The organism is Desulfothermus okinawensis JCM 13304, from assembly GCF_054654515.1.
In genome coordinates, this window is sequence record NZ_BAAIEW010000019.1 from 1 (window position 1) to 57,671 (window position 57,671).

The 57,671-nt window shown below is 36.5% G+C and carries 52 protein-coding genes, 2 pseudogenes and 1 riboswitch (1 of these 55 running past the window's edge); of the genes and pseudogenes, 15 read left to right on the forward strand and 39 right to left on the reverse strand.

The features are described 5' to 3' along the window. Window positions 1-149 precede the first annotated feature (149 nt). The 8 genes and pseudogenes from proB to ACYQ0O_RS08365 all read right to left on the reverse strand — a co-directional run bounded on the left by proB (window position 150) and on the right by ACYQ0O_RS08365 (window position 5,077). Window positions 150-1,328 carry a glutamate 5-kinase gene (gene proB, locus ACYQ0O_RS08330; RefSeq protein ID WP_459892036.1) on the reverse strand — a complete coding sequence of 393 codons (1,179 nt, stop codon included), beginning with the start codon at window positions 1,326-1,328 and terminating at the stop codon, window positions 150-152. 17 nt (window positions 1,329-1,345) lie between these two features. Next, window positions 1,346-2,371 carry a GTPase ObgE gene (obgE, locus tag ACYQ0O_RS08335; RefSeq protein WP_459892038.1) on the reverse strand — a complete coding sequence of 342 codons (1,026 nt, stop codon included), beginning with the start codon at window positions 2,369-2,371 and terminating at the stop codon, window positions 1,346-1,348. A 105-nt stretch (window positions 2,372-2,476) separates the two neighbouring features. Beyond that, complete coding sequence (gene rpmA / locus ACYQ0O_RS08340) at window positions 2,477-2,746, reverse strand: 50S ribosomal protein L27 (protein WP_075068974.1); 270 nt, start codon at window positions 2,744-2,746, stop codon at window positions 2,477-2,479. Window positions 2,747-2,757: 11 nt separating this feature from the next. Beyond that, the gene (gene rplU, locus ACYQ0O_RS08345; protein WP_459892041.1) at window positions 2,758-3,069 is read right to left on the reverse strand and encodes a 50S ribosomal protein L21; all 312 of its coding nucleotides are present in this window, start codon (window positions 3,067-3,069) and stop codon (window positions 2,758-2,760) included. Between the two features lie 125 nt (window positions 3,070-3,194). Next, the gene (locus tag ACYQ0O_RS08350) at window positions 3,195-3,722 is read right to left on the reverse strand and encodes a ComF family protein (protein WP_459892138.1); all 528 of its coding nucleotides are present in this window, start codon (window positions 3,720-3,722) and stop codon (window positions 3,195-3,197) included. A 12-nt stretch (window positions 3,723-3,734) separates the two neighbouring features. Next, window positions 3,735-3,911: pseudogene (locus ACYQ0O_RS08355) on the reverse strand (double zinc ribbon domain-containing protein); the annotation flags it as partial. Window positions 3,912-3,929: 18 nt separating this feature from the next. After that, window positions 3,930-4,565, reverse strand: coding sequence for an MBL fold metallo-hydrolase (locus ACYQ0O_RS08360; protein WP_459892043.1), 636 nt, complete (start codon window positions 4,563-4,565; stop codon window positions 3,930-3,932). Continuing rightward, a complete protein-coding gene (locus ACYQ0O_RS08365; RefSeq protein ID WP_459892045.1) occupies window positions 4,565-5,077 on the reverse strand; it encodes a nitroreductase family protein in 513 nt (170 codons plus the stop codon). Before ACYQ0O_RS08365 ends, ACYQ0O_RS08360 begins: the two co-directional genes overlap by 1 nt. 66 nt (window positions 5,078-5,143) lie before the next feature. Between ACYQ0O_RS08365 and ACYQ0O_RS08370 the strand changes: the two genes are divergently transcribed. Further along, the gene (locus ACYQ0O_RS08370; RefSeq protein WP_459892047.1) at window positions 5,144-7,360 is read left to right on the forward strand and encodes a tetratricopeptide repeat protein; all 2,217 of its coding nucleotides are present in this window, start codon (window positions 5,144-5,146) and stop codon (window positions 7,358-7,360) included. Window positions 7,361-7,798: 438 nt separating this feature from the next. After that, window positions 7,799-9,139, forward strand: a complete 1,341-nt coding sequence (dnaA, locus tag ACYQ0O_RS08375) for a chromosomal replication initiator protein DnaA (protein ID WP_459892049.1) — start codon at window positions 7,799-7,801, stop codon at window positions 9,137-9,139. Between the two features lie 5 nt (window positions 9,140-9,144). Here the strand turns inward: dnaA and ACYQ0O_RS08380 are convergent, their stop codons facing one another. The 5 genes from ACYQ0O_RS08380 to rdgB all read right to left on the reverse strand — a co-directional run bounded on the left by ACYQ0O_RS08380 (window position 9,145) and on the right by rdgB (window position 15,007). Continuing rightward, window positions 9,145-9,420, reverse strand: a complete 276-nt coding sequence (locus ACYQ0O_RS08380; RefSeq protein WP_075068975.1) for an acylphosphatase — start codon at window positions 9,418-9,420, stop codon at window positions 9,145-9,147. 16 nt (window positions 9,421-9,436) lie between these two features. Next, window positions 9,437-10,816, reverse strand: a complete 1,380-nt coding sequence (locus ACYQ0O_RS08385) for an NAD(P)/FAD-dependent oxidoreductase (RefSeq protein WP_459892051.1) — start codon at window positions 10,814-10,816, stop codon at window positions 9,437-9,439. A gap of 68 nt (window positions 10,817-10,884) precedes the next feature. Then, on the reverse strand, window positions 10,885-12,558 hold the full coding sequence (locus ACYQ0O_RS08390) for an N-acetylmuramoyl-L-alanine amidase (protein ID WP_459892053.1): 1,674 nt from the start codon (window positions 12,556-12,558) through the stop codon (window positions 10,885-10,887). Between the two features lie 8 nt (window positions 12,559-12,566). Next, on the reverse strand, window positions 12,567-14,390 hold the full coding sequence (gene glmS / locus ACYQ0O_RS08395; RefSeq protein WP_459892055.1) for a glutamine--fructose-6-phosphate transaminase (isomerizing): 1,824 nt from the start codon (window positions 14,388-14,390) through the stop codon (window positions 12,567-12,569). Further along, a complete protein-coding gene (gene rdgB, locus ACYQ0O_RS08400) occupies window positions 14,375-15,007 on the reverse strand; it encodes an RdgB/HAM1 family non-canonical purine NTP pyrophosphatase (protein WP_459892057.1) in 633 nt (210 codons plus the stop codon). Before rdgB ends, glmS begins: the two co-directional genes overlap by 16 nt. 174 nt (window positions 15,008-15,181) lie before the next feature. Between rdgB and rimO the strand changes: the two genes are divergently transcribed. From rimO to ACYQ0O_RS08420, 4 genes are all read left to right on the forward strand, one after another. Next, window positions 15,182-16,480 (forward strand): 30S ribosomal protein S12 methylthiotransferase RimO, encoded by a 1,299-nt coding sequence (gene rimO, locus ACYQ0O_RS08405; protein ID WP_459892059.1) that lies wholly within the window; start codon window positions 15,182-15,184, stop codon window positions 16,478-16,480. A 215-nt stretch (window positions 16,481-16,695) separates the two neighbouring features. Continuing rightward, on the forward strand, window positions 16,696-18,357 hold the full coding sequence (locus tag ACYQ0O_RS08410) for a 30S ribosomal protein S1 (RefSeq protein WP_459892140.1): 1,662 nt from the start codon (window positions 16,696-16,698) through the stop codon (window positions 18,355-18,357). After that, window positions 18,344-19,252 (forward strand): signal peptide peptidase SppA, encoded by a 909-nt coding sequence (gene sppA / locus ACYQ0O_RS08415; protein ID WP_459892061.1) that lies wholly within the window; start codon window positions 18,344-18,346, stop codon window positions 19,250-19,252. Before ACYQ0O_RS08410 ends, sppA begins: the two co-directional genes overlap by 14 nt. 12 nt (window positions 19,253-19,264) lie before the next feature. Continuing rightward, a complete protein-coding gene (locus ACYQ0O_RS08420) occupies window positions 19,265-19,417 on the forward strand; it encodes a hypothetical protein (protein ID WP_459892063.1) in 153 nt (50 codons plus the stop codon). A 4-nt stretch (window positions 19,418-19,421) separates the two neighbouring features. Here the strand turns inward: ACYQ0O_RS08420 and ACYQ0O_RS08425 are convergent, their stop codons facing one another. Together ACYQ0O_RS08425 and ACYQ0O_RS08430 are read right to left on the reverse strand one after the other, a co-directional pair. After that, on the reverse strand, window positions 19,422-19,811 hold the full coding sequence (locus ACYQ0O_RS08425; protein WP_459892065.1) for a hypothetical protein: 390 nt from the start codon (window positions 19,809-19,811) through the stop codon (window positions 19,422-19,424). A gap of 10 nt (window positions 19,812-19,821) precedes the next feature. Then, window positions 19,822-20,343, reverse strand: coding sequence for a tetratricopeptide repeat protein (locus tag ACYQ0O_RS08430; RefSeq protein WP_459892068.1), 522 nt, complete (start codon window positions 20,341-20,343; stop codon window positions 19,822-19,824). 177 nt (window positions 20,344-20,520) lie between these two features. Next, a riboswitch (cobalamin riboswitch) is annotated at window positions 20,521-20,805 on the forward strand. A 174-nt stretch (window positions 20,806-20,979) separates the two neighbouring features. On the opposite strand from ACYQ0O_RS08430, the gene ACYQ0O_RS08435 reads away from it, so the two are divergent. Continuing rightward, the gene (locus ACYQ0O_RS08435) at window positions 20,980-22,113 is read left to right on the forward strand and encodes a carbohydrate porin (protein WP_075068960.1); all 1,134 of its coding nucleotides are present in this window, start codon (window positions 20,980-20,982) and stop codon (window positions 22,111-22,113) included. Window positions 22,114-22,205: 92 nt separating this feature from the next. On the opposite strand, the gene ACYQ0O_RS08440 is transcribed toward ACYQ0O_RS08435, so the two are convergent. From ACYQ0O_RS08440 to metX, 7 genes are all read right to left on the reverse strand, one after another. Then, window positions 22,206-24,356: an acetate--CoA ligase family protein gene (locus tag ACYQ0O_RS08440; protein WP_459892070.1), complete on the reverse strand. Its 2,151-nt coding sequence runs from the start codon at window positions 24,354-24,356 to the stop codon at window positions 22,206-22,208. 32 nt (window positions 24,357-24,388) lie between these two features. Beyond that, window positions 24,389-25,186 (reverse strand): inositol monophosphatase family protein, encoded by a 798-nt coding sequence (locus ACYQ0O_RS08445; protein ID WP_459892072.1) that lies wholly within the window; start codon window positions 25,184-25,186, stop codon window positions 24,389-24,391. Between the two features lie 26 nt (window positions 25,187-25,212). Further along, window positions 25,213-26,244 (reverse strand): rod shape-determining protein, encoded by a 1,032-nt coding sequence (gene mreB / locus ACYQ0O_RS08450; protein WP_459892075.1) that lies wholly within the window; start codon window positions 26,242-26,244, stop codon window positions 25,213-25,215. A gap of 2 nt (window positions 26,245-26,246) precedes the next feature. Further along, window positions 26,247-27,221 (reverse strand): GAF domain-containing protein, encoded by a 975-nt coding sequence (locus ACYQ0O_RS08455; protein ID WP_459892077.1) that lies wholly within the window; start codon window positions 27,219-27,221, stop codon window positions 26,247-26,249. Continuing rightward, complete coding sequence (locus tag ACYQ0O_RS08460; RefSeq protein ID WP_459892079.1) at window positions 27,221-27,433, reverse strand: DUF6485 family protein; 213 nt, start codon at window positions 27,431-27,433, stop codon at window positions 27,221-27,223. Before ACYQ0O_RS08460 ends, ACYQ0O_RS08455 begins: the two co-directional genes overlap by 1 nt. Before the next feature lie 115 nt (window positions 27,434-27,548). Continuing rightward, window positions 27,549-28,148 (reverse strand): methionine biosynthesis protein MetW, encoded by a 600-nt coding sequence (gene metW, locus ACYQ0O_RS08465; RefSeq protein ID WP_459892081.1) that lies wholly within the window; start codon window positions 28,146-28,148, stop codon window positions 27,549-27,551. Between the two features lie 118 nt (window positions 28,149-28,266). Further along, a complete protein-coding gene (gene metX / locus ACYQ0O_RS08470) occupies window positions 28,267-29,433 on the reverse strand; it encodes a homoserine O-acetyltransferase MetX (RefSeq protein ID WP_459892083.1) in 1,167 nt (388 codons plus the stop codon). A 149-nt stretch (window positions 29,434-29,582) separates the two neighbouring features. On the opposite strand from metX, the gene nadA reads away from it, so the two are divergent. The 8 genes from nadA to ACYQ0O_RS08510 all read left to right on the forward strand — a co-directional run bounded on the left by nadA (window position 29,583) and on the right by ACYQ0O_RS08510 (window position 36,872). Continuing rightward, complete coding sequence (gene nadA / locus ACYQ0O_RS08475; RefSeq protein WP_459892085.1) at window positions 29,583-30,578, forward strand: quinolinate synthase NadA; 996 nt, start codon at window positions 29,583-29,585, stop codon at window positions 30,576-30,578. Between the two features lie 103 nt (window positions 30,579-30,681). Further along, complete coding sequence (gene tmcA / locus ACYQ0O_RS08480; protein ID WP_459892087.1) at window positions 30,682-31,071, forward strand: acidic tetraheme cytochrome c3 TmcA; 390 nt, start codon at window positions 30,682-30,684, stop codon at window positions 31,069-31,071. After that, window positions 31,058-31,915, forward strand: a complete 858-nt coding sequence (locus ACYQ0O_RS08485; protein WP_459892089.1) for a zinc dependent phospholipase C family protein — start codon at window positions 31,058-31,060, stop codon at window positions 31,913-31,915. Before tmcA ends, ACYQ0O_RS08485 begins: the two co-directional genes overlap by 14 nt. 21 nt (window positions 31,916-31,936) lie before the next feature. Next, entirely contained in the window at window positions 31,937-32,854 is a 918-nt protein-coding gene (locus ACYQ0O_RS08490; protein ID WP_459892091.1) for a methylenetetrahydrofolate reductase, read from the forward strand. A gap of 106 nt (window positions 32,855-32,960) precedes the next feature. After that, on the forward strand, window positions 32,961-34,178 hold the full coding sequence (locus tag ACYQ0O_RS08495) for an aspartate aminotransferase family protein (protein ID WP_459892093.1): 1,218 nt from the start codon (window positions 32,961-32,963) through the stop codon (window positions 34,176-34,178). A gap of 94 nt (window positions 34,179-34,272) precedes the next feature. Beyond that, complete coding sequence (locus ACYQ0O_RS08500; RefSeq protein ID WP_459892095.1) at window positions 34,273-35,136, forward strand: 50S ribosomal protein L11 methyltransferase; 864 nt, start codon at window positions 34,273-34,275, stop codon at window positions 35,134-35,136. Window positions 35,137-35,139: 3 nt separating this feature from the next. Then, on the forward strand, window positions 35,140-35,793 hold the full coding sequence (locus tag ACYQ0O_RS08505) for an endonuclease III domain-containing protein (RefSeq protein ID WP_459892097.1): 654 nt from the start codon (window positions 35,140-35,142) through the stop codon (window positions 35,791-35,793). Between the two features lie 2 nt (window positions 35,794-35,795). Then, the gene (locus ACYQ0O_RS08510; protein ID WP_459892099.1) at window positions 35,796-36,872 is read left to right on the forward strand and encodes a murein hydrolase activator EnvC family protein; all 1,077 of its coding nucleotides are present in this window, start codon (window positions 35,796-35,798) and stop codon (window positions 36,870-36,872) included. Here the strand turns inward: ACYQ0O_RS08510 and ACYQ0O_RS08515 are convergent. The 17 genes and pseudogenes from ACYQ0O_RS08515 to ACYQ0O_RS08595 form a co-directional block, all read right to left on the reverse strand. Next, window positions 36,869-37,639, reverse strand: coding sequence for a hypothetical protein (locus ACYQ0O_RS08515; protein WP_459892101.1), 771 nt, complete (start codon window positions 37,637-37,639; stop codon window positions 36,869-36,871). The genes ACYQ0O_RS08510 and ACYQ0O_RS08515 overlap by 4 nt on opposite strands. Beyond that, window positions 37,639-39,795 (reverse strand): YjbH domain-containing protein, encoded by a 2,157-nt coding sequence (locus ACYQ0O_RS08520; protein ID WP_459892103.1) that lies wholly within the window; start codon window positions 39,793-39,795, stop codon window positions 37,639-37,641. Before ACYQ0O_RS08520 ends, ACYQ0O_RS08515 begins: the two co-directional genes overlap by 1 nt. After that, window positions 39,761-40,774, reverse strand: coding sequence for a Wzz/FepE/Etk N-terminal domain-containing protein (locus tag ACYQ0O_RS08525; protein ID WP_459892105.1), 1,014 nt, complete (start codon window positions 40,772-40,774; stop codon window positions 39,761-39,763). The genes ACYQ0O_RS08520 and ACYQ0O_RS08525 overlap by 35 nt, the downstream gene beginning before the upstream one ends. Window positions 40,775-40,786: 12 nt before the next feature. Beyond that, window positions 40,787-43,198 (reverse strand): SLBB domain-containing protein, encoded by a 2,412-nt coding sequence (locus ACYQ0O_RS08530; protein WP_459892107.1) that lies wholly within the window; start codon window positions 43,196-43,198, stop codon window positions 40,787-40,789. Between the two features lie 73 nt (window positions 43,199-43,271). Continuing rightward, window positions 43,272-43,637 (reverse strand): hypothetical protein, encoded by a 366-nt coding sequence (locus ACYQ0O_RS08535; protein ID WP_075068933.1) that lies wholly within the window; start codon window positions 43,635-43,637, stop codon window positions 43,272-43,274. 913 nt (window positions 43,638-44,550) lie between these two features. Further along, window positions 44,551-44,655, reverse strand: a pseudogene (locus ACYQ0O_RS08540) (hypothetical protein); the annotation flags it as partial. Window positions 44,656-44,671: 16 nt separating this feature from the next. Beyond that, complete coding sequence (locus tag ACYQ0O_RS08545; RefSeq protein ID WP_459892110.1) at window positions 44,672-46,546, reverse strand: polysaccharide biosynthesis protein; 1,875 nt, start codon at window positions 46,544-46,546, stop codon at window positions 44,672-44,674. A 469-nt stretch (window positions 46,547-47,015) separates the two neighbouring features. Further along, window positions 47,016-48,104, reverse strand: coding sequence for an ATP-binding protein (locus ACYQ0O_RS08550; protein ID WP_459892112.1), 1,089 nt, complete (start codon window positions 48,102-48,104; stop codon window positions 47,016-47,018). Between the two features lie 178 nt (window positions 48,105-48,282). After that, window positions 48,283-49,581: a nucleotide sugar dehydrogenase gene (locus tag ACYQ0O_RS08555; protein ID WP_459892114.1), complete on the reverse strand. Its 1,299-nt coding sequence runs from the start codon at window positions 49,579-49,581 to the stop codon at window positions 48,283-48,285. 36 nt (window positions 49,582-49,617) lie between these two features. Continuing rightward, a complete protein-coding gene (gene rfbA, locus ACYQ0O_RS08560; protein ID WP_459892116.1) occupies window positions 49,618-50,490 on the reverse strand; it encodes a glucose-1-phosphate thymidylyltransferase RfbA in 873 nt (290 codons plus the stop codon). Between the two features lie 118 nt (window positions 50,491-50,608). After that, window positions 50,609-51,733: a dTDP-glucose 4,6-dehydratase gene (gene rfbB / locus ACYQ0O_RS08565; protein ID WP_459892118.1), complete on the reverse strand. Its 1,125-nt coding sequence runs from the start codon at window positions 51,731-51,733 to the stop codon at window positions 50,609-50,611. A gap of 93 nt (window positions 51,734-51,826) precedes the next feature. Further along, a complete protein-coding gene (gene rfbC / locus ACYQ0O_RS08570; RefSeq protein ID WP_459892120.1) occupies window positions 51,827-52,384 on the reverse strand; it encodes a dTDP-4-dehydrorhamnose 3,5-epimerase in 558 nt (185 codons plus the stop codon). Next, window positions 52,374-53,237, reverse strand: coding sequence for a dTDP-4-dehydrorhamnose reductase (gene rfbD / locus ACYQ0O_RS08575; RefSeq protein ID WP_459892122.1), 864 nt, complete (start codon window positions 53,235-53,237; stop codon window positions 52,374-52,376). The genes rfbC and rfbD overlap by 11 nt, the downstream gene beginning before the upstream one ends. Continuing rightward, window positions 53,228-54,313, reverse strand: a complete 1,086-nt coding sequence (locus ACYQ0O_RS08580) for a uroporphyrinogen decarboxylase/cobalamine-independent methonine synthase family protein (RefSeq protein WP_075068927.1) — start codon at window positions 54,311-54,313, stop codon at window positions 53,228-53,230. Before ACYQ0O_RS08580 ends, rfbD begins: the two co-directional genes overlap by 10 nt. Window positions 54,314-54,427: 114 nt before the next feature. Beyond that, window positions 54,428-55,597: a methionine adenosyltransferase gene (gene metK / locus ACYQ0O_RS08585; protein WP_459892124.1), complete on the reverse strand. Its 1,170-nt coding sequence runs from the start codon at window positions 55,595-55,597 to the stop codon at window positions 54,428-54,430. 21 nt (window positions 55,598-55,618) lie between these two features. After that, entirely contained in the window at window positions 55,619-56,347 is a 729-nt protein-coding gene (locus ACYQ0O_RS08590) for an SIR2 family NAD-dependent protein deacylase (RefSeq protein WP_459892126.1), read from the reverse strand. Then, on the reverse strand, window positions 56,328-57,671 hold the 3' portion of the coding sequence (locus ACYQ0O_RS08595; RefSeq protein ID WP_459892128.1) for a TIGR03960 family B12-binding radical SAM protein. It continues 1,092 nt past the right edge of the window; the window shows 1,344 of its 2,436 coding nt (coding positions 1,093-2,436); the start codon falls outside the window, past its right edge — the gene reads right to left on this strand; its stop codon occupies window positions 56,328-56,330. Before ACYQ0O_RS08595 ends, ACYQ0O_RS08590 begins: the two co-directional genes overlap by 20 nt.

Here is a 57,671-nt window from a genome sequence, read left to right on the forward strand (position 1 = left end):
GAAAATTAATTATACTTCTCTAAGCAACTTTGTCAACTTTTTTTTGATTTTTTAAAGAACATTTTCCATTGCGTCGAGAAAAAGATATATAAGTATTTTTACATCCACTGTCAATATTTTTTTATTTTTTTTTAAATTTAAACAAAGGTCTAAAAAACCGCGTCTATTAACAAATTGTCCCTGTGGATCACCTCTTCTGGACAATGGTCTTTTCTCAACAAGCAAGGAAGGTCCTTGGTATTTTTTCCTAAAATCAGTTTTAGTTCCTCACTGGAAAAGTTACATAAACCTACACCTATTTGGGTTCCGTCATCACTCAAGACTTTAACCAAAGAATTTTCCGGAAAAATCCCCTCTACCTTTGTAACACCAGCAGGAAGTAAACTTTTACCCTTAAACAACAACGCATTCTTTGCTCCTAGATCAACAAAAACACTACCTTTTGGTTCCAAGTTGTAAGCAATCCAGAATTTCCTTCTTGGTATGGCATTTTCACAGGGTTGTATCCATGTTCCATGTATTTCACCCAAGAATACCTTTTCAAGGACAAAGGGGACCTTACCTGACACAATGAGAGTGGGGATCCCAAGCTGGGCAGCCCTTTTTGCTGCAAGAAGTTTAGAATACATTCCCCCACTACCACTCAAGGTTTTGCCCTGGCAAATAGCTTCAATATCCAAGGTCATTATGTCTTCAATAAAGGATATTGGTTTTGCATTTGGATCCAGATCTGGATTAGAGGTATATACCCCCTTGGCAGAAGTAAGATTTATAAACAGGTCCGCCCCCACCAAATTAAGAATTAATGTTCCAAGGTAGTCATTATCACCAAATTTTAATTCTTCTACAACAACTGTATCATTTTCATTTACAATTGGTATTACACCTTCTGATAGTAAAGTAAAAAAAGTATTTCTGGCATTTAAAAACCGTTGTCTACTCTTTAAATCGTCTTTGGTTAATAGGACCTGTGCCGTAATCTTGCCGTATTTTTCAAAGGCCTCGTCATATATATACATAAGCCTGCTCTGGCCAACAGCTGCTGCAGCCTGTTTCTTTTCAAGGGACAATTTCTCTCTAAGTGGGTATTTCAAATATGTTGCCCCAGTGGCAACAGCCCCAGATGATACTAAAATTATCTTTTTCCCCATATCGTGTATACTGGAAATTTGATCCACTAATCTATTTACAACTCTTAAATCCAGCCCTTTATCACCCCTGGTTAAAACTGCACTTCCTACTTTTATCACTATTAATTTAGATTGTCTGATACTCTCTCTAATTGTGTCTACTATTTTGCCATCCCATATACTTTCGTGAAAATTCATTATTAACCACCTAGAAATTATAGAAAAATAGCAGGAACATGTCCTTTGACCTCAAGCCAAATCCTTTTCATCACCTCATCTAAGCCTTCTTTAGTCTTTAAAGAAACAAGGTAAACCTTTTTTCCAAGGGTATTCAACTTATTTTTTAAGTATTCCCTATCCCCTTCATTGAGTAAATCTATCTTATTTATCACTTGTATTTGGGGTTTTACATCCAAAGAGGGGTCAAACTTACTGAGTTCTTCATTTACCAACATAAAACCATCCAAAGGAGAATCCAAAGAGATCTCTTCAACACTCAAAATGTGGACAAGGACCCTGGTTCTTGAAATATGTCTTAAAAATTTGTCTCCCAATCCCTGGCCCTGATGGGCACCTTCTATGAGTCCTGGTATGTCTGCAATAACAATTTTCTCGCCAAAATCTCCCTGAACAACCCCAAGCTGCGGAGTAATCGTAGTAAAAGGATAGGGTGCAATCTTAGGTCTTGCTGCTGAAACTTTTGAAATAAAAGTGGATTTCCCTGCATTGGGAAGCCCTATTAAACCAACGTCAGCGATTAATTTAAGCTCTAAAAAAAGGCGCTTTGCTTCACCCTCACCTCCAGGCTCAGCTATACGAGGGGCCCTCATCACAGATGACTTAAAGTGCATATTCCCCCTGCCACCTGGACCTCCCCTTGCAACCAGGATACTTTTGTCCTTTTCATCTAAATCTGCTATTAACTTTCTATTTCCATCCTGGCCCACTTCATAGACCAAGGTACCCATGGGCACATTAATATATAAGTCTTTACCTTTTCTTCCATTTTTCTGTTTGCCTTGACCAGGTTGACCATTTTCAGCTGTATATATACTTTTTAGCCTCAAATCATATAGGGTATGTAAGTTTTCCTTTGCCTGAATATAGACATTTCCACCTCTGCCCCCATCTCCACCATCTGGACCTCCCCTGGGAATGTATTTTTCCCTTCTAAAAGAAATACATCCATTCCCACCACGCCCAGCTCTCACCAAAATTTCCACTTCATCTACAAATTTCATACAATCAAAATCCATTAACAAACAAAAAAAGGAGGCGGTATTTTCAGGTACACCTGAAATCAGCCACCTCCTTACAAGGGTTCAAAACAAAAAAACAACAACACCCTATTGTTCAACAGGAATAATATGCACCCTTGTCTTAACCTTTCTTTTTCTGGTAAATTTCTCATATTTTACATATCCATCAACCTTGGCAAAAAGGGTATAATCTCTACCCATTCCCACATTTTCACCAGGATATATCTTTGTTCCAAGTTGTCTTACCAAAATATTTCCCGCCTTTACCAACTGACCACCAAAACGCTTAACTCCGCGCCTTTGACCAATGCTATCCCTTCCATTTCTAGAACTACCACCTGCCTTTTTATGAGCCATAATATGCCCCCTTAAACCTCTATGGATTTTACCTTAATTTTTGAGTAATACTGACGATGTCCCTGTTTTTTCTTATAGTCTTTACGCCTCTTAAATTTAAAGACCACCACCTTTTTATGCCTGCTTTGCTCCACAACCTCACAAACAATCTTTCCATTTAAATAAGGATCCCCAACCAGTACTCCGCCTTCATCCTTGGATGCAAAAAGAATTTTATCCAATACAATCTCTTGTCCTACCTCAGCAGGGACTTTTTCAACAGTTATAGTATCTCCCTCTTTAACTGGATATTGTTTTCCCCCAGTTTCTAGTACTACATACATGACTGCCTACCCTCCCAAAAAATTATAACCAGTAACTTTAAGAATAGTAGTTACTAGATATTTTTCAAAAAACAAATTGCCTAAGAAAATATTTTATAATCTCATTTTATACAATTAGTCAAGAGTTAATCCAAGGTATTCCTAATATTGGTTCTGGCAAGTACCAGCAAGCCTATTACCTTCGCACCAGAACCTTTTAATACCCTGGCACACTCTGATACAGTAGCACCCGAAGTATAGACATCGTCTACTAAAATTAGATTTGCACCGCGAACATCTCCTAAAACACAAAAAACGTTCCTTACATTTTTCTTCCTAGCAGACTTTTTTAAGCCCACCTGGGGGATGGTATCTTTTATGCGGATTAGGGTATTTTTTTCTATGGGTACCTGAATTACCTTAGAAAGCCTTCTGGAAATCTCCAATGATTGATTAAAGCCCCTTAGTTTCAGTCTATTTTTGTGAATAGGTACTGGGACAATTATATCTGGTCTAAATTCAAAATCTCCCTTGGCATATGCCTGACACAAAAGGTCTCCCAAAATATCTACAAGTGAAAAATCCCCCTGATATTTAAATTCCTTGATTATCTCTTTTAAAACTCCTCTATAATAACCGTAAAAAGAGAAAAAATCCCAAGGCCTTGGAGCCATCAGGCACTCACCACAGATATTTGTCTTGTGGAATATAAGAAGTTCCCCACATTTTACACAATAACCTTTCTTGACCTTTAAGGATTCTATTTGAAGAACACAATTTCTACACAAATGTTTATTTCTTCGAAGCCCCCCACAAATGGGACACCTTATAATTGGAAAGTAAGAAAAAAGTTTTTTTAGCAATCTTTCATTCTTCCCTAGTTAAAACACTACTCCATCCTGAAAAAAGGGATTAAACAACTTTTCTTCGTGTACCGTTGTAGCAGGTCCATGACCTGAATAAATTATTGTATCCCCAGGAAGGACAAAGACCTTTTTTCTAACTGATTCCAAAAGCTCATCTAAACTTCCCCCTGGAAAGTCTGTCCGGCCTATGGATCTTTGAAATATCAGGTCTCCAGAAAAAAGCATCTTTGATTCTGGAAAGTAAAAAGAGAGACTCCCTGGTGTGTGACCTGGGGTGAAGAGCACATATGCCCTTTCACCTAGCCAACTTGTTTCTCCCTCTTCTAAATTTTTATAAGTAAAAGGCGGAACTTTTGGAAATCCAAACATTCCGCCGCCTCCTCCTACCTGTGCTTTTAGCAGGAAATCATCCTTTTCTGATGCCAAAATATCTACTGATGTAGCTTTTTGAAGGTCCCTATTCCCTAAGATATGATCAAAGTGAAAATGGGTATTTAAGATGTATTGTAACATCAGATTATTTTTTTTCAAAAAATTTAAAACAGAGGCAGGATCTCCACCTGGATCTATTACAATTGCCTCTTTGCTATTGTGTACCACATAACAATTTGTTTGAAGTGGACCTAAAGGGAAACAAGATACTTTTAACATTACAATTCCTCCAGCAATAATTCCTTTAAAGGTTTTCTATTGGACCTTCCTTCTTCAGCAGGATATCCTAGGGCTATTACAGCCATTAATCCATATTTTTCCTCTTTTAACTTGAGGATCTCCAAGACCTTTTTTTCATTATTTAGGATCTCTCCAAGCCAGACTGCGCCGAGTCCCAAGGCATGGGCAGCCAACAGCATATTCTGAATACACGCCCCTATTGCCTGGTGATCCTTTGTGTCATTGTACATAACACCTTTGTCAATTAACACCACAATCAGTATATTGGCCCGGTGAATTATCTTCCCATATTTTGTACATTCTGCCAAGGCTGATTTTCTTCTATCATCATTAGACAAAACTAAAAACCTCCATGGCTGATTGTTCAAACCACTTGGGGCCCATCTACCTGCCTCCAAAATAATTTTTAGGCTCTCCACAGGCACATCTCTTGCCTCAAATTTTCTAATGCTTCGTCTTTCCCTAATAACCTTCATTATAACATCTATCATCACATACCTCCAATCTCTATAAAAAGACAGGATTGTCACTAGACAAGGTGGATAAAAGATATTATTTTGCCTCGAAAAATACAAGGGCAAAATGCACAATGGGAACTAACTGTGATAAACAACATCACCTTTCAAGACATATTAAATAACAAAGATTACATTAGAGAGAAGCTAAGTAATTTTATTAAAATAAAAGACATTGCCATCTACATATCAAATGACCTGTCCACAGGCCAAACAAAAAGAAAAATTCAGGTGGAGTTATTAAAAGAAACCAGGCAAATTATTATAAAAGTTGCCTTGTCTAACATATCAGAGCTTGTTGTAATTGCAGTAGATCTAATTGAACCCAACCCCCTACATTCAGACAAAGAATCTCTTACGAAAATTTTTGAATTGATCATAGAGAACATTGGACTAATGAAAGTTTCAATGTTTGAACCAGACATCCCATGTCTAAACTCCAGTGCATTTCTAAACAAACTGGACATAAAAATAGAACAGGTGATTGCCCATTTAAATATTGGCACAAAGAGACTCATTATATCAGACATAGACTTTCCCAAGGGAAATTTTTCTGTGGCTGGAATTAAATTTCTAAACAGCAATCATCTACTATCAAAACTAGGGTTTAATAAGTGGCGTACCCTTTTAAAAGAGGTCTTAATTGACCTAAAACAAGCTGTACATATGGAAGATGTCTTTTTCGACAAAGATGACCATATATTATTTGCAATATCTAACAACTCCGTAAAAGACATTCGTAGAATTCACTCTAACCTACTGGATAAATTCAAAAAAACAAAGACAAACCATCTCGTTTTAAAATTAAAGCCCCTTACCTTATACCTTAAATATCCAAACCATATACCTGGATATTTATTGAAACTGGAATCTGTTGACCTTGGTTATGAAATTTTAAAGGTCTTAAAAAATGGTCTTAAAATTTTAGAAAATAGTAACAATCAACATTCTCCTGTTTCCATTGATTACATCCTTAATAATTGTGGTTTTGTGAGCAAAATAGTTAATATGGACAGTGTGGATATAAATATTGGAGAAGATTTTGGAGTAAAGTGTGGACAATTCTTTCAGGTCTTTGATTCAGACACAAACCAACTAAAGGCTGAATTAATTGTATCCCACACATCAAGGAATTGTTCCAGGGGGGATATACTCATTAGACATGACCCTTTTGTCCCCATTAAAACTGGAGATCCATTAAAATTAATTGAGGACAATACAAAGGACAAAGAAAAAGTTCCTCTTTGTAAAAATTTCATACTAAACCTATACAATAAAATTAGAGAATCAAAAGCCTTCTCCATATTGTACACAATTGGCACAAAACAAAATCTAGGGGACTTAACCCATACATTAAATAAAAAGAATATTGATACCTATACTGAAACCATGGGGATTGAAAAATCTATAATTATAGCGAAAGATGTAGTAATTAGAGAAGAAAATTCAATATTTAAAGAATTAAAAAAATTTATATTATGTAATACCAATGTAAAAATTGGAATAACCAACTATCCCCTTTTAGATTTAAGTAAACTAGAAGTAATTAGACTTTCCATAGACTCTCTGGAACACGCTTTACTTATCCCTGAACCAAAAATAACAATATTTAATTCAACAACATTTAACTTGAGAGGCGATAAATATTTCATAAAAGGAGATATATATTCTGCAATGGAGGAGTACAAACGATCTATTATAATGGACTCCAAAAACCATATTGCCTTAAATTCCCTTGGGGTCTGTTATGCCAAAATAGGCGATTTTATAAATGCCCTAAAAATGTTTAGGGAGTCCCTAAAAATAAATCTCTCTTCTACATATTTCTATAACTTAGGATCCATTTACCTGAAATTAAACAACCTGAAAGAAGCAGAAAACTCATTTTTAAAATGCATTGAGATTGAAGGTACACACATTTTTGCTACTATTAGGCTTGCCCAGATTTGTGAATTAAAAAAACAATTTGAATTAGCCAAAAAATGGCTAAATAAAATAGACCCCACCAAATACCCTCAAGCTTATACCCTACTTGCCAATATTTACCTAAAACAAAAAAAACAAAAAAGGGCAAAAGAATACCTGGAATCTGCCATAAGACTAAATCCAAATGACTCTTGGGCAATCTTCCTTTTGGGGAAGCTCTATATTGAGGAATTAAGAGACAAAAATACTGGAATATCACTCATAAAAAAAAGCATTGAGCTAAAACCAGAAAAAAACTCCTACAAAGAGTACCTAGCCCAAATTTGTCAATAAACTTGGAGTAGAAAAATTCTCTCCTAGTGGGCCAATCTTTCTCCTTTGATACATGTAAAACAAAACTCCTCTTACAGTGGACACTACGTCCCATGTCCATCTATTAAACTAACCCCCACGACTTTTTATTCATACCATTTTATCTGCTCAGGATACACATACAAAATTTGAAGGAAATTTGAAAAATATTAAATTTTTAAAAACTATTTAATGTGGAATTCTTTTTGAACAAATGTGGAAAATTTTGTAGAAAAACCCAAAGTTCCTTAAAATTAGGGGGAATCTGGTCCTGATCAAATACCCAAGAAAAATCACGTTTAAAATAAATAATCTATTATATCAACAGGTTATATTTACAAAATAAATTTATAGCGTTTATATCCAAAAATAGCAAAACATTGATTTGAAAAAAAGAAAAATATTTGTATAGTCGGCTGCATGAGTGGTTATTGGGAAAAAATCAAGGCTAATTTGGAAAAATCTCTAAAATCTGGCTTATTCCATCTCTGGATAAGACCATTAGATGGAGATCTTCAGGACAATACTCTATTTTTATACAGCCCCAATGACTTTATAACGAGCTGGGTCAAGGACAGACTTTTACAAAAAATAAAGGAAGTAGCTCTTGAGAGTTTAGGTCAAAGGGTAGATGTGTGTGTAACCACAAGGTCTAATGGAAGGGTCAGCTCTCCTGTAAAAAAAACCACTATAAAGACTTCAGAACTTATCCTTCCAACAAAAAAGAACTTGTTCCAGATAACCCATGCTCCAGCATGGAGATATTCATTTAACGATTTTGTTGTTGGTCCCCAAAATAAACTTGCCTACGCAGCGTGTAAAACCATTTGTACTGCTCCAAAAATTGACTTTGGGACCCTATTTTTAACCTCATCCCCTGGCCTTGGAAAGACCCATTTGATTCATTCTGTTGGCAGTTTTATTACAAACAACAAACCAGGTAAGCTAAATGTTGTATACATATCTTCAGAGGAATTTGCCAACCAGTTAGTATGGGCACTCAGGAGCGGGGACATAAATCAATTTAAAAAATATTATAGAGAAAAAGTGGATATACTATTATTAGAAGACATCCATTTTTTCCAGGGCAAGGGCAAAATGCAGGAGGAACTTCTATATCTTATTAAGTCAATGGAAGAAAATGGAAAGTTAGTTATTTTCTCTTCTTCATTTCTTCCAAAGGAACTAAAGGACATAGATTCTCAACTCACGTCATATCTTTGTTCTGGATTAATTGCTCCTATCCATAAACCAGATTTTCAGCTACGATTGGAAATTATCAAAAAAAAGGCCAGGTTCTATGAAATAAACATTCCAGACACTGTATCCAAATTTGTTGCTTCAAAGATAAAAACAGATATTAGACAGCTTGAGAGTTGCATAAAAAATATGGCCCTAAAGGCAAGACTCCTCAATATGAATATAAACATGGAGCTTGCAAAGGAAATCATTCAAAACCACACAGACATAGTGGAAACCCCTTCCATTGAACAAATAATAAAGACCGTATGTTCAGTATTTGAATTGTCTCCAGAAAATCTCCGGTCTCGCTCTAGAAAAAGAAACATTGTAGTAGCAAGAAATACTGCATTTTATCTCGCCAGAAAATATACAGAACTGACCCTAAAAGACATAGGAAGACTCTTTAATCGCAGGCATTCCACTGTAATAAAAGGTATTACCAACATAGAAAAAGAGATCTATAGAGATACTCCAATAGGAAGACAGTTAAACAGGATAGTGGAGAGATTTGAAAATTAAGCTTATTAAAGCCTCAATTCAAATTTCTTGTGCTCTTTATCATAATCAATGTATTTACACTCAATATCTTCTACCCTGCTAACAACAGGTCCACGGGCCAATTTGCCTTTAAATTCCTCTAGCTTTTCCTTAGGTCCCTGGGCCAAAACCTCTACCCGTCCATCATTTAAATTCCTCACCCATCCACAAATTCCCATTTGATCTGCTATCCCTTTGGTCCAGGCCCTAAAACCAACACCCTGGACCTTACCACTAATTAAACAGTGAAGGCTCTTAATCATGACAAATTCCCTCCTTTTATTTTTCAACAATATCTTTTGCAGGGATAATGCCACTGGCAGCTGCAGCCACTATGTTGCCTGCAACCCCAGCCCCATCTCCTGCAACATACAGCCCCTTAAATTTAGTTTCCAACTTGTTGTTTGTCTCAATCTGAGTGGAAAAAAATTTAATTTCTGGTGCATATAAAAGGGTCTCGTCATTTGCAACCCCTGGCACCACCCTGTTTAACATCTGAAGCCCTTCCACTATGTTTGTTAGTATCCTCTCAGGAAGGGCCATTGCGATATCACCACAGGTCACATTTGTTAATGTTGGGACAATGAATCCCTTTTGTATCCTGTTCCAGGTACTCCTCCTCCCCCTTTTTAGATCTCCAAATCTCTGTAAAATTGGCTTTCCTCCACCAATTAATGTTGCCAGGCGCCCAATTGATTCACCATATCTATGGTTATCAGTAACAGGTTCAGTTAAAACCACCTTTGATAGAAAGGCAAAATTAGTATTTTCTGACTTTCTATCCATATAGGCATGACCATTTACGCACACAAACTTTTTGTAGTTTTCCATTGTAACATAGCCACCTTTATTTGTACAGAAAGTCCTGGTTTGGTCGTCATACTTTTTGGTCTGGATAAAAAAAGTTGGGTCATAAATAATATCAGTAACGTCATCCATGATGTCGTTTAAAACCTCCACTCTAACACCCACCTCAATGCCCCGCTGGATCATCCCAATATTGTACTTTTTGGCCAATGACACCAGCCAATCGGCCCCAATCCTTCCAGGGGCCAATATGACATTTCTTGCATAAAATGGTCCTTTGGATGTTATGATCCCTTTGATTTTATCTCCCTCAATAATCAAGTCCTGTGCATCTACTTTGGTTAGAATTTTAACTCCTTTAGAAACTAAATAGTTCATCATATTTTCGATATATTCTGGGAGATGATCTGTTCCAAGGTGTTTTTGTTTAATAATAAGAAGTTCTATCCCTTCTTTTCTTGCCTCTTTCCTGATATGTTTTGCCTTGTCTATATCTGTTGGAAAAACATCGCCATCCATACCAAACTCAGTAAAAACAGCCTCTGTCTCTTCAATGAGCGAGTTAGCCTGGTCTATATCCATAAATTGGGTAAAATCGGTCTTTCCTAGTTTAGGTATAAAATTTAATTTTCCGTCACTAAAAAGACCTGCTCCCCCTATGCCACACATTATATTGCATGGATCACAGCTTTTGCATCCATTATCCTTTGACATGGGACACTTCCTCTTCTTTGGGAAGGTCCCTTTCTCCAAAATCAAGACCCTTAAATTTGAATGCTTAGCTATAAAATATCCAGCAAATAGCCCAGCGGGCCCTCCTCCAACAATTATTACGTCAAATTCCTTTTCCATATCCTTTCCTCAGTGTTCAAAAGTTCCATGTCCTGTATCCCCCCAATACAACAATGAACCCTGAACTTTTATAGCCCTGCAAACTTTTTAATATCCCTTCTATAGGCCAAGACTCCATCTACAATGCCCTTTGCTATCCTCTTTAAATAGGAATAAGACTTAAGTCTTCTTCTTTCTACTGGATTGGTTAAATATCCTATTTCGATCAAAATAGCAGGCATTCGGGCTCCCATAAGTACATAAAATGGTGCCTGTCTAACACCATTGCTTTCAGGATGATATGCCCTGCAATCTAAAAGTATATTATTTAACACCTTAGATGCCAGGGCTGAAGATTCCTTTATTTTTGAATTTAACATAAGATCTGTTAAAATCAATTGTAGATCACTTATTTTTTTTGAGGACACAGCATTCTCCCTTGCAGCTACCCTAATTGCGTCCTTTGAACTTGCTATGTTTAGGTAATAAACTTCTATCCCACTAACTCTCCTATTCCTACAGGCATTCACATGTAGGGAGATAAAAAGATCCGCGCCCCTTGTATTTGCCATAACAGTCCTCTCTTCTAAGGGAATAAATTTATCTGTGGTACGGGTATAGAGGACTTTAAAGCCCTTCTTCTTTAGCATTCTTCCTAAAATCTTTGCCATCCTTAAATTTATGTCCTTTTCCCTGACTCCTCTATAAATTGCACCAGGGTCTTTTCCACCATGCCCTGGATCTATCATAATAGTTCTTATATCCAATCCCAATTGTTCAATCAAAGATTCAGAGACCTTAGTTGATTTTTTTACTGCATCTTTTACGAGCTTAACATTTTCAAGATTCTTTTTCCCATAAATATCCACAACTACCCTAAATGGATTTTGTAGAGTAAATACTTTAAAATCTTTTATGTTTCTAATATACAATACTAGTCTTACAACATTTTTTCTATATTGGGAAAACCTCACTTTAGTCAAAAAACCCTTATTTAATCCTATCTCCTCCTTGTCCAAGAGATTTTTGGGCAGATATGCACCCATTAGATCTACCACCAACCTGGAATATTTAATACCTTTTAACACAAACCTTTTAAAGCTTACCTCGTGTGATAGGTCCGCAACTACCCTTGCATAATCTTTATCCATCCATTTCCTGATATTTAATACCTTTGCCAGGTAGTTTTTCCTCCCATCAAACCCTTTAACTGATTTTTTACCATTGGACTTAGTCTTTAAAGGATATATCTTTCTCAAATACTTCCCATCAAGCTCCTTTAGTAGTTTTTTTGCCTCTTCTACTTTGTCACCATTTGGGTACATATTCTCTATATATAGCAGGTCAATGTATGCATCTTCAACATCTTTTAATCTATTCAATTTTATTTTGGCAGAGTAAAGTTTGGCATCATCTCCCCAGGAATGGGATGGATATCTTTTCACCAATAGATCAAAATATCTTATGGAATTTATAAAATCTTTTTTTAGATGTGACCTTTTACCAAGCTCTTGATATGACCTGGCAATATAGTATAGGGCCTTGGGGGCATAAGGCCCTTTTTTATTGCACCTATATGCTTTATAGAAAATATCCTTTACTCTAATCCATTTGGATCTATATTTAGATCTCTTTCTGTCTTTTTTTAAGGAGTAAAAACTTTTGTATCCCTTTAAAAAAAGGGTCCTACATGTGGATGCATAAGAGATATAAGTTGAGGTAAAATAGAGTATTAAAAAAAATAACAAAAAAAATCTTCTCATACCCATATCTATTCCACAGTAACGCTTTTTGCAAGATTTCTAGGTTGATCCACATCTTTACCAAGGTATACAGCCATTTCATAGGCAAAAAGCTGAAGTGCAGGTAAAATTAGAAAACTGGTTAGTACATCCCCCAAATTGGGTATTTCCCATACGTGGTCTGCAAACACTTCAAAGCCTGGATGTGTCAGACAAATAATAGGACCTTTTCTTGCCTGTATTTCCTTTATATTGGATATAACCTTATTAAAAAGCTCGTCTTCTGTGGCAATCACAAAGCTAGGGAACTCAGGGTCAATCAGAGCAATTGGCCCATGTTTCATCTCCCCTGCTGCATATCCTTCTGCATGTATGTAAGATATTTCTTTAAGTTTTAGTGCACCTTCTAAGGCCAGGGGATAATTAAGTCCCCTTCCAAGGAAAAAAAAGCTCCTGGAAAAACTGTAGGCCACAGCTAGTTCCCTTGCCATATCCCTAATCTTTGGGAGCTCTTTTTCTAGGATGGAAGGCAGGTCTTTTAGGCCAGTTATAATATAATTGTACAAATTCTCTTCTATTAAGTTTTTTCTTTTAGCAAAATATAGTGTCATTAGCAATATGACTACCATCTGGGAACACATTGCCTTGGTTGATGCAACACTAATCTCTGGACCTGCCTGGGTATATAACACCTGATCTGATTCCCTTGCCACTGATGAACCAACAACATTGCATATGCCAACTACCTTGGTTCCCATTTTTTTAACCATGCGAAGTCCTGCCAGGGTATCTGCAGTCTCGCCAGACTGACTTATAACAACAACTAGATCATCCTTATCTATTAAGGGATCCCTATACCTAAACTCAGATGCTATATCTACTTCAACAGGTATCTTAGCCAATCTTTCAAATAGATATTTCCCCCAAAATCCAGCATGATAAGAGGTACCACAGGCAACTATGTGCATTTTTTTTGGTATAGATATCCCATCAAGCTCTGTTAATACAACCCTTTTATCTTTATAATCTATTCTTCCTGCAAGGGCATCATAAATAACCCTAGGCTGTTCCATTATCTCCTTTAACATAAAGTGTTTGTAACCGCCTTTTTCTGCCAGACTAATATCCCAGGGAACTTTTTGAACCTCCTTTTTTACCTCTATCTCCTTGTCTAAGGAATATATATTAGTAGTATGTGCAGTTAATCTTGCTATTTCACTGTCTTCTAAAAAGATTACTTCCTTTGTATATGGCAAAAATGCTGGAATATCTGAGCCTATAAAATTCTCTCCAACACCCACACCTACAATAAGGGGACTGGAATGTCTTGCAGCCCAAAGCTCATTTGGCCTATTTAAAAATATAACCCCTATTGCATAGGAACCCTGAACCTGGTTTAGACAATATCTTATTGCTGAAAGAGGATCTCCTGTCCTGTTATATTCCTTTGAAATTAGATGCACAAGGACCTCAGTATCAGTATCAGAGGCAAAATCAATACCCTCATCAATAAGGGATTCTTTTATTTGTGCATAATTTTCAATAATCCCATTGTGGACAACACATATTTCACCAAGGGAATCCACATGGGGATGGGCATTTTGTTCATTTGGCACCCCATGGGTGGCCCACCTTGTGTGGCCAATTCCAATAGTTGAGTGCAATGGATCGTTTGCAAAAACCTTATCTTCTAAAGAGGATATTTTCCCCTTTGATTTTATAATCTTTAATTTTCCCTGTTGAATATATGCTATTCCTGCAGAATCATACCCTCGATACTCGAGCCTCTTTAGACCTTCCAAAAGTATAGGAACTGCTGGTCTGTGTCCAATATATCCTATAATTCCACACATTGGTCCCCCCTAAAGGCCATATCAAAAAATGGCTTTATTATTTTTGTGATTTTAGCTAAGGCCTGCCCCCTATGGCTTAATCTATTTTTCTCCTCAAGAGAGAGACAGGCTGCACACATGCCCAATTTTTCGTCAAAAAATATGGGATCATAGCCAAATCCCTGGTCACCTTCAGGCTGAAAGGCAATCTTTCCCCTCCAAATTCCCTGGGTCACAACATAATCGCCAGTCTTTGCATACAAAACCATAACACACCTAAATTGTGCCCCACGCCTATCAAAAGGTATGTCTTTCATAAGTCCAAGGAGCTTTTTGTTTTTTTCCTCATCTGTTGCACCTTCCCCTGCAAACCTCGCAGAATAGACACCAGGTCTTCCAGAAAGTGCATCCACCTCCAGGCCTGAATCATCTGACAGGGCAGCATAACCGGTTTTTTCACATACATATCTTGCCTTATATAAGGCATTGCCCTCAAAGGTCTGCTCTGGTTCTGGAATATCCCCAATTTCGGGAAAGTCTCTAAGACTTAACAGCTCAATGCCCAAATCCTTTTTCAAAATTATATCTTCAATCTCTTTTATTTTTCCCTTATTTTTCGTTGCTAACACAAGCTTCATACACTCTCCTAAAATTGAGGTTGACACAATAAAAAACTAAAATTAAACCCCAAATACCCATAATGCATACTCTTAATCTCAAGAAATCAAAAAATAAAGTCAAGTAATTTAATGTAAACCCAAAAAAGTAAATGTATTGGATATATTATAAAGAAAAACATTAAACCCCAAAAAATGGATAAAAAAAAGTTATACACCATAAGTCTGGGATGCCCCAAAAATTTAGTGGACACAGAGACAATGCTGGGCTCCCTTAACCATTTGTGCGTACCCATATCCTCTGCAAAAGATGCAGACATTATATTAATAAATACATGTGCATTTATAGAGGATGCGACCCAGGAGTCAATTGATACTATAATTGAAATAATTGAAGAAATAAAAAACAGGGATAATAAGCCCGTTTTTATTGTAACAGGCTGTCTTGTAAACAGATATTATAAAGACTTATTAAAAGAACTCCCAGAGGTGGATTTGTTTTTGCCAATAGGTGATCAACATAAACTAAAAGAGATAGTTGCTAGATACTTTTCAAAAAAACCATTAACCACAAATATGAAAAGAATTATCTCCACTCCACCATCCTATGGATATCTGAAAATAGCAGAGGGATGTAATAATAGGTGTAGTTTCTGTATTATTCCAAAGATCAGGGGTCCACTTAGGTCTTTTCCACAACAGGAATTAATAGACCAGGCAAAATATATACTCTCCACAGGGAGAAAGGAAATAGTTGTAGTTGCCCAGGACGTAACCTCATATGGAAAGGACTTACAAGGGAAAAATAGTCTATACACATTATTAGAAGGGCTATCAAAGCTAGAAGACCTGGTATGGCTTAGGCTCCTATATTTATATCCAAAGGGGATAACTGAGGATTTTCTTAAATTTTTGAAGGAAATAACTCCGCCCTTTATCCCTTACTTTGATATTCCCCTGCAACACTCGCATCCAGAAATTTTAAAAAAAATGGGAAGGCCCTTTCAAGTGGGAGTTGAAGAGATTGTCCAATTAATAAGAAAATATTTTGAAAATGCAGTTGTGAGGACAAGCTTTATTGTTGGGTTTCCTGGAGAAGAGAATGAACATTTCCACCACCTGGTTCGATTTGTGGAAAAAATGAAGTTCCACCATGTGGGGATATTTTCTTACTCTGCTGAAGAGGGAACTGTTGCAGCAAAATACTCACACCATGTTCCAGAAGATGTTAAAGAGGAGAGAAAACAAATAATAATGGAAATCCAAAAAACCATAAGCAGGAATCATCTAAAATCCTATAAAGGTAAGAGGCTAAAGATTTTAATAGACAAAAAGAGTAGTCAGTGGCCCACCTTATACGAAGGCAGGCCATGGTTCTTTGCCCCTGAAATTGATGGGACATTCTATGTATCTGGGGAGAAAATTGGACCTGGAGATATGGTGGATGTAGCGGTCCAGGACACCTATGACTATGACTTATCTGGGATTATTTGAGCCTGTTTTGACCCAGTATTTATCTTTAATCCCTTTGACTTCAGAAAATTTAGAAATAAGAGACAAAATAATATTGCTTTAAAATAAACATTTTGATATCAATGGGCAAATTTTGGTTAGGGGGTATTACGTTAATGATAAACACAAGACCTATTAAACACAGCGAATTTTTAAATGGAGACATTCCAGTGGCAGAAGATTCCAGCTTTTCTTCCATGCTAGAAGATTATTTAGAAAAGGATTTCTTAGACATTGAAGATGGAACAATTGTTAAAGGTAGAGTGGTTAGGATCGATCCAGACAAGGTATTGGTGGATGTAAATTTCAAATCTGAGGGACAGATCCCAATTGAAGAATTCCAAGATAGCGATGGAAATTTGGATGTAAAAGAAGGGGATAAGGTTGAGGTATTTGTTATCCACAAAAATGATTTAGAGGGCACTATTTCTCTCTCCTACAAACGTGCCAAGAAGATGAGGGTGTTGGATGAACTGGAAAAGATTCAAGAAGAAAATCAAAATGTTCCGGGTAAAATTGTAAAAAGGATAAAAGGTGGATACACAGTAGAGGTCTTAGGGATTGAGGCCTTTTTACCAGGCTCCCATGTGGACCTTAGGCCAGTTCCAGACATGGATGCACTGGTTGGGGAGAGATTTGATTTTAGGGTACTAAAGATAAATAGAAAGAGAAGCAATGTAATAGTATCTCGTCGAGTAATCCTGGAAGAGGAAAGGGAACAAAGGAGAAAAGAGCTCATTTCCACCCTGAAAGAGGGGATGGTAGTCAAAGGAAAAGTCAAGAATATAACTGATTATGGAGTATTTATAGACTTAGGTGGATTGGATGGTCTGCTCCATATAACAGATATGTCGTGGAAAAAGATCAAGCATCCAAAAGAGATGGTGCAGCTAGGAGACACATTGGAGCTCATGGTCTTAAACTATGACAAAGAAGAAAATAAAGTATCCTTAGGGCTTAAGCAACTGGTTCCCAATCCATGGGAAGATATACACAAAAAATATCCTGAAGGGTCTAAGACCCTTGGAAAGGTCACAAACATTGTGGACTATGGCGCTTTTGTGGAATTGGAGCCAGGGGTTGAAGGACTGGTACACATCTCTGAGATGTCCTGGACTAGAAAGCTAAAACACCCATCCCAAATGGTCCAGTTAGGTGATGAAGTTGAGGTTGTTGTCCTTGGCATTGACACTGATAAGAAGAGAATTTCCCTTGGGATGAAACAGGTTAGACCAAATCCATGGGATATAGTTGCTGAAAAATATCCAGAAGGGACTGTCTTAGAGGCCCCAATTAAAAATATCACTGATTTTGGAATTTTTGTTGGCATAGAAGAGGGTATTGATGGCCTAATCCACGTATCTGATATATCCTGGACAAAAAAGATACATCATCCAGGGGAGCTATACAAGCCTGGTGAAATTATAAGGGCTAAAGTACTCACTGTTGATAAGGAAAATGAAAAATTCACATTGGGTATTAAACAACTCACAGAAGACCCCTGGTTAAAGATCCCAGAAAAATATCCTGAGGGAACTTACGTCACAGGAAAGATTACCAATATCACTGACTTTGGTCTTTTTGTAGAAGTGGAAGAGGGAATTGAAGGGCTTGTATATATTTCAGAGGCAAGCGATAAAAAGATACAGGACGCAAATGAACTCTATAAGGTCGGTCAAGAGGTAACTGCAAAGGTAATCAGGGTAAGTGCAGAAGAGAGAAGGCTTGGGCTATCTGTGAAACAATACTTAGAAGATGAGGCAAAGAGGAAAATAGAAGAAGAGAAAAAGCGGAAAAAAGATGCTGGAAGCAATTTAGGTGAGCTAATTAAACAAAAATTGGAAAATGATAAACAGTAAGCCCAAATTTAGTCAAAGACACCCATTTATTTTTGGACTATTTTTGATTATATTGGCTGTGGTACTTATAATCAGTACCATGGCCTTTTTTTCATATATAAAGGGCAAGGTATCAATTCCTTTTTTGCAATCAAAAAAAATCGGACTTGTGAATATTTCTGGAACCATTACAGATTCCAGAAAATATATAGATTGGATAGATAAACTAAAAAATGACTCTCATGTTGTAGGGGTAATTTTGAGGATAAACTCACCAGGGGGAGTGGTCGCCCCATCCCAGGAAATATATGAGGCAGTAGCAAGTTTGGACAAAGTAAAGCCTGTTGTGGTTTCCATGGGTAGTGTAGCTGCATCAGGGGCATATTATATTAGTTGTGGTGCAAGGGCCATTGTGGCAAATCCAGGAACTATAACGGGTAGTATAGGAGTGATTGCAAATTTGATTTCCATTGAAGACCTCTTAAAAAAATTGGGGGTGGAAGATCAATCCATTGCAACTGGTAAATTCAAAATGGCTGGCTCCCCTCTAAAAAAACTAACCGAGGAACAAAGAAGATACTTAAAGGGATTAATTGACAATCTGTACAACCAGTTCATAGAAGCAGTGGTCAAGGGTAGAAAACTGGAGAAAAAAAAGGTATTATCCATCTCCGATGGAAGGGTATTTACAGGGCTGCAGGCAAAGGAACTGGGCCTTGTGGATTATCTGGGAAATATGTCCAAGGCCATAAAAATTCTAAAAAAATTATGTAATACATCAGAAGAAATTGAAATAATAGAAGGACCACAAAAAAAAGAGCCTTTGATAAAAAGGATCCTTGGGGCAGCAAAAAATAGCTCCCCTTTTAATTTAAGTGAGGGGTTTTACTATATGTGTCCTTTATACATAAAATAAAGGGAGGGATAAATGCATACATTGCTTGAACTTATAAAAAACATGAGCCATTCAACAATCCAGGGATTTTTTGGGGTAGTGGGGATATTTGTATTTTTAATTACAATGGTTGGCTCTGGGATATACAGGGTGAAACAGCAACTTGAAAAAGATAAATCCCATTAAAAATTTAATAAGTGTCCTTTACTACTTTATCAGCTGTTTCAAATACAGATGAATACCCTTCTTTTAAATATAGGGTAATATAGTACTCACCATATTCTCCCTGGGAATACAACTTATAATTAAATGGCATAATAATAACTTCAGGATTTAAGTTTATCTCTTCTAAAAAAGGAGTCAGTTTTTCCGTTATTTCAAGGGACCAGATGGTTCCCATATCATCAAATGCATCTAAATCATGGGTTATTTCTGGATCTAATAGATGACATACAAGATATATTTCATCGGTTTTTAAAGGATCCTTTGGTGAATCTGAGTGTATAAATACCTCAACTACCCTTTTATCTAAAGATACAATCTTTTCTGCAACTTTTTTTAAAATTTCCAAGCTTTTCATATAACTCCCCTTAAATACTGGTTGCAGTATCCATTTTATTTTGTTCCTCTATAGCCCCTTCAATACAATTGATTAAATCTTCTTTTTTGGCCATATTTGAATCATAAAGTGCAATCTGCAAATTGATTGCCCTTTGCACTATGGGTTTTGTAATGTCAAAAAATCCTTTTAGAGATAAAATAGCATTTGGGATGTCCCCCCTATGGGCAAAACAAAGGCCTAAATAAAGGGACACAAAATTGCTTTTAACTCCCCTTTTTTTTAATTCCAAAAATTCCTTCATGGAATTTTTTATATCCCCTAGTTTGTAATAACAATAGGCCAATTTTTGCCTTGCAACTAAATTATCTGATCTTTCCTCAACCATTTTAAGATATATATCCCTGGCATCTTCATATTTACCCTGTGACAAATATTCGTCTGCCTTTTTTGCATCTTTGTTTGTAAAGGAAGAAGCCCTAGATGGTTTAGTTGAAAATCGCTGTCTAAAGGCAAATAAAAAATCCCGCCTGCTTAGATAGGTCTTTTTCATAAAAATCCTCTTATTATTAAAGTATTCGCCCAAGTTTATCAAAATGACAAACTTGGGCTAATGTCACTCAAATATCCGACATCAAGAATTTTTGGGATTTTATACACTAAGGATGCCTATGACAAGGGGTAATTGATAAAAAATTTTGCTATTTGTTGACAAAGCATATGGATATGAGATAAAAAAGCTGCATCAGGTGCCGTTAGGCTTAAAAGGGAATCCGGTGCAAATCCGGAACCGGCCCGCGGCTGTGATAAGGGGACGAAAGCTGCAAAAGGCCACTTTCTTCCCCGCCACCTTTTTAAGCAAGGACATAGGTGAAGCCAAAAGTTTTTGACCTTCACAAACTGCTACTTGCAAAGAGCAGGTCCTTCACTTGAAAAGGTGGCGGGGCGGGAGGGAAGGCGCAGCAAGTAGGATGATCCTTAGAGTCAGAAGACCTGCCTGAGTAAAATTTAAAATATTGCCCTCGGGACATGGGGCTATATTTTAAATTGGGGATAAAAAAGGGAAATCCCTGAGATTTTTTAATCTCAGGGATTTTTTTATTAAAAAATACTTGATACTTAAAAAATAATAATATATCCTACATACACTTTTTTAAAAAATAACACAAAAAATGCAAAAGGAGGATTTATGGTATCAAAAAAAATCTTATTCATGGCCTTAGTCTTTCTTGTATCCACCACATTTAAGAGTTATGTCCATGCCTATGACATTACAAAAGAACTCTCATTAGATGTGTCCATATCTGGGGCATATCAGTATATGGACTATGATTCTAATAACACTGACGATAGTCTGGGAAGGGGCAGTGTATCATCAGACATTGGTTTTAATTTCCATCCCACGGACATAGACGAGTTGCAGCTCACCTTTAGTTTTGCAGCAGGAAATAGTTTACATAATAATTCTCCATTTATGTTCTCATCCTATGCAGAAGACCTTGAAGACGATGTAAAGGACATTAATGGAAGGAGTAGGGACTATCTATTGGAGGCATGGTATAAACATACCTTTAACATATCCCAAGATATATCTCTGTCAGGTACTTTTGGGATAATTGACTCCACTGCATACTTGGATGCAAATGAATTTGCCAACGACCAGGCAACTCAATTTATGAATGAGGTATTTGTAAACAATCCCCTATTAAATTTACCTTCTTACGATATTGGAGGAGTAGTTGAGCTATCCATTAAGAACTTTTATATAAAGGCCCTTGGAATGAGCACAAAGACAGATAAATGGGAGACACCAGATGAGGACGATACAAAATCCTATAATTACTATGGGGCAGAAATAGGATACAATCTAAACACGCCCCTGGGCCAAGGCAATTACAGGTTAACGGGATATGAAACCACTGAAGAATTTCAAGGATGGAAGGGTTCAGAAGAAAGATATCAGGGAATTGGAGTATCAATAGATCAAAAATTAGGAGACATATTTGGAGTATTTTTCAGATTTGGATGGCAGGACGACGATGCAATAGTTGATTTTGATACCATGTATTCAGGTGGAATCAATATAAACGGTAAACTATGGGGAAGAGAGGATGATGAAATAGGTGTTGGATATGCATATCTAGACGGTGCTGACAAGGCAGACGTGGACAACACCCAGGCAGTGGAAGGATATATAAAATTCAAGGTAACTGACTACAGTCATCTGTCACTGGATATCCAATATATGGATGATAACTACAAACACAATATAGATGATACTGATGGTTTCATATACGGGGTCAGGTATGTAGTAGAGTTTTAGCAAGCCCAAAGCACTCTTTATTCTATAGGACCTGGATTCGCAGTTTGAAAAATAATCCTCCCTTATGGCGAATTCAGGTCTCTTTTTATTTCCTATTTCTTTTTCAAAATAATTCTGCAATCAGCAACGCTAATACCCATATTCTCATCATGGACAATAAGGGGATTTATATCCAACTCCTGGATCTCTGGATGATTTACCATCAAATGGGATATCTTCATTATAGCTTTTTCTAAACCATCTATGTCTTTTCTCTTATCCCCCCTAAATCCTTCAAGGAGTTTATATGCCCTTATACCTTGGACCATTCTCCTAATATCTCCTCTAGATAGGGGGGCTATTCTAAAGGACACATCTTTAAAAACCTCAACAAAAACCCCTCCAAAGCCAAACATAACAAGGGGACCAAATCTTGGATATCTTGTTGCACCAACTATACATTCTATACCCCTTGGAGCCATTTTTTGTACAAGTACACCATGAATCTTTGCATCTTTTTTATACTCATACGCATTTTTCACTATTTTATTAAAACCCTCTCTTATTTCCTTTTCTGTGGAAAGATTGACAAGGACTCCTCTGGCATCTGATTTGTGGAGTATATCAGGGGATACTATCTTTAGGACCACAGGAGAGCCTATCTTTCTGGCAATGTCTGCAGCCTCATCTTCAGTTGTTGCAAGTTCCATTGGCAAAACATCAAAATCATATGCCCTTAAGAGGTCCCTGCACTGTATCTCAGTTAGCCTTGTTTCATCCTCCTCCACATACCCTCTTATTAATTCCTCTGCCCTTTGTCTGTCATAGGTAACTTCTATTTCCTCGTAGGTCTCCCTGTGTAACCAGCTATTAAATTTATACAGGGCACCCAGGGCCTTGGCAGCATTTTCTGGAAAACTAAAGACCGGATATCCATGTTCCTGGAGATAGTGTACACCTGAAGATACATCCACAACCCCCATGAAACAGGATACTATGGGCTTATTGGTGGTAGACGCAACCCTGACGATTGCTTCAGCAGTTGCCCTTGCATCTGTCATAGACTGGGGAGTTAGAATAACCAGAGCCCCATCCACATTTGGATCAAATATAACTGTCCTAAGGGCATTTTCATACCTATCTGATGTGGCATCTCCAATTACATCAATGGGATTGTGTATATTGGCAGTAGGGGGAAGATATTTACTTAATTTCTCTTTTGTCTCATCTGTTAATTCTGCCAGTGTTAAACCTGTTGTTACAGTAACATCTGTTGCAACTATTCCAGGACCACCAGCATTTGTTATAATGGCCACCCTATTTCCTGCAGGTACCTTTGTCCTGATCTTACCCAGAGGAGTTTCACTCTTATATGTAAATGCTGTGGCAAAATCAAAGAGCTCATTTATGGTCTCTGCCCTAATAATCCCTGTTTGGTCAAATATTGCACTGTAAACTGCATCTGAACCTGCTATTGCTCCTGTGTGAGATGCTGCAGCCTTTGCACCTGCAACTGTTCGACCAGACTTAATCACCAATAGGGGTTTTGGATTGTCCCCAGATGTTATTTTTTTTGCAGTATCAATAAAATCCCTTGCCCTTCTTAGTTCCTCTAGGTATATCATTATCACTTCTGTATCAGGGTCATTGTAAAAATACTCCATTAAATCAACTTCATCCACATCTGCTTTATTTCCTATGGATATAAATTTTGAAAACCCAAATTCCCTATCTGCTGCAAAATCCAAAACTGCAGTACAAAGGGCTCCGCTCTGGGAAATAAAAGATATCTTTCCAGGCTGTGGCATTCTCCTGGAAAAACTTGCATTTAAACGTACATTGTCAAGGGGATTTATCACACCAAGACAGTTAGGTCCAACCAAACGGACTCCAGCTTCCCTGCACATATTTGCAATTTCCTGCTCTATTTTCGCACCTTCACCACCAACTTCCTTAAATCCTGCTGAAACTATAACAATCCCACCCACCTGCTTTTCTATTGATTGTTTCACTGCCTCCATGGCCAACTTTGGAGGCAAAATAATAAAAGACAGGTCCACTGGGTCTGGTATATCCAATATGGTTGGATAGGCCTTCACACTTACAACAGATTTGGCCCTTGGATTTACAGGAAATATGACCCCCTTAAATCCACCCTTTAAAACATTTAAAAATATATCATGCCCTACCTTGCCAGGGGTAGTTGAAGCACCTATAACAGCCACAGACTCTGGAGAGAATATGGCATCTAAACCCTTTTTCATATTTATCTCCTTTTTTCTTAAGATTTATTTAGTTATAATCTTTTCCCAGAAAGAATCAACTTGGAAAGATCAAAGTGGATGTTTTTGTTGGTTGCAAGTATATTGGGGGAATAGAGTGACAATGGATTGGTATTATAATCTGTGACCATACCTCCTGCCTCCCTCACCATAAGCCAACCAGCTGCAATATCCCATGGTTTTAGTCCCTGTTCAAAAAAACCTTCAAATCTCCCACAGGCAACATAAGCAAGATCAATTGCAGCAGCACCCATTCTCCTGAGTCCCTGACAGGAAAGCAGCACTGATTTAATAGGTGGGATCACCTGTTCTATTTTGTCCTTTATATCGTATGGAAATCCTGTTGCAATAAGAGAATTTTTTAAATCCTTTTGTTTAGAGACTCTTATCTTTTTCCCGTTTAAATAAGCACCTTTGCCCTTACATGCTGAAAAGACCTCATCAATTATTGGTAAATTTATGACCCCTAAAACCACCTCTCCTTCATACCACAAGGCAACTGAGGTGGCCACCATTGGCAGTGAATGGGCAAAATTGGTGGTGCCATCTAAGGGATCAACTATCCAGATAGGCCATTCCCCTACCTTAGTTGATGAATCAGACTCCTCTGCCAAAAAATTTGTATCCACTAATAATTTGAGCTCCCTCTTAAGCTCATTTTCAACAGCCACATCTATTTCTGTGACAAGGTCTATCTCCCCCTTATGCTGAATATTGAGCTTTTTACCAATTGAGTTTTTTATGAGTTCTCCTGCCCCTTTAACCACTTCAACTGTTTTTTGTAAAAGGCACTCAAGGTCTTTTATATCCATAATTCGTAATCTTTATCCATTTTTATTTAGTTAATAAAGACTTGAGAGTATGTTTTCTCATTTTCCATGGCTATCCCAGTCCCCCTAACAACAGTAGTCAAGGGATCGTCGTCCACCACAACATTTATATTGGCCCTCTCCATTATTAATCTATCAAGTCCCTTTAAAAGGGCACCTCCTCCTGCAAGCAAAATCCCATTCTGGGCAACGTCTGCAACAAGTTGTGGAGATGTCTTCTCAAGTGCCCTTATAACTGAATCTACAATTATATCAACTGGTTCTTTAATACACCTAAAAACCTCTTCCTCTGTCAACTCTATCATAGATGGAGCCCCATTCATGATATTCTTGCCCGTTATCTTCATCACCTTCGTCTCTTCACCTGGCACATAGTAAGCACAGCCTAACTTTATCTTGATCTGTTCGGCTAAATTCTCGCCAATTAACACCTTATATTCTTCTTTTAAGTACCTCTGGATGGCTTCATTTAGTTCATCTCCAGCCACCCGAACAGATTCTGCATATGCCACAGCAGATAAAGATATTACTGCAACTTCTGTTGTTCCTCCCCCAATATCCACCACCATATTCCCAACAGGTTTTTCAATTGGGAGCTGGGCACCTATTGCTGCTGCCATGGGCTCTTCAATTAGCTTTACCTCCCTGGCACCAGCCTGCTGGGCAGACTCTATAACTGCACGCATCTCCACCTGGGTAATTCCCGTGGGTACACAGATGACCATTTTGGGTTTCACCAGTTGCAGCCCCTTAATGACCTTTTTTATAAAATAGGAAATCATTATTTTGGTTACTTCAAAATCTGCAATAACCCCATCTTTTAAAGGCCTAACCGCCCTTATCTTTTCTGGGGTCCTTCCCAAAAATTCCTTTGCCTCTGTTCCAACTGCTAACACCTTAGCTGTCCTTGCATCCAATGCCACTACTGACGGCTCGTTAAGTACAATTCCGTCCCTTCCTGTATACAAAAGGGTATTGGCTGTTCCAAGGTCCATGGCCAGATCTTTGCCAAAAAAATTGAGAATCTTTTTTAAAAACATTTCTACCTTCCCTTTTTCCTGTTCCTCAATTTATTTTTCAAGTACAAATTCTCTAGAAACAGTGACAAATGATCAATTAGAAGTTGAAAAAATTCTGACATGGAATTTGTAATTATTTTTTTATCCTTATCTAAAAATACCAGGACTCCTCTGGTCTTAAAATTTACTATTATGGGCAAACAAACAATGGTCTTCACCCTCTCTTTTATAGAAGGAATTCCCAAAAGGGAACCAATGGGTCTTGGGTCTTCATCATCACTCAAAACAATGGCCTTATGATTTTTGAACACCCATCCAATGAGCCCACTATTTATGCTGAACTTCTCACCTTTAAACCTTTCCAGACCAACTATTATATCACTGACTTTTTCAAGATAATAGCCAGTCCCCCGCTCGTCCCTGGAGGCAAACAAAGAGTGCATAAATCCTGTATATAGACATAATATCTTAAGCAAGTTGTCTAAATATTCATTCCACTTTGGATATTTTTGTTTTAATCCACAAATCAATTTTAGGCCATTATAAAAATTCTCCGTCTCCCAGGAAGAACTCAATTTATCCCTCACTTCTATAAATTCAGAGGCAAGACCAGCAAATTGTCTTAAAATCTTTTGGTCCTTTGGTGTGAAGGTATAGGTCTTTTTGCTGTCAACACATAAAACTCCCCTACTGTTTTTAAGGGGCACGCCCATAAAGGACTTTACATTTTCTTCCTCTCCCTTTAAATAATAACAAAGCCTCCTCTTTTCCCTGGAAAAATCATTTATAACTAAGGTTTTCTTGTTTTTTAAGATCCAGCCCACTAGCCCCTTTCCCTGGACTACTACAGATGTTTTGTCCACATTATCTCCAAGACTAAAATATGAAGCCATTCTATATTTTGGACCCACATCTTTTAGATACAAAACACTACTATACCCATTAAATACACTACTTACACATTGAAGCAGGTGGTCATAAAAAGAGGAATTTTTCATTACCTCTTAAACCTTCTCTGAAAATAAAACTCTATGCTCCTGTTATAGGTTTTTTCCTCTTCTTCAGTGAAATAACAGGCAGGCAACTCACCTCTAAGCCTATGGTATCTAATACATTCACAGCATATTCCATGTCTTGAGCAAGATGGATAGGTACATGGGCAATACTCAGAATTTAGCTTATATCTGGGACACTTTTCCTTTTTTTCCATTTTAGTCTCCTTTTCCATCACTTTGGTTAAAGTCAAAATTTAGGCAGGAACCTCTGGTTGGATACGTCCTAAAATTTTTAAGAGATTAAATATGCAAGGTCAAGGTGAAAGTGCTCTACTTTTTTGTAAGCATAAATATTCCATAAATTGCAAAAAAATTTGGGAAAAACCTAACTACCTTACCGTATTCTTCGTGGTGATATGTGCTTATATTTTTCTCCTTTTCAATCTTAAAGCCAAATATTCCACAAAATCTCTTAAAATCTGTTATACTTATCCTCCTGATATTTGGGGTATCAAACCACTCATAGGGGAGCTCCCTGGAGATTGGAGCCCTTCCCTTTAAAAAGAAATAAATCCTATTTTTATAATGACTGTAATTTGGAAAACTCACAATCCCCTTTTTCCCCACCCTTAGCATCTCTGAAATCAACCAAGCTGGACGGTTCACCTGTTGCAAGGTCTGGGACAATATTACATAATCAAAGGTATTATCTGCATAATCTAATATCTCTTCATTTATATCTCCCTGTATCACATTGACTCCCTTTAAGATTCCCTGGGTCACCTTTTCTTCGTCTATCTCAATTCCTGTACCCTCTACATTTTTCTGTTGAATCAAATATTGAAGCAAGACACCACTTCCACACCCAAGGTCAAGCACCTTGCTAGAGGGATTAATCCATTCTGCTATGGTCTTTAAGTCAAATCTCATTATTAATATCCCGATAAAGTTCAATGTTCAACGTTCAAGCACCAGTGTTGAACACGTAGGGCTAGCAACTTATAAAATTATTTAACTTTGAATATCATTTCAGTCATAGTAACCAATTTTACTTAGAATAAAGTTTTTCCAAAAATGCCTTAACTAGGCTTGATAGTTTTGGATTTGGAACCAAAAAGGAATCATGTCCATAGTCTATTTGGATCTCGCAAAAATTTACCTCTAATCCATTTTTTTTCATGGCCTTTACCATCTCCTTTGACTGATAAGTGGGATAGAGCCAATCAGAACTAAATGAAACAACCAAAAACTTTGCCCTTGCCTTTGACATGGCCAATGCAAGTGAGCCTTTGCCATGGGTCTCTGCAAGATTAAAATAATCTGTTGCACGGGTTAGATACAAAAAAGAATTTGCATCAAATCTACTTACAAATTTTTCACCTTGATACCTGAGATAATTAGATACTTGAAAATCTGTCTCAAATACACCTGAGCTGAACCCTCTCTGGGTTGAGGGGTTAATCCCTTTTTGAATATTTCTGTCAAACTTACGCCTAAGTGCCACGTCAGACAAATAAGTAACATGTCCAATCATTCTGGCCACCGCCTGTCCATGTACAGGAGGAACAGAAGAATAGTAGTCTCCATTATTCCAATTGGGATCGCTCATAATGGCCTGCCTGGCCACTTCATTAAATGCTATTGCCATTGCTGAATGTTTTGCAGTTGTGGCAATTAAAATTGCGCCCTCCACCATCTCTGGGTATCTAACGCTCCACTCAAGGGCCTGCATACCCCCCATGGAACCACCTATTACAGCTAGAACTTTCTCTATTCCCAGGTGTTCAAGTAGCCTTTTTTGCGCCCTCACCATATCCCCTATACACAACAATGGGAACCTTACCCCATAGGGCTTATTAGTCCGTGGATCAATGGAACTTGGACCAGTGGAGCCCATACAGCCTCCAATAACATTGGAACACACCACAAAAAATTTATTTGTATCAATTGCCTTAGATGGACCAATCATTATATCCCACCATCCAGGCCTTGCATCATCCTCTCTGTAATATCCTGCTGCATGGGAGTCACCAGTCAGGGCATGGAGAACTAACACACAGTTTGATTTGTCTTTATTTAGGTTACCATAGGTCTCATATGCAATGGTAATGGGCCCCAATTTTTGACCACTTTCAAAAATAAATTCATCCGGGGAATGTGCGAATGTGTAATAGCGTTTTTCAACAAGTCCCACAGAATTTTTATCTATATCCATAACAGTCCCAATATGTTAAAGCCAACACCCATGTTGGCTTGATTTTTCGCATATTTTGTGAGAAAGGATAGAAGTTTTCTGCACAACTAAAGGTATCAAACCACCCCTTAATATTCAAGAAATTATAAATAACACAGGGAGAGCTAACCATGACACTTTCAGATAAAATTCTCAAGATAAAAGACAAATTAAAGAATGATCTATGTATACTCGCCCACCACTATGAAAGCGATAATATTGTAACACACGCAGACTTTATTGGGGACTCGTTAGAACTGGCACGAAAAGTACCATCTCTTCAAGCCAAATACATAGTTATGTGCGGTGTATATTTTATGGCAGAATCAACAGCTATTTTGGCCAACGACTCCCAACAAATATTTATTCCTGAAAAAAACGCTGGTTGTACCTTAGCAGACCTTGCCCCAGCCAAGTTAATAGAGATCACCCTCTCCAGTTTAAACGAAAAAAGAAAAATTATCCCGATTGCATACGTAAACACATCTGCAAAGGTAAAGGCCATTTGTGGAAAATTTGGCGGAAGTGTGTGTACTTCTGCAAATTCCGTGACTATGTTAAAATGGGCATTGGAAAACAGCGATGGGGTATTATTTTTACCAGACAGGAATCTGGCCATAAACACTGCCAGGGCCATTGGAATAGGTGAAGGAGAAATATCCTATTTAGAAGGAGATCTTTTTAATAAGAAGTATAAACTCTATATTTGGCCAGGACACTGTGATGTCCACCTAAATTTCAGGAAACAACACATACAGTATTTTAGGACCAAAAACCCAGATGCCAGGATAATTGTTCACCCCGAATGTGCTCCTGAGGTGGTTGAAGGGGCTGATGAGTGGGGTTCAACCTCAAAAATCATAAAATTCGTAAGCTCACAACCAAAAGGGAGCAAAATAGCCATAGGAACAGAAATCAATTTGGTGAACCGCCTAAAAAAACAACACAAGGATAAAGAAATATATCCGTTATTTTCCACTAGCTGCAAATACATGGAAATGATAAGTGAGTCTAATTTGCTATCTCTCCTGAAAAATTTAGATACAAAAAAACAGGTGTATGTAGATGTAAAAACCAAGGAATTGGCCAGGATTGCTATTTCAAAAATGCTTGAAGTCTGCCAGTAACGTATTTGTGCAAACTAATATTAATAGCTAATTTTTTTGTACTTGTATGTTTTTATTTTTTTTGTTAAACAGGCTGACGCTTGCTTAAAAAAGGGGTGTTCATATGAGACAAAAGATATCATTAAAACTAACTATTTTAATAGCTATTTTTTTTAGCTTCAGTCTATTTTGTTTTGCCCAAGAGGATATGAAGTTTATAAAGTCCCCAGCTTTTAAATCCCATCAAAGGCCACCAGCTATATTTGAACACGACAAACACAATGAAAAGGCTGAAATTTATGACTGTTCCGTGTGTCACCATGTGTACGAAAATGGAAAACTGGTGGAGGGGGGGATGAGCGTTGGGCAACCATGCTCTGATTGCCATAAACTGAAAAAGACAAAGGAAAATAGAATACCTTTAATGGATGCCTATCACAAACAATGTATTACCTGTCACCAAAAAAGAAAAAAAGGCCCACTTGCTTGTGGTGAATGTCATGTCAAAAAATAAATTTTTCTTAATTTTCTTATTATTAGCCATTTTGTTTCCAATAAATGCATTTGCCTGGGGACCTGGTTTCCATCTGTCCCTTGGATTATATGTTTTTGACAATTTAAACTTATTGTTACCTAACGTAGCAGATACTATTATTAAATTTCCATATCATTTTCTATATGGGTGTATAAGTCCTGATGTCCTTATTGGGAAAGGGAAAAAGATATCAAAGGCCCCGTCTCATAATTGGAATACTGGATTTAAGCTATTACAATCAGAATCTATACACGTTAAATCTTATGCATTTGGCTATTTAACACACCTTGCATCTGATGTTATTGCCCATAACTATTTCATACCAAACATGTTACAACTATTTAAATTAAATAGAGGTAAAGTCTTTCACGTGTTGATAGAAGGGATAATAGATAGATCCTTAAATACTAATCCAGATATACTAAATGATCTTATGAAAAGTAATTTTAAAGAGATAGATTTATTGCTAATAAAAACAATAAAAAACAAGAAATCTACCTTTAAAATAAAAAAGATGATCTTTAAAAAAGGTGTATCCTTAAATTTCACAAAACCCTTAAACAGGTCAAATAAATTAAATGGTGGTTTAATTGAAAAAAAACTCTATGGTTCTTGGGATTATGTCCAGGATATGTTCAAATTATCTAAAAAATCAGCAATTGAAATTTTAAATAAGCAAAATATCTCAGATCTTAAAAATTATGATCCAATGGGTTTTAAAAATCTAGGACTTGCAAAAAAAAGCAATAAAATTTTCTTCAAAAATAGATATAAGGGCGTGGTGCCCTTTTTTGTTCCGTCAATGTATATTCTAAACCTTTAAAACAAAAAAGTGAGTATGGCCATGAGCAAGCTCAAAAAAATTTTAGAACAAGGTCATTTTGCGCTTACAGGGGAATTGGGACCTCCCAGGGGAGCCAATGTAGAGGTGGTCAAGAAAAAGGCTACATATTTAAAGGGAATTGTTGATGCAGTTAATATAACTGACAACCAGACAGCAGTGGTGAGGATGTCCAGCTGGGCAACATCTCTTTTGGTGTTGCAGGAAGGTCTTGAGCCTGTATACCAAATGGTTTGCAGGGATAGAAACAGGCTTGCAATGCAGGCAGATATCCTTGGAGCCTATGCCCATGGGATTAGAAATATCCTCTGTCTAACAGGAGACCATCAGCAATTTGGGGACCATCCCTTTGCAAAGGGTGTATTTGACATTGACTCAATTCAACTCATATCCACAGTAAAAAAACTAAGGGATGAAGAAAAGTTCCTCTCTGGCGCAGACATAGACGGTGCTCCCAAGGAAATGTTTATAGGGGCCGCAGCAAATCCCTTTGCAGAACCTTTAGAGTGGAGAATACACAGGCTTGCCAAGAAGGTGGAAGCAGGTGCCCAATTTATCCAAACCCAGTGTATCTATAACATGAACAGGATGAGGGAGTGGATAAAACAGGCAAATGATATGGGTCTAACTGAAAAGGTCTATATCTTGGCTGGAATAACTCCAATGAAGAGCGTGGGTATGGCAAAATATATGCAGACCAAGGTCCCTGGTATGGATGTTCCCGATGAAATAATAAAAAGGCTAAAAGGGGTACCCAAAAAGGATCAGGCCAAGGAAGGGATAAAGATAGCATGCGAGATGATTGAAGAGTTCAAAGAGATGAAGGGAATTGCTGGGGTACATCTAATGGCCATTGAGTGGGAACACAAGGTCCCAGAAATAGCTGAGATGGCAAAACTACTTCCCAGACCAGAAGTTTAAAAGAAAAATCAACTTTGTTTTATGCAGGAGGCAAGACAAATTGGTCTTGACCTCCTGTTTTTATTTTATTCAAATAAGGTCCATTAACATATAAGGAGCATACACAATGGATCATGCAACAATTAAACATAGAGAAAAAAAATTTCTGTTTAATACTTATGGACGGTATCCTATTTCAATAAAGGAGGGAAGGGGTACAAAGCTATATGACTTTGAGGGAAGAGAGTACACCGACCTTCTTTCTGGAATAGCAGTGTGTAATTTGGGACACGCTCATCCTGAAATTGCTCAGACAATAGCAGACCAGGCAAAAAAACTGGTCCATGTTAGCAATCTCTTCTATACAAAGGAGCAAATAGATCTAGCTGAGACACTTATCAATACAACAGGTCATCTATCACGGGTGTTTTTCTGTAACTCGGGAGCAGAAGCAAATGAGGCAGCAATAAAACTGGCTAGAAGATACTTTAACAAAATTAAAAATCTAGATAGATATGAAATTATAACCTTACATGGATCATTTCATGGAAGGACATATGCCACCATGAGTGCCACAGGCCAAGACAAAATAAAGGACGGATTTTCGCCTCTTTTACCAGGATTTTTACACGCAAGGCCAAATGACTTAATGGATATTGAATCAAAGATCAGTGATAAAACTGCGGCAATTATGATTGAAGTGATACAAGGAGAAGGAGGGGTAAAACCCCTTGATATAGATTTTGTTAAGGGAATAGAAGACATTTGCCAAAAAAAAGGTCTTCTGTTTATTATTGATGAGATACAAACTGGTATTGGTAGGACAGGGAAGATGTGGGGATTTGAGCACTATGATGTAAGGCCCCATATTATCACATGTGCCAAGGCACTTGCCAATGGACTTCCAATAGGCGCTATGATGGCCACAGAGGAAGTGGCAAAGGCATTTGTCCCAGGGACCCATGCCACTACCTTTGGAGGTGGTCCCCTTGTATGTAGGGCCGCCTTAAAGGTCCTTGAGATAATTTCCAGAGACAATTTAATTGACAAAGCACGAGACCTTGGAGATTTTACCCTATCTAGGTTTAAAAAACTTAAAGAAAGATATTCCAATTTAGTTGGGGAAGTAAGGGGAAAGGGACTTATGCTGGGCATTGAATTGACAGGACAAGTGGATGCAAAAAGGGTCTTTGACTCAATTATTCATGGGGGCTTTATTGTAAATCTCACCCAGGGAAACACCTTGCGGCTTTTGCCACCACTTATTACACAAGAATTTGAACTAAAAGCATTTGTTGAACTTTTGGATAGAATCTTGGCATCAAATATCAAAACTAAGTCCTAAAGGATGCGTAGAGGATTCTGTTCTGATAATAGAGACAGGGATAGTTGTTTAGTTCTCAATATTAGGGCTTAATACCTGGCATTCAAAAAAATCTATGAAAAAAATATATTCAGTACTACAAATTAAAAGTAATAATCAGATAATGGAGGAAGTTGAATTATTTTTGGCTGAAAATATATCGTGGGGATGGGAAGAAGAAAAAAACTTAATCAAAATATATTTTAACTCCCCTGAAAGGGCAAAAAAATTTGCAGAGAGAATAAAAAAATATTTTCCTATAGGTGATGTAAATATCACAAAATATATTGACCAGGATTGGTCAAAGGAGTGGAAAAAATACTTCAGGCCAATGGAGGTTGAAGATTTTAAAATTATTCCATCTTGGGAAAAAGGGAAAATTGGTGTTAAAAAAGACCAAATTCCAATCTACATATATCCTGAAATGGCCTTTGGTACAGGCCACCATCCCACAACAAAGCTGTGTATTAAGTCTCTTTATACCTTGCATAAAAATGGAGTCATCAAAAATGAAGATGTGTTCCTGGATGTTGGCACGGGCTCTGGGATCCTCTCAATAGCTGCCTCCTTACTTGGCTTACACGGTGTTTCCCTTGATATAGACCCAATTGTTCTTGAAAACTTCAAAAAAAATTTTGCGTTAAATGGGCTGTCTCTTCCATTATTTTTCATTGGCACCATAGCCAGTATAAAAGACACAAAAAAATTTAACTTGATTATGGCAAATATCCTCCTTGAACCCATCTTAGAGCTAAAAAAAAATTTTTTAGCTCTCCTCAAATCAAATGGATACATAATAATATCAGGCATATTAAATGAACAAGAAAATCCAGTTATTGACTCATACAAAGCCCAGTTAGACTCTAATGGTTCAATATTAGAGGTTGTGGATATTATGAGAGAAGGCGAATGGTCATCAATTATATTTAGGAAGGAATAGATCATGGTAAAGGGCTATAATGTTATCTTAACCAAGATGTACAATAAAATGTATGAGGAACTGGGGCCAAGCTATTGGTGGCCAGGGGACACTGTTTTTGAAATCTGCGTTGGGGCAATACTGACCCAAAATACTAACTGGAATAATGTGGAAAAGGCAATATTTAATCTCAAATCAAATAACTTACTAACCCCCAAAAAACTATTTTTCCTAGACAATGATGAACTAGCTAACTTTATTAGACCTGCTGGATATTTCAGGATAAAAACAACTAGACTCAAGAACTTCCTTTTATTTTTGAAGCAAGAGGTAAATTTTGAAATTGAAAGATTAAAAGGTTATTCCTTATATGATCTTAGAAATAAACTCTTACGAGTAAAAGGCATAGGTCCAGAGACAGCAGACTCAATGTTATTATATGCATTTGAAAAGGAAATTTTTGTGGTTGATGCATACACCCACAGGATATTTAATAGACATTCACTAATTGGAGATGAAGTATCGTATGAAGCGTTGCAGGAATTTTGTATGAATAACATACCCAAAGATATTCAAATATATAAAGAATTCCATGCCCTTTTGGTTAGAATAGGGAAAAAATGGTGTAAAAAGAAAAAGAGTAACTGTCATGGATGTCCCTTATATGGATTAAATTAGATATGAAAAGGAAAATTGTCCTGCCTTTTATATTTTTCTTTATCATATTTGCTCCACAAAGATCCCTTGGTGTTAACAACATCTACAAAAAACAATTGAGCAAAAAAAAATCAGAGTTAAGTAATAAGCAAAAGGAATTAAAGGCATTAAAATCAAAAGAAAAGAAAATTTATAAAAATATATTGAATTTAGAAAAAAATATAGAAAAAATTAAAATAGCAATAGAAAATAATAATAAACAACTAAAATCCCTTCAAGAAAAAGAAATAAATTTTAAAAAAGATATTGCAGACATCCAAAAGAATATTAGAGAAAAATCTAAATACTTAAGTAAAATCTTAAACCTTTTGTGGGATACCTACTTAAAAAAATACTATTTGTCTAGTCCCCTAGATTTTAAAGATATACAGCTAAAATACATATGGCTAGAAGACATATATAAAAATTACAACAAGAGATTAGCAGAAATTAGAGAAAAACAAAAGCTACTGAACATTCAGAAGAAAAAACTTGAAATTTTAAAAGAGCAAATAAAATTAAAAACTGAAAAAATCCAAGCCCAAAAGGATGAACTATTAAAAGAAAAAATGGTGCTCTTTTCCAGATTACAAAATATAAGGGCCCAGTCCATAAAAAAAGAAAAACAACTGGAAGAGATAATTGATACAGTTGAAAGGCTAAAATATAATCTAAAAATACTCAAGACAAAAAAATTTCAAGAAGCAAAGGGATTTCTCCCCTGGCCTGTTAAACCGAGTAAGTTCAAACGAGTTAAAAAGGGTATAGTGATATTTGCCCCCCAAGGAACCAAAGTAATATCTTGTTTTTTTGGGAAGGTAGTGTTCCAGGACAAGCTAAGGGGCTTTGGAAATGTTGTAATAATCTATCATGGTGATGGCTATTACACCTTATATGCCTTTTTATCAAAGGTATTTGTAAACATGGGACAGATAGTTGAAAGGTCTGAGACAATTGGAGAGGTGGGGTTTTCCCCATTTGTCAAGACATATGGACTTTATCTTGAAATCAGAAAGGGGAAAAGACCCATTGATCCAGAAAAATGGCTGAGGAGAACTTAAGACTTTTTAGATTCTACTTTCTTAAAATTTAAATTTATCCACTTAAGATAATGGGTTAAAAAAGATTTTATTTCCTCTATTTGGCCCTTAGAATACCCCAGCCCTGGTATTACAGCATCTGGAGGAGATAGGGTAGATGAGATGACAAAAATAATCCTTTTATGTTTTGATACATAATAAAACCCGCCTATACACTTGACCCACGCATTTTGAAATTTACCAAAATATAGTGTCCAGGTGAGGGGATTTTTCTTATGGAAAAATCGATCATATACAAAATAGTTATCCCCCACCTCATATGGAACCTTTTTGAACTTTGAACTCATGTTTTCTTGAAATATCAAGTTAATAAACACCCCTTTCTCATTTTTTAAAAAAAATGAATGGATAATTGATGGACCAAATATCTTTTTTTGGTTTGATATTACCTTAAATCCAAAAGGGATATACAGATTCAGCCCAAACCCATTTATCTTTTTTCCATGCACACTGGCTAAATCAACTGCCTTTTTTCTATTTTGCTCATCTGCAAGGGGGATATTTGTCCATCCCTTTTGATAAAGACACCTTTTATACGCAAGTATAAATGTCTCTAAGTCTTCTTTTTTTCCGCCAACAGTTGCATCCTTGGCAAGTAGGTGGGCAATTGATAGACACTCTCTTTCATCCCTATTAAAGTCCCATTGACTTGCTCCAGGTTTATACCACCTGGTCTTTCCACAACCAGTTAATATTAATATTAAAATTAAAACAACTATTTTTTTCATCACTGTGTCTTTAACTCATCTAAATGGCGTTTTATATAATCAGGGGTGTGCCAGGGATTTAGGGGATATAGATACCTTGGTTGTTCTACTGTCTGTCCCTGATCCCTGGTAAAGCTGGTTATTCCATAGGTAAGCCAACCCCTTTTCTCTTTATTGGAAAATACCGCAAATGGAATGGAAATATACACTCCCTTTTCTTCAGCATTTCTATTTTTTTTAGATTTGAACACAGAGGTATCTGTCTTTGTATACCACGCCCCCACTGTGAAATATTTAAACGACCTCCTTAGAATAAACTTAATGCCCTTATCACCAGCTAAAAATCTACCTATCTTAAAGCCACCCTCCAATCCCTGGGATGGCCACAACTGAAAATATGTATTCAAAAATGCAGTATAAAAGGTGGGACTATCTTTTTTTATGCTAAAATTATTGTCAATATCTCTTTTTTTGACCACTTCTGATTCAAAGCCAAAACCCATTTTTCCTTGTCTAAAAAAACGAAACCCCTCAATACCTATACCTGCATATCCATATTCAAAATATCCCACTGCACCTCTAACTAAAAAAGAATAGGGCAATTCCACGATCTGGTCCATTGCCAGTTGAGTTAGTCTAGGTTTTGAATTCTTCTCATATAAGACCATATCTGTTCTAGTTGGTTCAGGCTCTAAGGGAGGATATATGAGTTCATCATACTGGTTGAAAAGTGTTACTTCCAGTTCGCTCTTAATAAGGGTTGTATCAGTTGGGTACAAGTTTAAGGAGGTCCTTAATATCCCTTTGTGTTTAAAAAAACCTGCCCTGTTGTTTAAAAATGTATAGATCTTAGGCTCAATTTTTATTGACCACCATTTCTCTTTAGGTGAAACAAAGCTTGATACGTTTTTGTCTTTTAAAAATTCATTTAAGTTCTTGCCTTTATATAGATCTACGTCCGAATAGTTCAGAAAATTTTTTTTATCCACTTTACTCTGTAAAAAGGCCTGGATATTCTCCCTAGTTGTCTTAATACTAACCAATATCTGTGTATGTTCTTTTAAATTAATGTACAAATTCTTTATCCTTGGAGGACACAAGATATCTATTACTTCAAATACACGCCTAATGGCCCTGAGATTGGATATATACTTTGAATTTGCTGCTTCTATCCAAACAGAACTATCCCCAACAGCTACTCTAACCTCAATAAATCCATCCTTTTCTAATTCTGATGCTAAGATCTTTGCAAGATCTTCATTAGTAGCAAAATATGATTTGTATCTTAATTTTTCATACGGCCTGTAGTTTGGTTCTTTTTTCCACCCCAAAAACCCCTCAGGATTAAGAGGAAGATCAACATTTATCCCAAGTGCGCCCCAACTTCCTCTCATGTAGGCCAGCTTTGCATAAATAGATGAGCCAATTCTGTATTTTATCCCAAAATTTAAAGGAATTTTGCTGTTGTCTCTTTTTACTCCAGTTTTTTTTATATCCCTATAACCAAACATATTATCATAATCTATGCTTGAATATTCTGCGGTAAACGTTAGATTTGGAGTTGCGTGATATTCAACCCCACCAAATGGTTTGGTTTTTCTAAAAGGTGAAGATAAGAGAAAGGAAAGGGCCGTATCCCTCCCCCACTCTGAGTTCCCGTTTGGTTTTACAAAAAATTCCCCTGCAAGTACCCCCTGTCCAAGCCCAAAGGTTACATCCAAATTTTTAATCATCTTGGAAAAAACGATATATCTTTGGGCAAACAGGGCTGTTCCTGTTGCATCAAAAGCGCCTATTGCAACTTGTGGGAAAAAATCCTTTTCCCTTAAAAGGACTAACCTTGCCCCAGCAGATCTATCTTTATAATGGCCATAGCCATAACCTTTAAAGGCATCTATGGTGCTTATCTCTGTGAATTGTCCGTGAAATTCTATTCTGTCAAAAAATCCAATTGCTCCACCGTAGTAAGAATAGGGAGAACTGTGGCCATAATTAAATCTAATATGCCAGTCAGGGATAATACGGGCATTTGGCATCTGCAAAAGCCCTGTATAGCATTCAAGGGAACCTAAGGGCTCCTCATAATTGAAACCCATACCAAAGGAAGGAATGAGCAATATGACAATGAGACAAAAAACAACCTTACTGGGCATTCTCAAACTTTCTAAGCCTGGCATTGGATAAAAATTCCAGGAAAAAGACAAGAAAGATGGACAAAAATAAGCTTGTTACTATTGTTACCGCACATATTAGCGTCCTCTTGGGCTTATATTTCTTTTCTGGGATATAGGGAGGATCTAACACTTTAAAATTTATCACCTCTTTTGCCTCAGCAATCTTTGCCAGCTCATATTGTTTTCTAAGCTCAGTATAAACAGTTTGAGCTGCAAGCCTTTCCCTTGTAATCTCTGCTAAAGTTAGTTTTTTAGTGGGAATCTGCTTTTCCCAATATTCCAGTTCCTTTTTTGCCTTTGCAAGTTGTTTTTCTACAAATAGCCTCTCTCTTTTGGCATCTGTTTCATATTCTTCATTTAAATAGTGTGTTAGTTCATCTATTACCCTCTGTAGCATAAGCGCAGCAAACTTTGGATCCTTACTCTCCCAGCTGATTGTTATAAGACCTGTTTTTTTGTCCTGTGAAACCTCATATATATCGTCCAATTTTTTTTCCTGTATGGCCAAAACAGGAGTTGGGATATCTTCTTCATCATCAACATCCCAAGTTTGCTTTTCCTCGTCCCACAGATTATCATATAATATAGGGAGTAAATTATATTTTTTAATTAACCTCAGTTTTAAATTATCGCTCTTTAGAAATGAAACAATTAAGGTTGATTTATCTTCACTGCCAGTTATTCCACTTAAATTAATTGGTATAGGCAAAGAGCTCACAAGACTACTTAAACCACTGCCACTTCCAGAAGACGCAGGGATTAGTACTGCCTGGGATCTGTAAATAACAGGCAGGACAAATAAAGTTATAATAACTGCCAAAAGGGTTGCACCAAAGGTAATAGCCCCAATTAACTTTCTTCTTTTCCATATTGTGTCCCACAACTCCAATAGGTCTATTTCATCCTCTTCCCACTCGGGAGGATTTACTACAACTGGGTATGCATATCTCTTATCTATATTTTGATCATGGCTATTTTCCATATATCTTATCTCCTAAAGGGCTGCAATTGCAACGCCGGCAGTGGTAGCGATTTTAAACACAATGTCTGATATATCTTTAATTAACCTAAGATATGGAACCCTTTCAAAATTTTCTGGAACAACAATTGTATCTCCTGGCATTGGTTTGTAATTTTCAAAGCTACTAAAAAAACCAACCTGCTGCCTTGAATACACCTCACCATTTGCCTTTAAAACATATATGTAGTCTTTGTCTGCTGTCTTTGTGGGCCCTCCTGAAAGTTTCAAATATTCGCCCAAGGTCTTTCCAGGCTCATATAAAAATGCACCAGGTGAATATACACTCCCCATTACTGCAACAAAATTTGGCCTCTTTGGAATAATGAGCTCATCCCCATCATCAAGTGCAAAATCATATTTTGAACCTTTAAATGAAGCTAAATCTGTCAACAAAATAGTAATTCTCCCTTCTGGCTTTATTGTTTTAAGTTTATTAATAAATCCTTTAATACTTAATTGCGCAGCCTTATATGACTCAACTTCTTCCTTTGTTACGGCAGATTGGAGTCCCTCAGTTATGGACTGGTTAGCCCTAAGCTCTAATTCCCCAATCAGGTCATCTAAACTTTTTTGTTGTATCTCCCTTGCCCTTTGATTTAAAAACTTTGCCCCATAAAAATAGGCATCTTTGGTAAACCCTCCGGCCCTTATTATTAAATCTGATAGTTTTTCTCCATCTCTGATCCTATAGGTACCCGGAAATTTTACCTCACCTTTTATTGTAACTGTCTTTAAAACATATGCATCTTTTACAATGGGCACAAATACATAGTCCATTGGCTCAAGGGTTATAGAATTGGTCTTGGACATATCCACGTTTAGGTGAATAGTCTTCACCTCTGTATTTGTTATTATCTGTCTAGAGAGATCAATCTTTTCCTTATTTACACCCTTTTTAAATCCCCCTGCCAATGCAATTAAGTCAGAAACTGTCATACCAGGATGGTACTCATACGTACCTGGCTTCCACACAGCACCCATTATAGTGACATTATACTTTATTCCAAAATCATCTAAACTCAAAATCTTTACCCTGTCATAGGGTTTCATATCCATATCAAATTTTTTTTCCAATACTTTTTCAAGGGGAATCCTCTGTACCCTGAACTGGGTAGATTTCTCATCATATCTGTATAAAAGACAATAGTCAGTTATTGCCCTGGGTTTTAATATCTCTCTTGAATACAAAATATCGGATAATTTTAACCCCTTTTTGTATTTAAACACCTCTTCACGCCACACGTGGCCCTCTAGTTTTACTGTCTTTGGCCACTCATTGAGAATGTATTTTACTTCTAAAAGATCTCCATCTTTTATAGGTGTATTTTTCCACAAACCCTGAGCATCACACTCTATGTCTTTAATTACAAATTCCTTATTATCTTTATACCTCCTTAAATATACCCTACTGAGGGACCCTTGAGGAAGTACATCCCCCGTGGTCTTTAAGATATCTCCAATATCCTTTTCACCCGATATCTCATAAATCCCTGGTTGTTTTACTGCTCCCATTAAGGCAATGGTAGATCCAATTGGTGGGACAAACACAACATCCTTATCCTTTAGGATAATGTCAGATGAGGTATCTCCCTTTAAAATAAAATCATAGAGATCCACTTTTTTAAATAGTTTGTTGTCTCTGTAAATATAAATCTTTCTCAAACTACCAGTTTTTTCCACGCCGCCAGCATACACCAGAGCGTTAAATGCAGTGGAAAAGGCAGGCAACATATATAGCCCAGGAGAATTCACTGCACCTAAGATATACACCTCTACACTTCTCAGCTCACTTAAACTCACCTTGAGCTTAATACCCTGGGCATACTTTTTTGCCTCTTTAAAAATAAAATCCCTTGCGCCTTTTAGCTTAAGGCCAGATACAGTCAATACTCCTATTTTGGGGACATCAATGGTGCCGTCCCTGTCCACAGTACACTCATATTCACTGTCCACATCAGTGCCCCATATTCTTATCTTTAATTTATCACCTGGACCAAGGATATAATTTTCATCTGGAACTGCCAGTTTTGTGAGTTGAGGAGAGACATTGGCAAAAAGATTATACCCAAATTGCTTTAAATTTTTTTGTTTTTCACCAAAATATCTATCCCTATATAAAGACTCTATTCGAGAAACCCCTTTTAACTCTTTTACTGCCTCTTTCTTGTTCTTAACCGGAGCCTTTACTGTTTTATTCTCCAAGGAGCCCTTTGTTGGAGAGCCAGGAATAGACGTTGAAGGCAACTTACCTGAGTCTATCATTTGCTGCAACTGCTGAAGTTGAGACGGACTTAGACTTTGAAGGAGGCTCAAATCTTGGGCAAACAACCCCTTTTGAGCAAACAAGAGACACAACACCACTGCAAAACAAAAGTATTTTTTCATACTAAACCTCTATCTATATAAAAAAAAAGGTCGTCCCAACACAGGACGACCCCTTTAAAAAAAATTCTGCCCATTAATGACCATGACCGTGACCGTGACCAGTTAGTTCTGAATTGCCACTGGATGACGCTGCAGCCGCTATTCCTGCTGCTGCAGCAGCCACTGCTACTCCTGCAGCTACCATACCTGCAGTTAAACCAGCACCTGCTGCCGCAACACCCCCGGCAGCTGCGGCACCTGCAGCCGCTCCTCCAGCAGCACCAGCACCAGCTGCTGTTCCTCCAGCTGCAGCACCTCCTGCTGCACCACCGGCTCCAGCTCCGCCGGCACTACCCCCTGCAGCTGCTCCTCCAGCACCTGCTGCAGGAGCAGCCATACCCATGGGTGCACCTAAAAATAACATGGCACCAACCAATAAAATTGATATTAATCTTTTCATCACTCTGACCCCCTTTTTTTCATTATGTTACACGTTGTTCTATTTATATACCAAGAAAAAAACTTTTGTCAACAAACAATTTCATAGCTCCAAATTGGTTAATGGCAAATTATTATTTCTTTAAATTTGTTCTTCGAAACTTTAGACCTAGGGCATGTAGTGACAGTGATCCCTAAAAGTAAATACAAATTTTTAATAAAATAAGATAGAGTTAGTAATCATTTTTATTCTAATTCTATTATTCAATTTGGTCGCAACAGACCTAGACAATCTTTTTCTGAATTGGTGAATCTATTGCCGCCTTTGGAGTTACCCTGAAGAAAAAGTAATTTTAACCCCATACCACTAAGTTGCTTTCTGATAAGAAGACCTATAATATTCTCCTTCAAACTCCTCAAGACTTTTATATCCAAGTCTTGAATACACATAGACTTTGTTATAATCTATTTCAATTCAATTTGATATAATATTACACGCTTCACTTATTGAATTAAACTCATTAATCCAAATTACTTCTTCTTTAATAGTCCTTATTACTCTTTCAGTATCTACATTTCCTTTAGGATTATTGTAAGTTGTAAAAATTTGTTCTATGTCTATCTCCTTTTCTGCATAAAAGTTCTTTATGTATGTTAAAATCCATTATCACTAACAAGATTGAGACCTTCTCCTATAACCCCATCTGGCAATCACATATCAATACACCAGATCTCATTAGGTCGATTTGCTTTGAGTTTGCTTTTAGGAGTCCTTTTGACTTTATAAGTCTTTTCTTTCACTAAAAAATCATGTTCTGTCATTAAACGGTAAACCTTGTATTTACAATTACACTTTCTCTACATTTAAGCCAGGCTGTTACTCTTCTATATCTTTTATTTTTGTTAATAATCCAAAATCCTGTGTACTTTCTTTTTTAGATTGTTTTTTGTTTTTTATAAGAATAATATATACTTCTAGCAATGCCTAAAATATTACATGCCTCTTTAATCGTATATCCTGCTTCAACCATTTTAGATACAGCTTCTAGTTTTCCTTTAAAATGGAATTATACTTTGCAATTTTTGTTTGATCAGTTCATTTTTCCCTGACTCTATTAAATGTTGAAGTTCAAAAATATATCTTTCTATTTCTGTAATTTTGACTCCATTGGATGTCTTGGCAACAAATATCTTAGAATGTTTTGTGGAATATGTACCTTCTTCTGAGGTCAAAAGTTCTTCAAAGAGCTTTTCTCCTGGTCTTGTCCCTGTAAAAACAATATCTATATCTTCATATGGTTTAAGGCCATTTAATTTAATGAGTTCTTCTGCCAGGTGTAGTATTTTTACAGGCTCTCCCATATCTAAAACAAAGACCTCTCCACCCTCACCCATTGCTGCAGCCTGAAATACAAGTAAAACAGCTTCAGGTATTGTCATAAAATACCTTTTCATCTCAGGGTGGGTAACTGTAACAGGACCTCCATTTTTAATTTGTTCTAAAAATATTGGTATAACACTTCCCCTGCTACCTAGGACATTTCCAAAACGTACTGACACAAATCTGGTAATGCCTATGGAATTGTAGGCCCTGCATAACATCTCAGCAAACCTTTTTGTAGCACCCATTATACTTGTAGGATTTACAGCCTTGTCTGTTGAAATATTAACAAACTTTTCAACATTGTTATCCACAGCTATTTTTACCAGATTAAATGTCCCTAAAATATTTGTTTTAACTGCTTCTTCGGGAAAATATTCCATAAGGGGCACGTGCTTGTACGCAGCTGCATGAAAAACTACCTCTATTTTATTATCCCTAATAACCTGTTTTACCTTTTTAATATCTTTTATATCTCCAACTATATATTCCAGTTCCACTTTTTTTCCATATGTAAGCCTAGTCCTATTTATCTCTAATCTCAAATTATGAAGTTCAGTCTCATCTATTTCATAAGCAACTACTTTTTTAGGATGAAATCTAAGGAGCTGTCTAATAATTTCTGAACCAATGGACCCTGCACCACCTGTTACCAAAATAGACCTGTGATCTATAAAATCAGACACTACATTTAAATCAATTTTTACTGGTTCTCTGGACAATAAATCTTCTAAATTTATATCCCTTAAGTCTTTTACAGAAATTATATGCTCTGGCATTCTGTTTATACTTGGCACAATTTTAACGTGACTTACACCATATTTTTTACCAGTATCATATATAAACTTAATCTTTTTATGTGACAACGTTGGAATGGCAATAATTATTACATCTATCTTTTCAGATTTTAGTATAGTATCAAGATCATCTAAGGTTCCCACCACACATACATTGTGAATATAAACATTTAACTTATTTGGATCATCATCTAAAAATCCTACTGGATGATAATCTACGTGATGAGAATTTAATATCTCCCTTAAAATTCGTTCTCCTGTTTGACCTGCGCCAATTATAATTGCATTTTTAACCAATAAATTTTGTTTTTTGTTTTTCATTCGTTCATTGTAAAATCTCTTTGAGATCCTAAATACGGAAACAGTGACAAGGGATATAAAAAAATCAATTAAAGGAATTGTTCGTGGTATAAAGTATTTATGACATACAAAGTAATAAATATAATTACTTATTGATTCCAAAAATAAACATATTAGCAATGATATTGTAATCCGAAAAAATTCTTCAATTGATATAAATTGCCAACTAACGAAATAGAGCTTATTTATATAAAAAAGAAAAATCTTTATAAAAATAAAGAATGGCAGTGCATAAAAAAAATTTTCAAAAAATCCACTTGCTTTAAAGTATTTAACATCAAAATCAAATCTAAGCAAAAAGGAAAGATACAGAGAAAAAGCAAAAACAAGTATATCTATACACAAAAAAAAGATAAGTCTTTTGGTCTTTGTAGGTTTAAATAACCACTTCATTTTATTTTTCACGCTCCATTATTCACATTCATATATTCTACAATTCATATTCCTTTATTTTATAACGTACAATGATGTATTGGATTGTAGGTACGTGGTATTAGGTTTTGGGTGTTGGCTTCTATATTCAAAGTTCAATGTTCAACGTTCTAGGTTGCAGTCTTTTGAATCGTATAGCCTTTTAAAAAGATCCTCCCTAACTCCATTAATATATGCCAAGCAACCATTCAACACTGGCTGCAAATGCATTGGTTTCCATAGAGGCCTTGTTTCTATATTATCTCTCCAAATTTAAAACTCTTATATATTAAAGCAACTAATTCTGGAAAATCAATTTTTCTTGACCTTATAAACTGTTTCAGACAAATCAACACTAAAAAAGTAATAATTAGACATAGCCAGAGTTTATAATTTTGACAAACTTGGGTTATAAAAATAAAAGGATTTACACAAGTTATGTTACATACCCTCATTTCTGGACAAAATCCTCCATTGCCTTTAAATATATCCTGCTATTTGGACTAATTATACCAGTTTTTGGATCATAAAAAAGTATCTCTTTTTCGCAAAAAACATCTATTATATCTATTAGATCTTCTTTGTTTTTTGTTTCCTTTAAAGAAAAGGAGCCTTTATTTATTATCCTTTTGGCAATTTCTATAAATTTTTCATTGGCATTTTTTGGTAAATTATATTTTTTCTTTCTCATTAAAATCTCTTGTATTTGCATATAAGCATCTAATTTTTCTTGTTCTAAATATTCTTTTAGTTTATCCAGGCTCTCTTCTGGTTTTACATATGTCCAGACTTTTAATAAAAAAGCCAGAATAGTCCCATAATAATCCGTTATTAAACCTATTTGATCATTATTATAACCCAGATCTTTTAGGAGTTTTCTCGCTGTATTTTCATCTAGATGCTCAATTAATTTAAAATCGCCAGCAACTTTTAACTTTGAATCATTGTATATTCTGTTTAAAAATATAGTATTGCTGGTTAATATTACAACATGGGACAGATGGGTCTCTTTGGTTAAACTAACGCAAAAATTCAAAAACTCAAGTAGAAGCTCTTTTTCTCCATTTATATAAATATCTTCTAAAACCTGTATCTCATCTAGCACAAAAATCTTTTTCTTTTTTATCTTCTCAAACTGCCTAATTAACTCTGCAAAAAGATTTATCCTCCTTTCTTTTATTGCCTTTAGAGTCCTGGCTTCTAGTTTAAATATCTTAAAGTCATAGGCCCTTTTTAGCTCTCGCTGAGTTTTTTCTTCTCCTTCTTCAAAAAAGGAATAAATAAAATTTTCATAAGTGGCTATTAATGTTCTCCTTAAATTCAAATACTTAACCCAGTATTTCCTTTTATCTAACTCCTTTTCCAATACATACTCAATAAGAGTAGTCTTGCCTGTTGATTTTGGGCCGTATATAAAAAGTATACGCCTAGGTGTCTCTTCAAAATATTCCTTTAAAAATTTTATCTCATCTTCTCTATCAACAAATACTTCGTCCCTATAAATTTTATAACCTTTTTTCTGCAAAATATTACTTAACACTTAAATCTCCACAATTTATGCATTTGTATCTATCTCACATTTCTTACCAATTTTACAAAAACTTTCTATTGCAACACCTATTTTCACACTTTTATATACTACACAAAAACAACCTATAATTAGATCCCCTCCAATTCAAACATATTCATCCATCACGCATTTTTCAAATATACAGGGGTTATAATCTACCATCATATATTGTTAACATTCCCTTTACATCATATATCACTTGGTTTGATTTTCTATTTTTCAACAATTCATTAAACACTAAAAATTCCCGGTGTGCTACTGCAAGTACAGTTGCATCATATTTATCCAGATCAACATTTTTAACTAAATCAATACCATATTCTTTTTTCACCTCTTCTGGATCAGCCAAAGGATCATATACATCTACTTCACAGCCAAAATCTTCTAACTCATAAACTATATCAATAACCCTGGTGTTTCTCACATCAGGGCAATTTTCCTTAAAGGTGATGCCTAAGATTAATACCTTTGCTCCTTTAATTATGTGATTTTTTTGTATCATCAATTTTACAACCTGATTTGCCACGTACATGCCCATATTGTCATTAATTCTTCTCCCTGCAAGTATCATCTCTGGATGATGTCCAAGCTCTTCAGCTTTATATGCAAGATAATATGGATCTACACCTATACAATGCCCCCCAACTAGTCCTGGTCTAAAGGGTAGGAAGTTCCATTTTGTTCCTGCAGCTTCTAACACATCTAATGTATCAATCTTCATTCTATCAAAGATCATGGCCAGCTCATTTACAAATGCTATATTTATATCCCTTTGAGTATTTTCTATTACCTTGGCGGCTTCAGCAACTTTTATAGATGAAGCAAGATAAGTACCTGCTTCAACTACCTGTAAGTAGACTTTACTAATAAACTCTGCCACATCTTTTGTACTTCCAGATACAACTTTTTTAATTTTTGAAAAAGTATGTTCCCTATCGCCTGGATTTATCCTCTCAGGAGAATATCCAACAAAAAAATCAACATTATATTTTAGCCCGCTAACTTTTTCTAAAATAGGTACACAATCTTCTTCAGTACATCCAGGATAAACTGTTGATTCATAAACTACAATGTCCTGTTTTTTTAGTACCTTGCCCACTGTTTCACTGGCACTTTTAAGAGGCCTTAAATCAGGATTTTTATGATTATCTATGGGAGTTGGTACAGTGACTATATAAAAATTACAGCATTTAATATATTCTATATCATCTGTAACTACTAAACCACATATATCAGTATCATTAATAGATTTTACCAGTACTTTAGATAAGTCTTCACCTGATACTTCATTTGTTACATCTATTCCATCATTCAATTCTTTAATTCTTTTAGCACTTATATCAAATCCAACCACTTTAAATTTTTTAGCAAATTCCACTGCTAAAGGCAAACCAACATATCCAAGACCTATAACAGCAATCCTAATTTCATTAAGATTTTTTTTCATTTAAAATCTCCTGAATCTTTTTCACACTATCTAGGTTTATCCTGCTATATTCCTCAAATACTCACCATATCCACTTTTAATCAACCCTTTAGCTAACTCAAACAACTGGTCTTTTGTTATCCATCCATTTCTAAAGGCTACCTCTTCAATGCAACCAATTTTAAGTCCTGTCCTGTCTTCTAAAATTTTAACAAATCTACTTGCCTCCAGGAGGCTATCAACTGTGCCAGTATCCAGCCATGCATACCCACGTCCCATGAGTTCAACTGACAACTTCCCTTGCTCAAGGTAGGCTTGATTAACTGAAGTAATCTCCAGCTCCCCTCTCCATGAGGGTTTTACATCTTTTGCGATCTGAACCACACTGTTATCATAAAAATAAAGCCCAACCACAGCATAATTGGACTTAGGCTCTTTTGGCTTTTCCTCTATGCTAAGTACATTTTCATCTTTATCAAATTCCACAACACCATATCTTTGAGGATCCCTTACATAGTAACCAAAGACCACTGCCCCGCCTATATGTTCTATCCTTTCTACGCTTCTTTTTAAAAGTGTGCTTAAATTATGCCCATAAAAAATATTATCACCTAACACCAAACACACGTTATCATCCCCAATGAACTCTTCTCCAATTATAAACGCCTGGGCAAGTCCCTCTGGTTTGGGCTGTATTTTGTATGAGAATTTCAAACCATATTTTGAGCCATCACCAAAAAGTTGTTCAAACCTTTCAGTGTCTTTTGGAGTAGAAATAATTAGAATATCCCTTATACCTGCAAGCATCAAAGTGGATAAGGGATAGTAAATCATAGGTTTATCATATATTGGAAGGAGTTGTTTACATACTGGTATGGTTATGGGATATAGCCTTGTCCCACTACCACCTGCTAAGATTATGCCTTTCATTGTCATTCCTTTTTTTATTGTTCAAGGTTCTCTTGCCTCTTTCCACACTTCAATACCTTCAAACCTTTCAATCTTCATATTTTAACATCTTGAACTTTATACATTAAACATTTAAGCGTTATCTTTCCCCATAATTAATCTTCATCCACTTCATGTATTCTCCAGATCTGACATTTTCCACCCATGTTTGATTTTCTATATACCAATCTACAGTTTTTTGTAGCCCTGTTTCAAAATCCACACTCTGACTCCATCCAAGCTCTTTTTTTATCTTATCACAGTTAATGGCATATCTCCTATCGTGTCCAGGACGATCTTTTACAAAGGTTATAAGCTTTTTATAATAATCTTTTGATCTACCCTTTTTTTCTGCAACAATCTCACAAAGTTTATTTACAAGAGCTATATTTTGCCATTCATTCTCTCCACCAATATTATACCTTTCCCCTGCCCTTCCTTTATTTAAGGCAATCCAAACTCCACTACAATGATCTTCAACATATAACCAGTCTCTAATATTTTTTCCATCTCCGTAAACAGGCAAGGGCTTTCCCTCTAGCATGTTAAGTATCATAAGGGGGATTAACTTCTCTGGGAATTGATAAGGACCGTAATTATTAGAACAATTTGTTATCACCACATCCAATCCATATGTATAGTAATAGGCCATTACCAAATGATCTGAAGACGCCTTTGAGGCAGAATAAGGACTTCTTGGGTCATAGGGGGTATCTTCATAAAAATAGCCTGTGTCTCCCAGGGACCCATATACCTCATCTGTACTGATGTGATGAAAACGATAATGTAATGTTGAATCGTTTTTATTCAATTTAATATTTGTTATCCGTGAGTCATAACTATTTTTGAGCCAAAATTTACGAGCAACTTCAAGCAGATTGAATGTACCTATTATGTTTGTATTAATAAAGTCCTTAGGACCATGAATTGATCTGTCTACATGGGACTCTGCTGCAAAATGAACAACTGCATCTGGACTGTACTCTTTAAAGATTCCTTCAACCTTTTCATAATCACAAATATCTATCTTTTCAAAAAAATATCTAGTTCCGTGATATTTTTCATGGATATCTGCCAAATTTTCCAGATTACCAGCATAAGTTAATTTATCTATGTTTACAATCTTGCCATGAAAATTGGTTTTTTCAAAAATATATCTAATAAAATTAGACCCAATAAATCCCGCTCCACCGGTTACCAATATTGTATTGTACCTGCTTTCCATTTCTTTACCCCACTCTTACTATCTATTTTCAAAACAACATTCCATCTCAGTCCGATATTACAACCTACTAGAATTAATTAAAAACTTTTACTTCTAAAATAATTCCATCAATAATGGCAATTTTCCATCCTTTGGAGAAAGTAGAGGGGTTTGTATCCCATATTCTTCAAATGGCCAATCTATATTAATTGTTGGGTCATTCCATCTAATTCCAGCATCATACTGGGGATTGTATTCACTGCCAGAAACCTTATAGATTACCTCAGCAGTATCACTTAATGTTAAAAATCCATGGGCAAAGCCTTTTGGTATCCAGAGCATCCTTTTGTTCTCTGAAGAAAGTTTGATCCCATACCATTTTCCAAAAGTAGAACTGTCTTTTCTAATATCCACAGCCACATCAAAAACCACCCCCTGGATACACCGAACAAGTTTTCCCTGTTCATATGGTGACTTTTGAAAATGGAGTCCCCTTAACACCCCTTTAACTGATTTTGAGTGATTGTCCTGTACAAACTCTTCTTCTATTCCAATCTGGTTAAAGTGAGATCTTTTATATGTCTCCATAAAAAAACCACGATCATCTGAAAATACCTTTGGTTCAATCAATACTAACCCATCAATAGGACATTTTAAAAAACTAAATGGCATTATACTCCTCCCACCATCTATCTATACCATCCTCCCAATATGGAATTTTTTCTTTTACCAGGGCTTCCATCTTACTACTATCCAGTTTACTAAAACCTGGCCTTCTTGCTTTAAGATTAAAATCTGAAGATTTTGCCCTCTGCAAGGTGCCCTTCCATCCAGCCTTTTTAAGGACATAAAGGGCCTGATCATATTTACTTGCTATACCCCTATTGGAAAAATGAAATAGACCAAAAGTTCCTCTTTTCAGTAATTTCAAAGAGAAATTTGCGAGATCATAAGAATAAGTTGGGGAAGATATCTGATCGTCAACAATTTTTAGTTGATTATTGCTCCTCGCCCACCTTAAGACCTGGGTATTAAAGTTTTGTCCACCAACACCAAAAAGCCAGGATGTTCTGATGACTATGGACTTATCATACTCATTTAATACAAATCTTTCTCCTTCTAATTTACTTTTGCCATACACAGAGAGGGGATTGGGTTTATCCTCTTCTGTATAAGGCGATCCTTTTTCTCCATCAAAAACAAAATCAGTTGAATATGTGACAAAAACAGCGTCTATCTCCTTAGCAGCCTTTGCCAGATATAAGGGTGCATATGCATTTAATCTATAGCAACTCTCCTTCTCATCTTCTGCCCTGTCCACATCATTGTATGCTGCACAGTTAATAATTAAATTGAACTTCTCCTGTTGAGTAAATTTCCTTACCATATCCTCGGCAGTCACATCTAATTCCCGATAATCAGTGGCAACAAATTCACATCCTTTTTCTTTCAGTAATCTTCTAAAATCATATCCAAGTTGCCCATTGGCGCCCGTAATGAGGATTCTTAACTTTTTTATTTCCATCTTTTTGTCCCCTCAACAATCTTCTCACTCAGAGTTCCAGTAATAGATAAAACCTTCTCAGCTAGCTCCATAGTCAAAGAACCAGCACCACAACTGGGGGTTATAAATGTTTGGGATAATATACTGGTTTTATCTAAACTTATCTGCTCTGTCATTGTATTCAATTGAGAAGCAAACTTTTCATCCAGACTTTCAAATGTCTCTTTCTCAATAAACCTTCCATCCGTTGGAACAATCCCCCATGCAATAAATTTCCCCCTGGTTAAAAAGTCCTTGACTTTATCCTTAAACAAAAGGAGCTTATCAAAATAGGAATAGGCATCGAAACTCAGAATATCTGCACCACTATCAAAGACCAGGGACCAATCTGTATTGGCACATACATGTATTCCCACCAACACATTCTGTACACGCAAATAGTCTATAATCTCAAAAAATGCTGATAATACATCATCTCTGCTTATACTTATAAATTCTGAAGAACCAAATCCAGCAAGGGCTGGCTCATCTAAAAAGATTATTACTGGTCTGCCAAATTTAGATAAAACCTTTGCCTGATATGCACATAACATGGTTAAATATTTAATGGCCATGTCCCTTAGCTGAAGGTCATAAAATATAGCCCTTCCTCCTGCATCTTTAACAGAGGTAGCAAAGGTTATTGGACCAGTAATCTGACCTTTTATAGCAAAAACACCATCTAGATTATCCATTTGCTCCAGTTTCTCAACCAGATGGTAAAATCCTGCCGCCCTTTCCCTATCCAGCACAAACCTGCTCTCTTCAATCTCTAACCTTCCATCTACTACTGCCATGTAATCTTCATAAAATAAAACCAGATCTTCCTGAAAAGAATCAGAAGTGGAATCAATAAATTCCTTTCCTGAATGGAACGTATATCCAGGAAGAGAAGACATGAACTGGGAGATCATACCCTCAAAGGGCCTTTTAGGAAGCTGAATCCACAAAGGGATGTATGGGGTGTACCTGAAAACTAAATCCAGGGCCTTTTTGTGGTCATCTAAAGGAAGGCTCCCAATCAACATTGGGAGCCCATTTGGTTTGATATTTAACATAATATACCTACCTTAAATAAATTTTTCACAGAACCATATATACATTTTTTTCAAGACGTTACTAAAAAATAGTAGGTGTTTAGCTCAAATTCATCCTAATTTTGAATATCTTTATTATATCTTACAGGCGGTTTTTAAGTCCTCAACTGCGTCTGTTTTTTCCCATATAAAATCAGGATGTTCCCTTCCAAAATGACCATAACAGGATGTTTCCCTATAAATTGGTCTCTTCAGCTTTAGCCTTTCAATAATAAAATAAGGCCTTAAGTCAAAGACCTCTAATATGGCCTTTGTAAGTGTTTCATCGCTTACCTTTCCTGTACCATTGGTATTTACTAAAACAGAAACAGGTTCAGCGACCCCAATAACATATGCAATCTGGACCTCACACATATCAGCAAGATCAGCTGCCACAATATTTTTTGCAATATATCTTGCCATATAAGCAGCAGATCTATCCACCTTGGAGGGATCTTTACCAGAAAAAGCACCGCCACCGTGGGATGCCATGCCACCATATGTATCCTGAATGATCTTTCTACCTGTCATTCCGCAATCGCCCATTGGTCCACCAATGACAAACCTACCTGTTGTATTGATAAATACCCTTAATTTATCGTCCACCAGCTCTTCAGGCAATGTGGGATTAATCACCTCTTCAATTATTGCCTCCCTTAAATCTTCATATGTTACGCTCTCTTCATGCTGGGCAGCAATTACCACATTGTCAATTCTAATGGGCCTGCCATTTTCATATTCCAGGGCAACCTGGGTCTTCCCATCTGGTCTCAAGAAATCCAAGATACCTTTTTTTCTAACATAGGTGAGCCTCCGGCTCAGCTTATGGGCAAGGTAAATTGGTGTTGGCATAAGTGTCTCGGTCTCTTTACACGCAAAACCAAACATCATCCCCTGATCACCAGCCCCCTGTTCTTCTGGTTTTTGTCTATTAACACCCATTGCAATATCAGGGGATTGTTTATCCAGGGAAGATATTACTGCACATGTGCGCCAATCAAATCCCATCTCAGAGCTGTTGTATCCAATCTCCTTTATGGTCTCTCTTACAACCTCTGGATAGTCCACCACTCCATTGCTGCTTATCTCCCCTGCCACAAAACAAAGCCCAGTTGTAACCAGTGTCTCACAAGCTACCCTTGCATCTGGATCTTGCTTTAGAAATTCATCTAATATGGCATCTGAAATCCTGTCAGCCACCTTATCTGGATGTCCCTCAGTAACAGACTCTGATGCAAACATATATCTCCCGGTTTTCCCAATCATAACTAACTCCTTATGTTTAATTTATAGCCTTTTAACAATAACAGGCAAAATTTTTCCTGCCTTACCCTGAATAGAATAATCCATATATTTTGTATATGGAGTATTCTCTAGATTAATTTCCACTACCATTGCCCCAGCCTCCTTTGCTACCAGGGAAAAAGAAGCCGCAGGCTGGACAACAGAAGATGTGCCAACAACCATCATAAAATCACACGACCTTAAAAATTCCATACTCTTATCAAGCAAAACAGGATCTAAAGACTCTCCAAAAAAGACCACCCCTGGCCTAAGCAGGCCACCACACTTACCACACCTGGGCAAAGTTCCTAAATTTGGTCTCCTGTCCACATAAACACTTTTACACTGGAGGCACCTGACCTTCCAGATACTCCCATGAATCTCAACTACCTTTTCACTTCCAGCTAGCTCATGGAGACCGTCTACATTCTGGGTTATGAGCAAAAATTCTTTCTTTTTCTTTTCTAATTCAGCAAGTGCAATGTGGGCTGGATTAGGACTTACCTTTGATATTAACTCCCTGCGCCAGTTATAAAACTCCCATACCTCTCTGGAATTTTCCATAAATCCATCAATACTGGCCAGCTTCATAGGATCTTTATTTCTCCACAGCCCTCCATCTCCCCTAAATGTGGGGATTCCACTTTCAGCAGATACACCTGCCCCTGTGAGGACTGCAACTTTTCTGGAATCCCTTAATTTTTCAACAACTTCATTTATTATTTTCTTCATTTTCAAAAAACTGTTTTATTTTTTTAAGATGAAAATCCATGGGATATATGCCTTTAAAGATAGTTTTTATAATACTTAATGGATTTAAATAACATTTCTTCCAATCAAACATAAAGTAGATTGACCTTCCTTTAATCTCCCATTTGTCCACCACCCAGTCTAAGGGGATTTTTTTGTCTTTTTTCTTAAATACAAGGTCTTTTATTGATTTTCCCTGGAGTTCTGATAAATAATTTTCTTTATTGTTAATAAAAACCAACTCATATAATTCCATTATAGACTGAGGTATTTTTAGACCATATCCCAGGTATTCAAAGGTGTTAAAACTTATACCAGGTATTGAATTTTTATTTAGCTCATCAATAATATGTTCATCAAGTCTCTTTCTAGCCTGCACCCCCAAACACTCACACAAACTGGCCACCCCAACAGGCAAGGCACGGCCAAAGGATATTTTGGGTCGGGGATTATATCCCTTTGAAAACACCAATGGAATCCCTGACCTCCTCATTGTCCTTTCAATTACCTTCTGGAGTTCCAGCTGGGACAAATAGCTTGCAAAATCCTTTTTTTCAAACCAAAATAAATAACTACATCTATTTTCAACATTCCCATTTGACTTATTTATTTGTGTATCAAATCCTTTTTGGGATTTTTCTTTTGAATTTAATATGGGATATATATCGTTAAAATCACATGCCCCACAACCAGAACAATCTCCCCACCTGCAATCTGGGGTGGTCTCACCATTTTTAGCCTTTACCAGCTCTTTTTTTAGAAATTTTTTCTTAACTCCTGTGTCAATAAAATCCCACGGAAGTTTATCATCCAGTTCTCTGGACCTCAAATATGTAGATATATCTATTCCATGTTTCTTAAATACCTGAACCCAGAGATTATAATTAAAGTGTTCCATCCATCCTGTAAAAACATCTCCAGACAGGTATGCATCTAAAATCACCTTAGATAGATGTTCATCTCCCCTGGAAAAAACCCCTTCTACAATAGACATCTCCAGGGTAGGCCAGCTGAGATTAAGCCTTCTATTTTTCTTAAACCTTTTATTTAAAAAAGAAATCTTTTCTTTTATTTCCTCTAAGGAGCTTTGCCTCTCCCATTGAAAAGGAGTATGGGGCTTGGGAACAAAGGGGGAAATAGAAGCTGATACCTTTAGACGTCGACTCTTCCCAGGTGCAATCTCTAATACCTTTAAGCACAGATCATAAATCCCTTCTAAATCTCCTCTATCTTCTGTTGGGAGTCCAATCATAAAATAGAGTTTTACCTGCTGCCATCCATTTTCAAATGCCCATTTTACATGATT

Coding starts and splice junctions, on each gene's coding strand:
- proB (WP_459892036.1), bottom strand. CDS start 1,328: ATGAATTTTCACGAAAGTATATGGGATGGCAAAATAGTAGACACAATT.
- obgE (WP_459892038.1), bottom strand. CDS start 2,371: ATGAAATTTGTAGATGAAGTGGAAATTTTGGTGAGAGCTGGGCGTGGT.
- rpmA (WP_075068974.1), bottom strand. CDS start 2,746: ATGGCTCATAAAAAGGCAGGTGGTAGTTCTAGAAATGGAAGGGATAGC.
- rplU (WP_459892041.1), bottom strand. CDS start 3,069: ATGTATGTAGTACTAGAAACTGGGGGAAAACAATATCCAGTTAAAGAG.
- ACYQ0O_RS08350 (WP_459892138.1), bottom strand. CDS start 3,722: ATGGCTCCAAGGCCTTGGGATTTTTTCTCTTTTTACGGTTATTATAGA.
- ACYQ0O_RS08360 (WP_459892043.1), bottom strand. CDS start 4,565: ATGTTAAAAGTATCTTGTTTCCCTTTAGGTCCACTTCAAACAAATTGT.
- ACYQ0O_RS08365 (WP_459892045.1), bottom strand. CDS start 5,077: ATGATAGATGTTATAATGAAGGTTATTAGGGAAAGACGAAGCATTAGA.
- dnaA (WP_459892049.1), top strand. CDS start 7,799: ATGAGTGGTTATTGGGAAAAAATCAAGGCTAATTTGGAAAAATCTCTA.
- ACYQ0O_RS08380 (WP_075068975.1), bottom strand. CDS start 9,420: ATGATTAAGAGCCTTCACTGTTTAATTAGTGGTAAGGTCCAGGGTGTT.
- ACYQ0O_RS08385 (WP_459892051.1), bottom strand. CDS start 10,816: ATGGAAAAGGAATTTGACGTAATAATTGTTGGAGGAGGGCCCGCTGGG.
- ACYQ0O_RS08390 (WP_459892053.1), bottom strand. CDS start 12,558: ATGAGAAGATTTTTTTTGTTATTTTTTTTAATACTCTATTTTACCTCA.
- glmS (WP_459892055.1), bottom strand. CDS start 14,390: ATGTGTGGAATTATAGGATATATTGGACACAGACCAGCAGTTCCTATA.
- rdgB (WP_459892057.1), bottom strand. CDS start 15,007: ATGAAGCTTGTGTTAGCAACGAAAAATAAGGGAAAAATAAAAGAGATT.
- rimO (WP_459892059.1), top strand. CDS start 15,182: ATGGATAAAAAAAAGTTATACACCATAAGTCTGGGATGCCCCAAAAAT.
- ACYQ0O_RS08410 (WP_459892140.1), top strand. CDS start 16,696: ATGCTAGAAGATTATTTAGAAAAGGATTTCTTAGACATTGAAGATGGA.
- sppA (WP_459892061.1), top strand. CDS start 18,344: ATGATAAACAGTAAGCCCAAATTTAGTCAAAGACACCCATTTATTTTT.
- ACYQ0O_RS08420 (WP_459892063.1), top strand. CDS start 19,265: ATGCATACATTGCTTGAACTTATAAAAAACATGAGCCATTCAACAATC.
- ACYQ0O_RS08425 (WP_459892065.1), bottom strand. CDS start 19,811: ATGAAAAGCTTGGAAATTTTAAAAAAAGTTGCAGAAAAGATTGTATCT.
- ACYQ0O_RS08430 (WP_459892068.1), bottom strand. CDS start 20,343: ATGAAAAAGACCTATCTAAGCAGGCGGGATTTTTTATTTGCCTTTAGA.
- ACYQ0O_RS08435 (WP_075068960.1), top strand. CDS start 20,980: ATGGTATCAAAAAAAATCTTATTCATGGCCTTAGTCTTTCTTGTATCC.
- ACYQ0O_RS08440 (WP_459892070.1), bottom strand. CDS start 24,356: ATGAAAAAGGGTTTAGATGCCATATTCTCTCCAGAGTCTGTGGCTGTT.
- ACYQ0O_RS08445 (WP_459892072.1), bottom strand. CDS start 25,186: ATGGATATAAAAGACCTTGAGTGCCTTTTACAAAAAACAGTTGAAGTG.
- mreB (WP_459892075.1), bottom strand. CDS start 26,244: ATGTTTTTAAAAAAGATTCTCAATTTTTTTGGCAAAGATCTGGCCATG.
- ACYQ0O_RS08455 (WP_459892077.1), bottom strand. CDS start 27,221: ATGAAAAATTCCTCTTTTTATGACCACCTGCTTCAATGTGTAAGTAGT.
- ACYQ0O_RS08460 (WP_459892079.1), bottom strand. CDS start 27,433: ATGGAAAAAAAGGAAAAGTGTCCCAGATATAAGCTAAATTCTGAGTAT.
- metW (WP_459892081.1), bottom strand. CDS start 28,148: ATGAGATTTGACTTAAAGACCATAGCAGAATGGATTAATCCCTCTAGC.
- metX (WP_459892083.1), bottom strand. CDS start 29,433: ATGGATATAGATAAAAATTCTGTGGGACTTGTTGAAAAACGCTATTAC.
- nadA (WP_459892085.1), top strand. CDS start 29,583: ATGACACTTTCAGATAAAATTCTCAAGATAAAAGACAAATTAAAGAAT.
- tmcA (WP_459892087.1), top strand. CDS start 30,682: ATGAGACAAAAGATATCATTAAAACTAACTATTTTAATAGCTATTTTT.
- ACYQ0O_RS08485 (WP_459892089.1), top strand. CDS start 31,058: ATGTCAAAAAATAAATTTTTCTTAATTTTCTTATTATTAGCCATTTTG.
- ACYQ0O_RS08490 (WP_459892091.1), top strand. CDS start 31,937: ATGAGCAAGCTCAAAAAAATTTTAGAACAAGGTCATTTTGCGCTTACA.
- ACYQ0O_RS08495 (WP_459892093.1), top strand. CDS start 32,961: ATGGATCATGCAACAATTAAACATAGAGAAAAAAAATTTCTGTTTAAT.
- ACYQ0O_RS08500 (WP_459892095.1), top strand. CDS start 34,273: ATGAAAAAAATATATTCAGTACTACAAATTAAAAGTAATAATCAGATA.
- ACYQ0O_RS08505 (WP_459892097.1), top strand. CDS start 35,140: ATGGTAAAGGGCTATAATGTTATCTTAACCAAGATGTACAATAAAATG.
- ACYQ0O_RS08510 (WP_459892099.1), top strand. CDS start 35,796: ATGAAAAGGAAAATTGTCCTGCCTTTTATATTTTTCTTTATCATATTT.
- ACYQ0O_RS08515 (WP_459892101.1), bottom strand. CDS start 37,639: ATGAAAAAAATAGTTGTTTTAATTTTAATATTAATATTAACTGGTTGT.
- ACYQ0O_RS08520 (WP_459892103.1), bottom strand. CDS start 39,795: ATGCCAGGCTTAGAAAGTTTGAGAATGCCCAGTAAGGTTGTTTTTTGT.
- ACYQ0O_RS08525 (WP_459892105.1), bottom strand. CDS start 40,774: ATGGAAAATAGCCATGATCAAAATATAGATAAGAGATATGCATACCCA.
- ACYQ0O_RS08530 (WP_459892107.1), bottom strand. CDS start 43,198: ATGAAAAAATACTTTTGTTTTGCAGTGGTGTTGTGTCTCTTGTTTGCT.
- ACYQ0O_RS08535 (WP_075068933.1), bottom strand. CDS start 43,637: ATGAAAAGATTAATATCAATTTTATTGGTTGGTGCCATGTTATTTTTA.
- ACYQ0O_RS08545 (WP_459892110.1), bottom strand. CDS start 46,546: ATGAAGTGGTTATTTAAACCTACAAAGACCAAAAGACTTATCTTTTTT.
- ACYQ0O_RS08555 (WP_459892114.1), bottom strand. CDS start 49,581: ATGAAAAAAAATCTTAATGAAATTAGGATTGCTGTTATAGGTCTTGGA.
- rfbA (WP_459892116.1), bottom strand. CDS start 50,490: ATGAAAGGCATAATCTTAGCAGGTGGTAGTGGGACAAGGCTATATCCC.
- rfbB (WP_459892118.1), bottom strand. CDS start 51,733: ATGGAAAGCAGGTACAATACAATATTGGTAACCGGTGGAGCGGGATTT.
- rfbC (WP_459892120.1), bottom strand. CDS start 52,384: ATGCCATTTAGTTTTTTAAAATGTCCTATTGATGGGTTAGTATTGATT.
- rfbD (WP_459892122.1), bottom strand. CDS start 53,237: ATGGAAATAAAAAAGTTAAGAATCCTCATTACGGGCGCCAATGGGCAA.
- ACYQ0O_RS08580 (WP_075068927.1), bottom strand. CDS start 54,313: ATGTTAAATATCAAACCAAATGGGCTCCCAATGTTGATTGGGAGCCTT.
- metK (WP_459892124.1), bottom strand. CDS start 55,597: ATGATTGGGAAAACCGGGAGATATATGTTTGCATCAGAGTCTGTTACT.
- ACYQ0O_RS08590 (WP_459892126.1), bottom strand. CDS start 56,347: ATGAAGAAAATAATAAATGAAGTTGTTGAAAAATTAAGGGATTCCAGA.